The 55,183-nt window shown below is 64.5% G+C and carries 57 protein-coding genes and 2 tRNA genes (2 of these 59 cut by a window edge); 30 read left to right on the forward strand and 29 right to left on the reverse strand.

Going from position 1 to position 55,183, the window contains the following annotated elements:
• Positions 1 to 1,700 carry the 5' portion of a heavy metal translocating P-type ATPase gene (locus IVB24_RS02975; protein ID WP_247774276.1) on the reverse strand. It extends 748 nt beyond the left edge of the window, so 1,700 of the gene's 2,448 nt are visible here — the first part of the coding sequence; it begins with the start codon at positions 1,698 to 1,700; its stop codon lies beyond the left edge, outside the window.
• A 61-nt stretch (positions 1,701 to 1,761) separates the two neighbouring features.
• On the opposite strand from IVB24_RS02975, the gene IVB24_RS02980 reads away from it, so the two are divergent.
• Positions 1,762 to 2,037 (forward strand): metal-sensitive transcriptional regulator, encoded by a 276-nt coding sequence (locus tag IVB24_RS02980; RefSeq protein WP_018645028.1) that lies wholly within the window; start codon positions 1,762 to 1,764, stop codon positions 2,035 to 2,037.
• 134 nt (positions 2,038 to 2,171) lie between these two features.
• On the opposite strand, the gene IVB24_RS02985 is transcribed toward IVB24_RS02980, so the two are convergent.
• Positions 2,172 to 3,149: a YiiX/YebB-like N1pC/P60 family cysteine hydrolase gene (locus IVB24_RS02985; protein WP_247772005.1), complete on the reverse strand. Its 978-nt coding sequence runs from the start codon at positions 3,147 to 3,149 to the stop codon at positions 2,172 to 2,174.
• A 192-nt stretch (positions 3,150 to 3,341) separates the two neighbouring features.
• On the opposite strand from IVB24_RS02985, the gene IVB24_RS02990 reads away from it, so the two are divergent.
• Complete coding sequence (locus tag IVB24_RS02990) at positions 3,342 to 4,730, forward strand: NAD(P)/FAD-dependent oxidoreductase (RefSeq protein WP_247772006.1); 1,389 nt, start codon at positions 3,342 to 3,344, stop codon at positions 4,728 to 4,730.
• Between the two features lie 8 nt (positions 4,731 to 4,738).
• On the opposite strand, the gene IVB24_RS02995 is transcribed toward IVB24_RS02990, so the two are convergent.
• The 6 genes from IVB24_RS02995 to rpmI all read right to left on the reverse strand — a co-directional run bounded on the left by IVB24_RS02995 (position 4,739) and on the right by rpmI (position 10,513).
• Positions 4,739 to 5,509 (reverse strand): sulfite exporter TauE/SafE family protein, encoded by a 771-nt coding sequence (locus IVB24_RS02995; RefSeq protein ID WP_140481760.1) that lies wholly within the window; start codon positions 5,507 to 5,509, stop codon positions 4,739 to 4,741.
• Complete coding sequence (gene pheT, locus IVB24_RS03000) at positions 5,506 to 7,914, reverse strand: phenylalanine--tRNA ligase subunit beta (RefSeq protein WP_247772007.1); 2,409 nt, start codon at positions 7,912 to 7,914, stop codon at positions 5,506 to 5,508. The genes IVB24_RS02995 and pheT overlap by 4 nt, the downstream gene beginning before the upstream one ends.
• Positions 7,911 to 8,357, reverse strand: coding sequence for an endonuclease domain-containing protein (locus tag IVB24_RS03005; protein WP_166476632.1), 447 nt, complete (start codon positions 8,355 to 8,357; stop codon positions 7,911 to 7,913). The genes pheT and IVB24_RS03005 overlap by 4 nt, the downstream gene beginning before the upstream one ends.
• A gap of 218 nt (positions 8,358 to 8,575) precedes the next feature.
• On the reverse strand, positions 8,576 to 9,658 hold the full coding sequence (gene pheS / locus IVB24_RS03010; protein WP_094976036.1) for a phenylalanine--tRNA ligase subunit alpha: 1,083 nt from the start codon (positions 9,656 to 9,658) through the stop codon (positions 8,576 to 8,578).
• 214 nt (positions 9,659 to 9,872) lie between these two features.
• On the reverse strand, positions 9,873 to 10,232 hold the full coding sequence (rplT, locus tag IVB24_RS03015) for a 50S ribosomal protein L20 (RefSeq protein WP_027561620.1): 360 nt from the start codon (positions 10,230 to 10,232) through the stop codon (positions 9,873 to 9,875).
• An 80-nt stretch (positions 10,233 to 10,312) separates the two neighbouring features.
• Positions 10,313 to 10,513, reverse strand: coding sequence for a 50S ribosomal protein L35 (gene rpmI / locus IVB24_RS03020; protein WP_008143958.1), 201 nt, complete (start codon positions 10,511 to 10,513; stop codon positions 10,313 to 10,315).
• Positions 10,514 to 10,783: 270 nt separating this feature from the next.
• On the opposite strand from rpmI, the gene IVB24_RS03025 reads away from it, so the two are divergent.
• Entirely contained in the window at positions 10,784 to 11,188 is a 405-nt protein-coding gene (locus IVB24_RS03025) for a hypothetical protein (protein WP_140481758.1), read from the forward strand.
• A gap of 79 nt (positions 11,189 to 11,267) precedes the next feature.
• On the opposite strand, the gene infC is transcribed toward IVB24_RS03025, so the two are convergent.
• On the reverse strand, positions 11,268 to 11,807 hold the full coding sequence (gene infC / locus IVB24_RS03030; RefSeq protein ID WP_094977003.1) for a translation initiation factor IF-3: 540 nt from the start codon (positions 11,805 to 11,807) through the stop codon (positions 11,268 to 11,270).
• Positions 11,808 to 12,053: 246 nt separating this feature from the next.
• Here infC and IVB24_RS03035 point away from each other — a divergent pair, with 246 nt between their 5' ends.
• Positions 12,054 to 12,842, forward strand: a complete 789-nt coding sequence (locus IVB24_RS03035; RefSeq protein ID WP_247772008.1) for an alpha/beta hydrolase — start codon at positions 12,054 to 12,056, stop codon at positions 12,840 to 12,842.
• Positions 12,843 to 12,984: 142 nt separating this feature from the next.
• Positions 12,985 to 13,452, forward strand: coding sequence for a nuclear transport factor 2 family protein (locus IVB24_RS03040; protein ID WP_247772009.1), 468 nt, complete (start codon positions 12,985 to 12,987; stop codon positions 13,450 to 13,452).
• Between the two features lie 8 nt (positions 13,453 to 13,460).
• Here IVB24_RS03040 and IVB24_RS03045 read toward each other — a convergent pair whose 3' ends face one another.
• The 3 genes from IVB24_RS03045 to IVB24_RS03055 all read right to left on the reverse strand — a co-directional run bounded on the left by IVB24_RS03045 (position 13,461) and on the right by IVB24_RS03055 (position 16,250).
• The gene (locus IVB24_RS03045) at positions 13,461 to 14,258 is read right to left on the reverse strand and encodes an acyl-CoA thioesterase domain-containing protein (protein WP_247772010.1); all 798 of its coding nucleotides are present in this window, start codon (positions 14,256 to 14,258) and stop codon (positions 13,461 to 13,463) included.
• Positions 14,259 to 14,290: 32 nt separating this feature from the next.
• Positions 14,291 to 15,460 (reverse strand): tRNA epoxyqueuosine(34) reductase QueG, encoded by a 1,170-nt coding sequence (gene queG, locus IVB24_RS03050; RefSeq protein ID WP_247772011.1) that lies wholly within the window; start codon positions 15,458 to 15,460, stop codon positions 14,291 to 14,293.
• Positions 15,461 to 15,557: 97 nt separating this feature from the next.
• Positions 15,558 to 16,250 (reverse strand): glutathione S-transferase family protein, encoded by a 693-nt coding sequence (locus IVB24_RS03055; RefSeq protein WP_247772012.1) that lies wholly within the window; start codon positions 16,248 to 16,250, stop codon positions 15,558 to 15,560.
• A gap of 169 nt (positions 16,251 to 16,419) precedes the next feature.
• On the opposite strand from IVB24_RS03055, the gene IVB24_RS03060 reads away from it, so the two are divergent.
• The 3 genes from IVB24_RS03060 (at position 16,420) to IVB24_RS03070 (ending at position 19,407) form a co-directional block, all read left to right on the forward strand.
• Positions 16,420 to 17,226 carry an undecaprenyl-diphosphate phosphatase gene (locus IVB24_RS03060; protein ID WP_094894142.1) on the forward strand — a complete coding sequence of 269 codons (807 nt, stop codon included), beginning with the start codon at positions 16,420 to 16,422 and terminating at the stop codon, positions 17,224 to 17,226.
• Positions 17,227 to 17,337: 111 nt separating this feature from the next.
• Positions 17,338 to 18,663 carry an FAD-binding oxidoreductase gene (locus IVB24_RS03065; RefSeq protein WP_247772013.1) on the forward strand — a complete coding sequence of 442 codons (1,326 nt, stop codon included), beginning with the start codon at positions 17,338 to 17,340 and terminating at the stop codon, positions 18,661 to 18,663.
• A 3-nt stretch (positions 18,664 to 18,666) separates the two neighbouring features.
• Entirely contained in the window at positions 18,667 to 19,407 is a 741-nt protein-coding gene (locus IVB24_RS03070; RefSeq protein ID WP_247772014.1) for an SDR family oxidoreductase, read from the forward strand.
• 132 nt (positions 19,408 to 19,539) lie between these two features.
• On the opposite strand, the gene IVB24_RS03075 is transcribed toward IVB24_RS03070, so the two are convergent.
• Positions 19,540 to 20,505, reverse strand: coding sequence for a complex I NDUFA9 subunit family protein (locus IVB24_RS03075; protein WP_247772015.1), 966 nt, complete (start codon positions 20,503 to 20,505; stop codon positions 19,540 to 19,542).
• A gap of 151 nt (positions 20,506 to 20,656) precedes the next feature.
• Between IVB24_RS03075 and IVB24_RS03080 the strand changes: the two genes are divergently transcribed.
• Positions 20,657 to 20,743: transfer RNA gene (locus IVB24_RS03080), tRNA-Leu, on the forward strand.
• A gap of 343 nt (positions 20,744 to 21,086) precedes the next feature.
• Here IVB24_RS03080 and IVB24_RS03085 read toward each other — a convergent pair.
• On the reverse strand, positions 21,087 to 21,548 hold the full coding sequence (locus IVB24_RS03085; RefSeq protein WP_247772016.1) for a lysozyme inhibitor LprI family protein: 462 nt from the start codon (positions 21,546 to 21,548) through the stop codon (positions 21,087 to 21,089).
• Between the two features lie 281 nt (positions 21,549 to 21,829).
• Positions 21,830 to 23,101 (reverse strand): MFS transporter, encoded by a 1,272-nt coding sequence (locus IVB24_RS03090; protein ID WP_166476624.1) that lies wholly within the window; start codon positions 23,099 to 23,101, stop codon positions 21,830 to 21,832.
• 276 nt (positions 23,102 to 23,377) lie between these two features.
• On the opposite strand from IVB24_RS03090, the gene IVB24_RS03095 reads away from it, so the two are divergent.
• The 8 genes from IVB24_RS03095 (at position 23,378) to ptsN (ending at position 31,330) form a co-directional block, all read left to right on the forward strand.
• Positions 23,378 to 24,703, forward strand: a complete 1,326-nt coding sequence (locus IVB24_RS03095) for a UbiA family prenyltransferase (RefSeq protein WP_247772017.1) — start codon at positions 23,378 to 23,380, stop codon at positions 24,701 to 24,703.
• Positions 24,704 to 24,808: 105 nt separating this feature from the next.
• Entirely contained in the window at positions 24,809 to 25,423 is a 615-nt protein-coding gene (locus tag IVB24_RS03100; RefSeq protein ID WP_094976049.1) for a ribonuclease D, read from the forward strand.
• 147 nt (positions 25,424 to 25,570) lie between these two features.
• A complete protein-coding gene (gene lptC / locus IVB24_RS03105; RefSeq protein ID WP_094976050.1) occupies positions 25,571 to 26,290 on the forward strand; it encodes an LPS export ABC transporter periplasmic protein LptC in 720 nt (239 codons plus the stop codon).
• A gap of 5 nt (positions 26,291 to 26,295) precedes the next feature.
• The gene (locus IVB24_RS03110) at positions 26,296 to 27,003 is read left to right on the forward strand and encodes an LptA/OstA family protein (protein WP_166467641.1); all 708 of its coding nucleotides are present in this window, start codon (positions 26,296 to 26,298) and stop codon (positions 27,001 to 27,003) included.
• 223 nt (positions 27,004 to 27,226) lie between these two features.
• On the forward strand, positions 27,227 to 28,237 hold the full coding sequence (gene lptB / locus IVB24_RS03115) for an LPS export ABC transporter ATP-binding protein (protein ID WP_140481744.1): 1,011 nt from the start codon (positions 27,227 to 27,229) through the stop codon (positions 28,235 to 28,237).
• A gap of 91 nt (positions 28,238 to 28,328) precedes the next feature.
• A complete protein-coding gene (gene rpoN, locus IVB24_RS03120) occupies positions 28,329 to 29,951 on the forward strand; it encodes an RNA polymerase factor sigma-54 (RefSeq protein WP_140481743.1) in 1,623 nt (540 codons plus the stop codon).
• 85 nt (positions 29,952 to 30,036) lie between these two features.
• Positions 30,037 to 30,648, forward strand: a complete 612-nt coding sequence (raiA, locus tag IVB24_RS03125; protein ID WP_094976054.1) for a ribosome-associated translation inhibitor RaiA — start codon at positions 30,037 to 30,039, stop codon at positions 30,646 to 30,648.
• A 220-nt stretch (positions 30,649 to 30,868) separates the two neighbouring features.
• Complete coding sequence (gene ptsN / locus IVB24_RS03130; protein WP_094976055.1) at positions 30,869 to 31,330, forward strand: PTS IIA-like nitrogen regulatory protein PtsN; 462 nt, start codon at positions 30,869 to 30,871, stop codon at positions 31,328 to 31,330.
• A gap of 204 nt (positions 31,331 to 31,534) precedes the next feature.
• Here ptsN and IVB24_RS03135 read toward each other — a convergent pair whose 3' ends face one another.
• The 8 genes from IVB24_RS03135 to IVB24_RS03170 form a co-directional block, all read right to left on the reverse strand.
• On the reverse strand, positions 31,535 to 31,807 hold the full coding sequence (locus IVB24_RS03135; protein ID WP_011083553.1) for a DUF1150 domain-containing protein: 273 nt from the start codon (positions 31,805 to 31,807) through the stop codon (positions 31,535 to 31,537).
• 50 nt (positions 31,808 to 31,857) lie between these two features.
• Positions 31,858 to 32,283, reverse strand: coding sequence for an Hsp20 family protein (locus tag IVB24_RS03140; RefSeq protein ID WP_028139463.1), 426 nt, complete (start codon positions 32,281 to 32,283; stop codon positions 31,858 to 31,860).
• 278 nt (positions 32,284 to 32,561) lie between these two features.
• Entirely contained in the window at positions 32,562 to 33,644 is a 1,083-nt protein-coding gene (locus IVB24_RS03145) for a sn-glycerol-3-phosphate import ATP-binding protein UgpC (protein ID WP_247772018.1), read from the reverse strand.
• A 108-nt stretch (positions 33,645 to 33,752) separates the two neighbouring features.
• Positions 33,753 to 34,601, reverse strand: coding sequence for a sn-glycerol-3-phosphate ABC transporter permease UgpE (gene ugpE / locus IVB24_RS03150; RefSeq protein WP_094976057.1), 849 nt, complete (start codon positions 34,599 to 34,601; stop codon positions 33,753 to 33,755).
• Positions 34,601 to 35,482, reverse strand: coding sequence for a sn-glycerol-3-phosphate ABC transporter permease UgpA (gene ugpA / locus IVB24_RS03155; protein ID WP_094976058.1), 882 nt, complete (start codon positions 35,480 to 35,482; stop codon positions 34,601 to 34,603). The genes ugpE and ugpA overlap by 1 nt, the downstream gene beginning before the upstream one ends.
• Before the next feature lie 47 nt (positions 35,483 to 35,529).
• The gene (ugpB, locus tag IVB24_RS03160; RefSeq protein WP_094976059.1) at positions 35,530 to 36,846 is read right to left on the reverse strand and encodes a sn-glycerol-3-phosphate ABC transporter substrate-binding protein UgpB; all 1,317 of its coding nucleotides are present in this window, start codon (positions 36,844 to 36,846) and stop codon (positions 35,530 to 35,532) included.
• Positions 36,847 to 37,128: 282 nt separating this feature from the next.
• Positions 37,129 to 38,346, reverse strand: coding sequence for a CaiB/BaiF CoA-transferase family protein (locus IVB24_RS03165; protein WP_247772019.1), 1,218 nt, complete (start codon positions 38,344 to 38,346; stop codon positions 37,129 to 37,131).
• Between the two features lie 170 nt (positions 38,347 to 38,516).
• Positions 38,517 to 38,942 carry an organic hydroperoxide resistance protein gene (locus tag IVB24_RS03170; RefSeq protein ID WP_140481740.1) on the reverse strand — a complete coding sequence of 142 codons (426 nt, stop codon included), beginning with the start codon at positions 38,940 to 38,942 and terminating at the stop codon, positions 38,517 to 38,519.
• Positions 38,943 to 39,096: 154 nt separating this feature from the next.
• On the opposite strand from IVB24_RS03170, the gene IVB24_RS03175 reads away from it, so the two are divergent.
• Positions 39,097 to 39,555 carry a MarR family transcriptional regulator gene (locus tag IVB24_RS03175; protein ID WP_247772020.1) on the forward strand — a complete coding sequence of 153 codons (459 nt, stop codon included), beginning with the start codon at positions 39,097 to 39,099 and terminating at the stop codon, positions 39,553 to 39,555.
• A 4-nt stretch (positions 39,556 to 39,559) separates the two neighbouring features.
• On the opposite strand, the gene IVB24_RS03180 is transcribed toward IVB24_RS03175, so the two are convergent.
• The 3 genes from IVB24_RS03180 to IVB24_RS03190 form a co-directional block, all read right to left on the reverse strand.
• Entirely contained in the window at positions 39,560 to 39,802 is a 243-nt protein-coding gene (locus IVB24_RS03180) for a GIY-YIG nuclease family protein (RefSeq protein ID WP_166467645.1), read from the reverse strand.
• 135 nt (positions 39,803 to 39,937) lie between these two features.
• Positions 39,938 to 40,013 (reverse strand) — tRNA-Ala (locus tag IVB24_RS03185).
• Between the two features lie 91 nt (positions 40,014 to 40,104).
• Entirely contained in the window at positions 40,105 to 40,512 is a 408-nt protein-coding gene (locus IVB24_RS03190) for a TIGR02300 family protein (protein ID WP_247772021.1), read from the reverse strand.
• Between the two features lie 110 nt (positions 40,513 to 40,622).
• Here IVB24_RS03190 and aroA point away from each other — a divergent pair, with 110 nt between their 5' ends.
• The 12 genes from aroA (at position 40,623) to IVB24_RS03250 (ending at position 52,738) form a co-directional block, all read left to right on the forward strand.
• Entirely contained in the window at positions 40,623 to 42,011 is a 1,389-nt protein-coding gene (aroA, locus tag IVB24_RS03195; protein ID WP_244637525.1) for a 3-phosphoshikimate 1-carboxyvinyltransferase, read from the forward strand.
• Positions 42,008 to 42,646, forward strand: coding sequence for a (d)CMP kinase (cmk, locus tag IVB24_RS03200; RefSeq protein WP_094976066.1), 639 nt, complete (start codon positions 42,008 to 42,010; stop codon positions 42,644 to 42,646). The genes aroA and cmk overlap by 4 nt, the downstream gene beginning before the upstream one ends.
• 263 nt (positions 42,647 to 42,909) lie before the next feature.
• Positions 42,910 to 44,616, forward strand: a complete 1,707-nt coding sequence (gene rpsA, locus IVB24_RS03205; protein WP_162308826.1) for a 30S ribosomal protein S1 — start codon at positions 42,910 to 42,912, stop codon at positions 44,614 to 44,616.
• Positions 44,617 to 44,844: 228 nt separating this feature from the next.
• On the forward strand, positions 44,845 to 45,825 hold the full coding sequence (gene sppA, locus IVB24_RS03210) for a signal peptide peptidase SppA (RefSeq protein ID WP_247772022.1): 981 nt from the start codon (positions 44,845 to 44,847) through the stop codon (positions 45,823 to 45,825).
• 170 nt (positions 45,826 to 45,995) lie between these two features.
• Positions 45,996 to 46,301: an integration host factor subunit beta gene (locus IVB24_RS03215; protein WP_007598410.1), complete on the forward strand. Its 306-nt coding sequence runs from the start codon at positions 45,996 to 45,998 to the stop codon at positions 46,299 to 46,301.
• A 74-nt stretch (positions 46,302 to 46,375) separates the two neighbouring features.
• A complete protein-coding gene (locus IVB24_RS03220) occupies positions 46,376 to 46,768 on the forward strand; it encodes a DUF1049 domain-containing protein (RefSeq protein ID WP_247772023.1) in 393 nt (130 codons plus the stop codon).
• A gap of 63 nt (positions 46,769 to 46,831) precedes the next feature.
• Positions 46,832 to 47,491, forward strand: a complete 660-nt coding sequence (locus IVB24_RS03225; protein ID WP_247772024.1) for a phosphoribosylanthranilate isomerase — start codon at positions 46,832 to 46,834, stop codon at positions 47,489 to 47,491.
• Positions 47,488 to 48,699, forward strand: coding sequence for a tryptophan synthase subunit beta (gene trpB / locus IVB24_RS03230; protein ID WP_247772025.1), 1,212 nt, complete (start codon positions 47,488 to 47,490; stop codon positions 48,697 to 48,699). Before IVB24_RS03225 ends, trpB begins: the two co-directional genes overlap by 4 nt.
• The gene (gene trpA / locus IVB24_RS03235) at positions 48,696 to 49,532 is read left to right on the forward strand and encodes a tryptophan synthase subunit alpha (protein WP_247772026.1); all 837 of its coding nucleotides are present in this window, start codon (positions 48,696 to 48,698) and stop codon (positions 49,530 to 49,532) included. The genes trpB and trpA overlap by 4 nt, the downstream gene beginning before the upstream one ends.
• 174 nt (positions 49,533 to 49,706) lie before the next feature.
• Complete coding sequence (accD, locus tag IVB24_RS03240; RefSeq protein WP_166467650.1) at positions 49,707 to 50,648, forward strand: acetyl-CoA carboxylase, carboxyltransferase subunit beta; 942 nt, start codon at positions 49,707 to 49,709, stop codon at positions 50,646 to 50,648.
• The gene (locus IVB24_RS03245; RefSeq protein WP_247772027.1) at positions 50,645 to 51,988 is read left to right on the forward strand and encodes a folylpolyglutamate synthase/dihydrofolate synthase family protein; all 1,344 of its coding nucleotides are present in this window, start codon (positions 50,645 to 50,647) and stop codon (positions 51,986 to 51,988) included. Before accD ends, IVB24_RS03245 begins: the two co-directional genes overlap by 4 nt.
• A gap of 9 nt (positions 51,989 to 51,997) precedes the next feature.
• Positions 51,998 to 52,738 carry a metallophosphoesterase family protein gene (locus IVB24_RS03250; protein WP_166467652.1) on the forward strand — a complete coding sequence of 247 codons (741 nt, stop codon included), beginning with the start codon at positions 51,998 to 52,000 and terminating at the stop codon, positions 52,736 to 52,738.
• Positions 52,739 to 52,845: 107 nt separating this feature from the next.
• Here the strand turns inward: IVB24_RS03250 and IVB24_RS03255 are convergent, their stop codons facing one another.
• From IVB24_RS03255 to addA, 3 genes are all read right to left on the reverse strand, one after another.
• On the reverse strand, positions 52,846 to 53,850 hold the full coding sequence (locus IVB24_RS03255) for an ATP-dependent DNA ligase (RefSeq protein WP_247774277.1): 1,005 nt from the start codon (positions 53,848 to 53,850) through the stop codon (positions 52,846 to 52,848).
• A 144-nt stretch (positions 53,851 to 53,994) separates the two neighbouring features.
• Complete coding sequence (gene trxA, locus IVB24_RS03260) at positions 53,995 to 54,315, reverse strand: thioredoxin (protein ID WP_092027458.1); 321 nt, start codon at positions 54,313 to 54,315, stop codon at positions 53,995 to 53,997.
• Between the two features lie 67 nt (positions 54,316 to 54,382).
• Positions 54,383 to 55,183: the 3' portion of a double-strand break repair helicase AddA gene (gene addA, locus IVB24_RS03265; protein WP_247772028.1), read on the reverse strand. The gene runs 2,709 nt beyond the window's last position; the window shows 801 of its 3,510 coding nt (coding positions 2,710–3,510); its start codon lies off the right edge, out of view; its stop codon occupies positions 54,383 to 54,385.

Genomic DNA, 55,183 nt, shown 5'->3' on the forward strand with positions numbered 1-55,183 from the left:
TCGAATTGCTCGACCTGGCCGAGGGCAAGCGGCTTCTCCTTGGCCGCGCGCACAATGGCGTCGGCCAAGGGATGCTCACTGGCGCGCTCCACGCTGGCCGCGAGCCGGAGGATGTCGTCTTCCACGAAACCGGATACCGGCACGATCGAGACCACCTTGGGCTTGCCCTCAGTCAGCGTGCCCGTCTTGTCGACCACCAGCGTGTCGATCTTCTCCATCCGCTCCAGCGCCTCGGCGTTCTTGATCAGCACGCCCGCTTGCGCGCCGCGGCCGACGCCGACCATGATCGACATCGGGGTCGCGAGGCCAAGCGCGCAGGGGCAGGCGATGATCAGCACGCTGACGGCGGCGACCAGGCCGAAGGCCAGCCGCGGCTCTGGTCCGAACCAGGCCCAGGCGCCGAAGGCGACGATCGCGACGAAGATGACGGTGGGCACGAACCAGCCTGCGACCTGATCGGCCAGCCGCTGGATCGGCGCGCGCGAACGCTGCGCGTCGGCGACCATCTGCACGATCTGCGACAATAGCGTCTCGCGTCCGACCTTGTCGGCGCGCATGACGAAGCTGCCGGATTGGTTCAGCGTGCCGGCGATGACCTTGGCGCCGGCCTCCTTGGTGACGGGCATCGATTCGCCTGTCACCAGGGATTCGTCGAGCGAGGAACGTCCTTCCAGGATGCTTCCGTCGACCGGCACCTTCTCGCCGGGGCGAACGCGCAAGCGGTCGCCGGCGTGAAGCGTGTCGATCTCGACCTCGTGCTCGCTGCCATCGGCGTCGACGCGCCGCGCGGTCTTGGGCGCGAGCTGCAACAGCGCCTTGATCGCGCCGGAGGTCGCATCGCGGGCGCGCAGCTCCAGCATCTGGCCGAGCAGCACAAGTACGGTGATGACCGCAGCCGCCTCGAAATAGACGGCAACCGCACCTTCATGGCCGCGGAAATTGGCAGGAAAAATCTGCGGCGCGACCGTGCCGATGATGCTGTAGACATAGGCAACCCCTGTGCCCATCGCGATCAGCGTGAACATGTTGAAGTTGCGCGTCAGCAGCGATTGCCAGCCGCGAACGAAGAACGGCCAGCCGGCCCACAGCACTACGGGGGTGGCGAAGGCGAGCTGAATCCAGTTCGACAGGGTGGGATCAATCCAGTTGTGAGGACCGGCGAGATGACCGCCCATCTCCAGCACCACGGCCGGTAACGCGAGCGCGCCGCCGATCCAGAACCGCCGTGTCATGTCGGCGAGCTCCGGGTTGGGACCGGTGTCGAGGCTCGCCACTTCAGGCTCCAGCGCCATGCCGCAGATCGGGCAGCTGCCGGGTCCGACCTGGCGGATCTCCGGATGCATCGGGCAGGTGTAGATCGTGCCCGCCGGCATTTCGGGTTCGGGCAGCTTCTCCTTGGCGAGATATTTGGCTGGGTCAGTGGCGAACTTGGTGCGGCAGCCGGCCGAGCAGAAATGGAAGGTCTCGCCGTGATGCGTGAGGTGATGCTTCGAGGTCGCGGGATCGACGCTCATGCCGCAGACGGGATCTTTGACCTTGGTCGCGGTGTCACCGAGATCATGAGTGTGGCCGGACTGATCGCCGTGCCCGCCGCAGGAGGAGGCCGCGGGCTTGTCGGCCGGCGTCGCCGTGTTGGTCGAACAGCCGCATCCGGCGTGAGCGGTTGCGTCGTGATGATGCCCGTGTTCGGGGTTGTTCATTGTCCTGCTCCAGCGGTGTCCAGGTCTTGCAACCCATACCCGGTAGGGGTATATAGACCCCATGCGCAAGGACATCAAGGCATCCGTCGGAAAACGTCTCGGCCGGATCGAGGGCCAGGTTCGCGGCCTCTCGAAAATGGTAGAGGAAGACCGCTACTGCATCGACATCGTGACGCAGATCTCGGCGGTGCGTGCCGCGCTGCGCCGGGTCGAGGAGGAGGTCCTCAAGGACCATGTCGCCCATTGCGTCGAGCACGCGATATCGAGCGGCGACAAGGCCGACCAACGCGCGAAGATCGCGGAGCTGATGGCGGTAATCGGACGGGCGGAGAGGTAGCTCTCGTCATTGCGAGCGCAGCGACGCAGCGAAGCCATCCGGACTGTCTCCGAGGACATGGTCTGGCTTGCTTCGTCGCAAGGGCTCCTCGCAATGACGGTTGCGCAGGCGAGATCGCGCTACGACAGCTGGGCTTAAGCTGCGATCTCGCAAGCCTGTCCGCGGCGCCGCGCGCGGTACATCGCGAGTTCGTTCAGCTGTACGAAATGCTCGGAGAAGGCGGCGCTCGCCTCCGCAAGGCACGCGCTCACTTGCTCAGCCGGAATCTCACTCGGCGCCTCTTCGTCAACCGCTTCAGGAACGAGCGGCGGCGCCATGAACGTTTCTGGAAACACACTGAATGAGCCTGCTACCTCCTCGAGCGGCTTCTGCTTGTCGGCCCAGTGCAGCGCGGTGTAATCGAACCCGTGCACGATGGTGGGTTTGACGACCTCGAAATAGGGCGAGATGTCGAAGTCGCGGGGCATGTAGAGCGAGGAATCGCGGATGTGCAGGATCTCGCGGCGGGCGGCGCGGCTGCCGGCCTTGGTGATCTTCGGCAGGATCGGATAGCGCACCGCGTCGAACGCCTGTGCGATCAGCGCCGAGCAGATGATCTTGGTCGGATCGCCCGAGCCGATCGCGATCATGCGTCGCCGCCAGCGCTGCGGCACCGGCAACGGGAACAGAAAACGCATGAGGTCGACGATGTTCTTGGTGTCGTAGCCGAAGCCGATGCGGTTGATTGCATAGCGGCACACCGTGGTGCGGTCCTCGTAGGACAGCCCGACCGGGCGGCAAACGCGGGTGTGATACGGGAAATATTTCGACAGCGGCGCAGAGGTGACGCCTTCGCCGATATTGGCCTCGATCAGCACATGAGGTTCGCCGTCGGGCTCTTCGGCGCCCTCGACCGGGCCGACATAAAGCGCGGCGTGCGACCACGTCGACTGCGTAAGATATTTGATGATGCCGGAGATGCGGTTGTTGCCCTCGACCAGCAGCACGTCGCCGGGTTCGATGACGCCGCGCAGGTGCTCCGGGTCGCTCGGCGTGAACGGCTCGTAGCCCGGCACCTCCTTGGAGAGGTACGCGGCAATCAGCTTGCCGACTGAGTCCAGGACCGTCCCCATTTCCAACTCCCCCCACGGCCTTTTGCGGCCGTCTTTTTCCCTTCTCTATCATGGTCTAAACCTGTTGCAATTCGGTTCATCACTCCGTGACATCAAGCACGATTGATTCACCATGATGGTTGCCGTGCAACATCAGATGCGGCAAGGTTCTCTGACTGTTCCCGTTCGCCGCAAGTCCTCGGAAACCATGTCATGACAATCACGCGCCGCGGCTTCCTTGTCGCGTCGGCAGGCCTTGCCGCAACGCCGGTCCTGCGTGCAACCGCCGCACCCCTACCGCGCGAGGCCGACATCGTCGTGATCGGCGCGGGGGCTGCGGGAATCGCCGCGGCGCGGCGCATCGTGGCGACGGGCCGCAAGGTCGTCGTGATGGAAGCGGCATCGCAGATCGGCGGCCGCTGTATCACCGACAGCACGACCTTCGAAGTGCCGTTCGACCGCGGTGCGCGCTGGATGCACAATCCCGACACCAATCCGATGATCCGGCTGGCGCGCAGCGTCGGGCTGGACGTGCTGCCGGCGCCAACGGGCCAGAAGATGCGCATCGGCCGCCGCAACGCGCGCGCGGGCGAGACCGAGCAATTCCTGGCGGCACTGGTGCGCGCCAACCGCGCCATCGACGATGCCTCGCGGGCCAAGCTGGATACGTCTTGCGCGTCCGTGCTGCCGAAGGATCTCGGCGACTGGGCGGGCGCGGCCGATTTCATGCTGGGCGCGGGCTTTGCCGGCAAGGACCTGAAGGAACTGTCCGCGATCGACAAGGGACGCGCGCAGGACCGCAACGCAGCGATCGCCTGCCGTCAGGGCCTGGGTACGCTGATCACCAAGCTGGGCGAGCAGTCGCCCGTGGCACTGTCGACGCCGGCGAGCCGCGTCGCCTGGAACAACCGCGACGTCAGCGTGGAGACGCCAGCGGGGAAGATCGCCGCGCGCGCCGTCATCGTCACGGTCTCGACCAACGTGCTGACATCGGGCGCGATCAAGTTCACGCCCGACATTCCCAAACGCACGCTGGATGCGGCCTCGAAGCTCGGCCTCGGCAGCTATGATCGCATCGTGATGCAATTGCCGGGCAATCCGCTCGGCCTGTCACGCGACGATATCCTGATCGAGCAGAGCAATTCGACGCGTACGGCGCTGATGTTCGCCAATATTGGCGGCTCCTCGCTGTGTTCGATCGACGTCGGAGGCGCATTCGGCCGCGATCTCTCCGAGCAGGGCGACAAGGCGATGGCCGCCTTCGCCAGAGAATGGATCACAAAATTGTTCGGCAGCGAGGCCGCGGCTGCCGTCGGGAAGACCAGCGCGACCCGCTGGAATGCCTCGCCCTATGTCATGGGCGCGATGTCGGCGGCGTCCCCCGGCGGCCAGCTGTCGCGAAGAATCCTGAGCGAGCCGATCGGCAATGTCTTCCTCGCGGGCGAGGCCACGCACGAGACGCTGTGGGGCACCGTCGACGGCGCCTGGGAAAGCGGTGAGCGCGCCGCGGACGCAGCTTTGCGCAAGATCGGTGCGCTCAAGCAAGAGCCCGCTGACGTGCCGACGCAGTCGACTAAGAAACGCCGCGTGCCGCGACAGTAGGCGGGGATTTAGCGCAGCACGCCGTCCAGCACCGGCAGTCCCGCGATCACCGCCATCGCGATCAGCGCATAGCAGATCGCACGAAACACTTTCTCGCTCGCGCGGCCGAACAGCGAGGCGCCGAAGGCGACGCCGATCGCGTAGACCGGGCCGACGATCAGCGAGAGCACGAGCGATTCACGGCTGATCAGGCCTGTCGTCGCATAGCTGACCAACGAGAAGAAATCGGACGCGCCGAAGAACAGCACGATATTGGCGCGCGCGACGATCGGTGCGATCGGGCGGCCGAGCCAATAGCCGACGATCGGCGGGCCGCCGGTCTGCGCAAGGCCGCTGCAGAAGCCCGACAGGCTGCCAATTCCGACCGATAGCCATGCGTGGTCCTTGCCGCGATAGCGCCAGCCCGACAGCAGCAGGAGCAGCAGCGCGGCGACGAAGCACGAGATGATCCAGCGCGTGGTGACGGGTTCGAGCACGCTGAGGAAATAGGTGCCGACGGGAACGCCGACCAGCGCGCCCAGCACGATCACCGCGGTGGCCTTGCGATCCGCCTTCCGCCATGCATCCGGAAGCAGCGGCGCCGCCGCGATGAAATCGATCACAAGAAGCAAGGCGGCGACGAGCCGCGGCGCGGCGATGCTGCTCGCCAACGGCATGAAGATCAGCGCGGAGCCGAAGCCGGAGAAGCCGCGCGCAGTACCGGAAACGAACGCGACGGCGCAGAGCGCCATCGCGATGCTGAGGCTGACGTCCTTCGGAAGGAAGTCCGCAATACTCATCCCCGCAGCGTGCCGCCGGTCTTCTTCGTGACCTCGGCCACGATCTTTGCGGCGACGGCCTCGATCTCCTGATCGGTCAGCGTCTTCTCGCGCGGCTGGATCGTCACGGCGATGCCGATCGATTTCTTGCCGTCGTCGATGCCCTTGCCCTCGTAGACGTCGAACACGTTCACGGCGGTGATCAGCTTCTTGTCGACGCCCTGCGCGGCCCGCACGATGTCGGCGGCCTTCACGCTGCGATCGACGATGAAGGCGAAGTCGCGCGTGACAGGCTGGAATGCAGAGAGTTCGATCACGGGCTTGGCGCGGGTCGGCTTCTTCTTCGCCTCGGGGATTCGGTCGAGGATCACCTCGAACACCATCAGCGGACCGTCGGCGCCGAGCGCCTCGAGCGCTCTGGGGTGCACCTCGCCGAAATGGCCGAGCACGTTCTGCGGCCCGATCTGGATCGTGCCGGAGCGACCCGGATGCAGCCATGCGGGGCCGCCGGCGACGATCTGCAGCGCCTGCATCGGCGCGCCGGCGGCTGCCAGCACGGCCAGCGCATCCGCCTTGGCGTCGAACACGTCAGCCTGGGCCGAGCCCGACCAGTGCCGCCCCAAGCCTTCCGAGGAGGCAAAGCCGCGACGCACGCCGCCTGCGGCCAGGAACTGATCCTGCGGGCGGTCGCCCTTGAACACCTGGCCGACCTCGAACAGGGCGACATCGCTGACGCCGCGATTGGCGTTGGCTTGTGCGGCCGCGATCAGGCCCGCGAGCAGCGTCGGGCGCATGTCGGAGAGATCCGCCGCGATCGGGTTTGCGACTTCGAGCTCGCGCTGACCGCCGCCGAACAGCTTTGCCGCGGACTTCGTGATGAACGACCAGGTCACCGCTTCGATGACGCCGCGGCTTGCGAGCGCGCGCCTCGCGCGCCGGGTTCGCTGCTGAAGCGCCGTCAGCACCGGCTTGCGCGCGTCCTCACCCCGGTCGAACGGCGTCAGCGGCACCTTGTCGACGCCGACAATGCGGACGATCTCCTCGACGATGTCGGCCTTGCCGTGCACGTCGGAGCGCCACGAGGGCACCGCCACCTTCACGACCGGGCCGGGGCCGGCCATCATGAAGCCGAGATGAGTCAGGATGCGCTTCATCTCGGGTTGCGGCACCTCGATGCCGGAGAGGCGCTTGACCTCGGTGAGAGGAAAATCGATCACGCGGTCCTCGCCGAAGGCCTTGCCGGCCACGACGGTCTCGGACGGCGTGCCGCCGCACATCTCCATGACGAGCTTGGTCGCGAGCTCCAGCCCCGGCACCATGAAGGCCGGATCGACGCCGCGCTCGAAGCGGTAGCGCGCGTCCGAATTGATGCCGAGCTTGCGGCCGGTCTGGGCGATATTGATCTCGTTCCACAGCGCCGATTCGATCAGTACGTCGGTGGTATCATCGTCGCAGCCCGAAGCTTCGCCGCCCATGATGCCGGCGAGCGATTCGACGCCGTGCTCGTCCGCGATCACGCAAACGGCGGGATCGAGATTGTAGGTGCGGCCGTCGAGCGCGAGCAGCGTCTCACCGTCACGCGCGCGGCGGACGACGAGATTGCCCTTCACCTTCCTGGCGTCGAAAACGTGCAACGGACGCGCGCGGTCGTAGGTCATGAAGTTGGTGATGTCGACCAGCGCGTTGATCGGACGCAGCCCGATCGCGGTCAACCGCTTCTGCAGCCATTCCGGCGATGGGCCGTTCTTGACGCCACGCACGAGGCGGAGCGCAAATCCCGGACACAGCGTGGCGTCTTCGACCGTGACCTGCACGGGACAAGGGAATTCGCCCTTGATCGGCTTGATGGTCGGATCCTTGAACTTGCCCATGTCGGCGGCGGCGAGGTCGCGCGCGATGCCATGTACCCCGGTGCAGTCCTGCCGGTTAGGCGTCAGATTGATCTCGACCACGGGATCGCCGAGGCCGGCCCATTCGGCATAGCCTGCGCCGACCGGTGCATCCGCCGGCAATTCCATGATGCCGTCATGGTCGTTGGAGATTTGCAGCTCGGCCGCCGAACACAGCATGCCGCGGCTCTCGACGCCGCGGATGGTGCCGACGCCGAGGGTGATGTCCTTGCCGGGAATGTAGGTGCCGGGAGGCGAGAACACGCTGACGAGACCGCTGCGCGCATTCGGTGCGCCGCAGACGACCTGCACCGGTGCTGCGCCGTTACCGGTATCGACCATGCAGACCCGCAGCCGATCCGCATTCGGGTGCTGCTCGGCCGAGATCACCTTCGCAATGGTGAACGGCTTCAGCGCCTTCGCCTTGTCCTCGATGTTCTCGACCTCGAGCCCGATCATGGTGAGCTTGTCGGCGAGTTTTTCCAAGGGCTCGTCGGTCTCGAGATGATCCTTCAGCCAGGAGAGGGTGAATTTCATGGCTGCTTCTTCTCCACGGAGACGGTGTGCTCCCTCCCCCGCTTGCGGGGGAGGGTTGGGGAGAGGGTTCTCTCCGCAATGGCAGTGACGATTGTTTCGAGAACGCCGGCACGGTGGGTCACGACATCGAGATTGCTGAAGCGGAGCACCTTGAAGCCCTTTGCTTCGATGGCGGCAGATCGCCGCGCATCGGCGCGTTCGCCTTCATCCGAGAAGTGTTGGCCGCCATCGAGCTCGATGACGAGCTTGGCTGTGTGGCAGATGAAATCGGCGACGTAGCGCTCGATCGGCACCTGGCGACGGAAGACCACGCCGTTCAATCGGCCGGCGCGCAGCTCGGACCACAGAATGCGCTCGGCATCGGTCGAGTTGCGCCTAAGGGCGCGCGCATTTGCGCGCAGCTTGGGTGAGACATTCCAGTCCGGATGCTTGGGATCGACCATTGGCAGCCCCCTTGCGGAGAAACCCTCTCCCCAACCCTCCCCCGCAAGCGGGGGAGGGAGCTCGATCTGTCGAGCTGAAAGAGAATACGTCCCTAGGAACTGAAAGCCACGCCCGCACTCCCTCCGTTCCCTCCCCCGCCTGCGGGGGAGGGTCAGGGAGAGGGTTCTCTCCACGCAGGGAACGGAGAGAGTCTTCGCAGACGGTTCGAGAGCGAGCATCACGAGCTCAGCCCTCCGGCAAGCGTCGGCACCTCCAGCGGCTTGAAGCCGTAATGGCTCAGCCAGCGGACGTCGCTGTCGAACAGCTGACGGAGGTCGGCGATGCCGTATTTCAGCATGGCGATGCGGTCGATGCCCATGCCCCAGGCGAAGCCCTGGTACTCGTCGGGATCGATACCGCAGGCGCGCAGCACGTTCGGATGCACCATGCCGCAGCCGAGAATCTCGAGCCAGTCCTCGCCCTCGCCGAAGCGGATCTCGCCCTTGTCGCGGCGGCACTGGATGTCGACCTCCAGCGACGGCTCGGTGAACGGGAAGAACGACGGGCGGAAGCGCATGTTGATGTGGTCGACCTCGAAGAACGCCTTGCAGAACTCGTGCAGGATCCATTTGAGGTGGCCGAGATGCGAGGTCTTGTCGATGACGAGGCCTTCGACCTGGTGGAATTGCGGCGTGTGGGTCGCGTCCGAATCGATGCGGTAGGTGCGGCCCGGGCAGATCACGCGGATCGGCGGCTTCTGGCTCAGCATGGTGCGCACCTGCACCGGCGAGGTGTGGGTTCGCAGCAGCATGCGCGAGCCGTCTTCCTTCGGATGGAAGAAGAACGTGTCGTGCATCTCGCGCGCCGGATGGCCTTCCGGAAAATTCAGCTTGGTGAAGTTGTAATCGTCGGTCTCGATGTCGGGGCCTTCGGCCACCGAGAATCCCATGTCGGCGAAGATCGTGGTCAGCTCGTCCCAGACCTGGCTCAGCGGATGGATGCGGCCGGCTTCCGTCGGCGCGTCGCGCAGCGGCAGCGTGACGTCGACGGTTTCGGACGCGAGACGCGCATCGAGCGCCGCCGATTTCAGCACGTCGCGCCGCGCGGCCAGCGCCTGAGTGACCTCGTCCTTGGCCTGGTTGATCGCCGCGCCCTGCGTCTTGCGCTCCTCCGGCGACATCTTGCCGAGCGTTGCCAGCAGCGCGGAAATTGAGCCTTTCTTGCCGAGGGCTGCGACACGCACGACTTCGAGCGCGGCCTCGTCGGCAGCGGTGGCGATGTCGGCGATGATCTGGGCTTGGAGCTGGGCAAGATCGGTCATGGCAATCCCTTTTGGCCAGGATGCTGAGCCGATGATCCTAGCCCGTCACACCCGGCATTGCGCCGGGCTTCCACGTCGGAGAAGTGTTTGCGCGAGAGATGACGGCCGGGGCAGTCGGGCGCGGAAACGCGCCTCTGCCCGGGCCATCACAAGCGGAACGCTACGCAGAGCACAATGCAGGACGGCTCACGCCGCCAGCACAGCTCCGGCCGCATTACGCCGCAAGAGCGGCCTTGGCCTTCTCGGCGATCGCCTGGAACGCCGCGGGCTCGCTGATCGCGAGATCCGACAGCACCTTGCGGTCCACGGTGATCCCGGACTTGGCCATGCCGTCGATAAATCGGCTGTAGGTCAGGCCGAACGGACGGACGGCAGCGTTGATGCGCTGGATCCACAGTGCGCGGAAGGTCCGCTTCTTGCGCTTGCGATCGCGGAACGCATACTGCTGGGCCTTCTCCACGGCCGGCTTGGCGGCGCGGATGGTGTTCTTGCGGCGGCCGTAGAAGCCCTTGGCGGCCTTGTAGACTTTCTTGTGCTTGGCGTGGGCGGTCACACCGCGTTTGACGCGAGACATGACGAAATCCTTCAGAGATGACTTTGGTTATCGGATTGCCGCGCAAAAGGCGGCACGGTCGGCAATGATCGGGGACGCGATCAGGCGTTCGGCAAGAAGTACTTCTTGACGTTGTCGCCGTCGGTCTTGAACAGCACCGCGGTGCCGCGCAGCTGACGGATCTGCTTCTTCGTCCGCTTGATCATGCCGTGACGCTTGCCGCGATGGGCGAACATCACTTTGCCGGTGGCAGTCACCTTGAAGCGCTTTTTAGCGCCCGATTTGGTCTTCAGCTTGGGCATTTGGCTCTCCTAATGGCACAGAGATCCGCCCGCGAAGGCGGCTGGCCGTCAAAAATGCTCGTTAGAGCGTTGATTGTGCTCAAGTTTTGCGAACAAGCGCGAAACCCGCACGGACACCGCCACGGCAGCCCTTAATCAGCCGGGCGATGAAGGCCGGGCTTATGACAGAGAACGGGCGAATTGGCAACGATGAACCGGCGGAACCTACCGGCCGACTATTCGGTGCTGGTACACATATGTCCAAGCAGTGTCGCCCGGAGCAGGACCAAAATGGCCCGTTTGTCCCAAACGCTTTTTTCTTTGACTGATTTCGTCCGCCCGCGCCGTCTGGGGCTGCTCGCCGTACTCGCCACAGCCGCGCTGCCATCGACCGCCGATGCCCGCGTCGGCGGCTATGACGGCATCTGGAATGTCACCTTCGCCACCAGCCGGGGCAATTGCAGCTCCGGCTATAGCGTCCCCTTCACGGTAACGGGCAGCCGTGTCTCCTCCGCGGGCGGCGGCCGGGTCTCCGGTACGGTCAAGCGCGGCGGTGCTGTGGCGGTCCATGTCTCGGTCGGCGCCTCCCATGCCAGCGGCGGCGGCCGGCTCGCCGGCGTGAATGGCACCGGCTCGTGGAAGGGCATCATTTCCGGAGACCAATGCAGCGGCACCTGGCAGGCGACAAGGACGTAGCGGCGCAGCTCGCCCAAAACAAAACGGCCCGCCGGAAATCCGTACGGGCCGTTGAAATCTCTATCTTAACAAGCCGGCGTCAGCGCGGCGCCAGCACCATGACGACCTGGCGGCCCTCGAACCTGGCGTCCTGCTCGACCTTGGCGAGCTCGGCGACGTCGGTCTTGATCTTGTCGAGCAGCTTGGTGCCGATCTCCTGGTGCGCCATTTCGCGGCCGCGATAGCGCAACGTGATCTTGACCTTGTCACCCTCTTCGAAGAACCGCTGCATCGCGCGCATCTTAACTTCGTAATCGTGGTCGTCGATCATCGGGCGGAGCTTGATCTCCTTGATCTCGACGATCTTCTGCCGCTTGCGGGCTTCGGCGGCTTTTTTCTGCGCGGAATATTTGTACTTCCCGTAGTCCATGATCTTGCAGACGGGAGGGCTGACGTTCGGCGAGATCTCGACCAGATCCATGCCGGCTTCCTGGGCCATGCGGATAGCCGCAACGGTCTCGACGGTGCCTTTGTTGTCACCGGCCTGATCGATCAGCTGGATCTGCGCATTGCGGATATCATCATTGATGCGCGGCCCGTCTTTGCTGGCAACGGGCGGGGCTTTATTGGGACGGCGAATGGGTTGTTCTCCAAAGTTGTGAAAGAGGCGGCTACTTTGCAGGAAGACACGTTTGCCGGCAAGCAATTCGCGCGTGCGGGCAACGAAAAACCCTCAAATGCGAGGCATTTCGGTCACGCCTGGGCACGCTGACCGACATAGACACCTTGCTTCCGTTCCGCAAGCGTCCCAAAGGGACAATGCCGGTCTCCGGCGCTGCCGAATACGACCCGATAGCTCAAACCGCGCAGCCAGGGTAAACGTTCCATGACCGATGCAATTCCTGATGCCGTGCTCGATTTCATCGATGTGGGCGAGGGCCCGTCAGCACGCAGGATCGCGGTGCGCAGCCGGCGCGGGCAGGGGCCCGGGCTGGTCTGGCTCGGCGGATTCAAATCGGACATGCAGGGCAGCAAGGCCCTGGCATTGGACGCCTGGGCCCGGGATCACGGCCGCGCCATGGTCCGGTTCGACTATTCCGGTCACGGCGAATCCGGCGGCGATTTCGCCGACGGTACCATCGGACGCTGGCTTGAGGAGTGCGTGGCGGTGGTCGAACGGTTCTGCGACGGGCCTCAGGTCCTGATCGGCTCCTCCATGGGCGGCTGGATGGCGCTGCTGCTCGCGCGCGAGATCAGGAAGCGTTCTGGCGCAGCCTCGCTCGCGGGCTTGGTGCTGATCGCGCCGGCGCCTGATTTCACCGAAGAGCTGATGTGGAAGAATTTCTCGCCCGCAGTGAAGCAGGAGATCGAAACCAAGGGCCTCTGGCTGCGTCCGTCGGAGTATGGCGACGGCTCGCCCTATCCGATCACGCGGAACCTGATCGAGGAGGGCCGCAACCATCTCGTGCTCGGCCGCGCCATCGATCTCGGCTGCCCGGTCCGCATCCTGCAGGGCGCGAAGGATCCCGACGTTCCCTGGCAGCACGCTTTCGCGCTGACGCATCGCCTGCCGGCCGACGACGTCGTGCTGACCATGATCCAGGACGGCGACCACCGCCTCTCCCGCCCGCAGGACATCGCACGCATCCTTGCCGCGGTGGCGGAGATCGGGTGAGAGTGTCGTACTCGCTGTCATTGCCCGCGAAAGCGGGCAATCCAGTATTCCAGAGACGGTCGTGCTTAAGCCGAGAAGCCGCGGCGTACTGGATGCCCCGCCTTCGCGGGGCATGACCGAGAACGCGGAGGGAGAAACGTCAATGACCACCACCGCCATGCTGCGCGCCTTCTGCGACGCTGTCGAACAGCGCAACGGCAAAGCATTCGCCGAGCTGTTCGCCGAGGACGGCGTCTATCACGACGTGTTCTACGGCGCCTTCGAAGGCCGTACCAAGATCGCTGCGATGATCGACGACTGGTTCTATCGCACGGCGACCGACTTCCGCTGGGATATGCATGATCCCGTGTCGGACGGCACCACGCTCTATGCCCGCTACACCTTCAGCTATCGTTCGACCCTGCCGGAAGCTGGCGGCGCGCGGGCGATGTTCGAGGGCGTTGCGATCATGACGCTGCGTGAGGGCAGGATCGTGAGCTATCACGAGGTCGCCAATACCGCGCCGGCATTCGTCGACCTGAAGTTCGCGCCGGAAAGAATTGCGAAGATCGTGGCCAAGCAGGGCGCGGAGCTGAAGGCGCGGCCGGAGATGCTGCGGCATCTTGCGTAGACGACAAACTACCGCTTCGACGGATTCGCCATCGGCTTGCGCTGCGCCAGCGCGGCGACCGTCGCGGTGCCGATCGGGCCCTTTTCGTCGTAGAGCCAGCATTCGCCGATCGCGACGCCGTCGGTGGCGTGATGGTTCACCACCTCGAATCCGATCCAGTTCGTCACCGGCAGGCGATGCAGATAGATCGTCACGTCGCTGTTGATGTAGCCGAGCCCGTTGTCGCCGGCATTGGCAAACGGGCTGGCGAAGTCGGCGCCGGTGGCGACGTGGACGAACGGCGTCATCGGCACGCCCGCAACGAGCTCGCGCACCTCGCTCATCCAGAGCCTTCGCGGACCGAGAGAGCCCATTTGGCCGACGATGGGGCGCGTCGTCCATTTGCCGTTCATGCCCAGCCTTGGATCAGTAGGTTTTGGAATGTCGGCCGGCTTCGGTACGTCCCAGTTCGGCGGCGACCAGACATTGCCGTCAGGATTCTGCGTCTTGCGCAGCAGCTGGCACGAGGCGCGCGCCATGCTGACTCCGCCGGAGACGAATTCCGCCTCGACCACGCGGATGCGCAACCCGTCGCGCACCAGGCGTGTCGTCACCTCGATCGGCTTGTCGATGGTCGGCAGCCGAAACATGTCGACGGTCAGCCGCGCCGGCATCAATTCGGGACCGGAATGGCGCTCCTCGATGGCGAAGCCGAGCAGCCCGACGACGACGCGTCCGTGCAGCGATTTCGGATCCCACGGACCATTGGCGGCTTCCGTCGGATGGAATGTGTCACCGTTGCGGGTGAAGAAAGGCAGGTTTGTCATGGCGCGCGACTTTGCGGGAACGCGCCGGGAAATCAAGTCTGGGAAGCGGCCTGCCACTCCTCACGAACACTCTCGTCGTGCTCGCTCGCGATGGTGTTCGTCTTGATCGCCGCAAACTCCTCCGGCGACACCAACTGCCGCAGCGCCCACACCGCGGCGCCGCGGACCAGCGGGCTCGCATCCTCAAGCAACCGTCGCACTTCGTTCGCCAGCGCGACGTCACCCGAGTTGCCGATCGCGATCAGCACGTTCCGCAAGAAGCGGTCGCGGCCGATGCGCTTGACCGGCGACTTCGTGAACAGCGCGCGGAACGCGGCGTCGTCGAGCCGTGCGAGGTCGGCAAGATCAGGCGCGCGTAGCTCGTCGCGTGCTGCGAGCTTGGCCTCGCGTCCCTCCTGCGCGAACTTGTTCCAGGGACACGCCGCGAGGCAATCGTCGCAGCCGTAGATACGGTTGCCGATGGCTTTGCGGAATTCGTGCGGGATCGGTCCCTTGTTCTCGATGGTGAGATAGGAGATGCAGCGCCGCGCATCGAGCTTGTAAGACGCGGGAAACGCCGACGTCGGGCAGATGTCGAGACAGGCCCGGCACGAGCCGCAATGATCGATCTCGGCATCGTCGCGCGGCAACTCCAGCGTGGTGTAGATCGCGCCGAGGAACAGCCACGAGCCGAATTCGCGCGAGACGAGGTTGGTGTGCTTGCCCTGCCAGCCGAGACCCGCGGTTTGCGCCAGCGGCTTCTCCATCACCGCCGCGGTGTCGACGAACACCTTGACGTCCGACGGCGCGGTTGCGACCAGCCAGCGCGCCAGCGCCTTCAGGCGCTTCTTGATGAGATCGTGATAGTCATCGCCCTGCGCATAGACCGAGATCGCCGCGCGTGTGCGTTGCTCGAGGATCGCGAGCGGATCGGAATCGGGGCCGTAATTGACGCCGAGCATGATCACCGAGCGAACGTCAGCCCACAGCCCGCGCGGATCGACCCGGCGCTCCGGCTGGTTCGCGAGCCAGTCCATGTCGCCATGGCTGCCCGACGCGATGAATTCGAGGAAGTATTTTCCGGCGCTCTCGATCGTGCCCGGCGCGGTGATGCCGATGCAGTCGAAGCCGAGCGCACGCGCTTCGCGCTCGAGTTCAGCGCGCAAGAGAACCAGGTCTGTGCCCGACTTGTTCAACAATGCATCCGCACTTGACGTCGTCATGGCCGGGCTTGTCCCGGCCATCCACGATCTTGCTTGGCGTTCATAGAAAGTGAAAGAACGTAGATGCCCGGGACAAGCCCGGGCATGACGACCTTCCTCAGAAATCCAGGTCCACATAGGTCCGCGACGCCGGCACGCCGGCCAGCCATTCGCTCAGCAGCGGACGGAACGACGGACGGGACTTCACCCGCGCGTACCACGCCTTTGCCGCGTCGTCCTCGCTCCATGGCACGTCGCCCAGATAGTCGATCGCCGAGAGATGCGCCGCGGCGGCGAGATCCGCGTAAGTGAGCCGGTCGCCGGCGAGGAAATTACGCGTCTGCGCCAGCCAGCCGATATAGGCCAGATGATAGCGCACATTGGCCTTGGCGGCGCGCATCACGTCGGCCGAAGGCGCCCCGCCACCGTTCTCCTCGCTCATGAAGCGCTTGTAGATGCGCTCGGTGACGAGTGGGTGCGAGACCTCCTCGAAGAACTTTTCGTTGAACCAGGCCATCAGCCGGCGGACCTCGACGCGCTCGGAGATCGTCTCCGGCATCAGGCGCTTCGGCCCCATCTCGGCGCCATAGGCCTCGTCGATATATTCGGCGATGATCGCAGCGCCCGGGATCGGCGGGTGCTCGTCGTCCACCATCACAGGCGTCGTGCCCGCCGCGTTGAGCAACAGAAACGCCTCGCGCCGCTCCCAGCTGCGCTCTTCGACCAGCTTGATGTCGAGCCCGTATTCGCCCGCGATCAGACGAATGAAACGCGAATGCGGACAGAACGGATGATGAAACAGCGTAAACATGAAGCCTTTGACTATGTGATGGTGCTTAAGATTCCATCAATGTTTGTGCGGCGCCACACTAGTCCTTCAAAACCGCGAGGCAAGAGCGTGATTTCGCATTTTGCGATTGCGGCATGGGGGCGAATAGGCGAGAAGAGCCCCGCTTTTCCAGCCGAAATGGACCGTAAATATGTCAGACGCAATACGGGCAGTGATCCTCGGCATCATCGAGGGTGTGACCGAGTTCCTTCCCGTGTCCTCGACCGGCCATTTGCTGCTCGCGGAACGCTTCTTCCATCTCGGCGAAGGTGCCTTCTGGGATTCGTTTACGGTTCTGATCCAGCTGGGTGCGATCCTCGCGATCGTCGGGCTGTACTTCAAGAAGCTCTGGGATGTCGTGATCGGCTTCTTCACGGGCGACACCTATTCGCGCCGTTTCGTGATCGGCGTGCTGGTGGCGTTTTTGCCCGCCGTCATCGTCGGCCTCGTCGCCGGCAAATACATCAAGAGCGTGCTGTTCAATCCCTGGGTCGTCTGCTTCACGCTGATCGTCGGCGGCGCCATCCTGCTCTGGGTCGACAAGCTCGACCTCAAGCCGCGCGAGCATGACGCCACCAGGTTTCCGCTGCTGATGTATCTCTATATCGGCATCGCGCAGTGCGTGGCGATGATCCCCGGCGTGTCGCGTTCCGGCGCCAGCATCGTCGCGGCGATGTTCCTCGGCGCCGACAAGCGCGCGGCGGCGGAGTTCTCGTTCTTCCTCGCCATCCCCACCATGATCGGTGCGTTCGCCTACGACTTCTACAAGAACCGCTCCGAGATGACGATGGACCACATGGGCGTCGTCGCGATCGGTTTCGTGGTGTCGTTCATCACCGCGATCATCGTGGTCAAGACGTTCCTGGAATATGTCACCCGGCACGGCTTCGTGGTGTTCGCGTGGTGGCGCGTCATCGTCGGCACCCTCGGCCTGATCGCGCTGGCGCTGGGGCGTTAAGCATCTCTGATCGGGGCTACGCCCGCATCACGTCTGCAACGCAAAATAAGCTTTTGGTCGCTAGTCAGTTTCCTACGCCGGGCGGCGCGCGTCCGGCACAGGAGCTGAGCCATGACCCTCGTCAGCGGCTGGGGCCGTTTCCCGGTCGTCGATAGCGATGTGCTGCGCCCGCGGTCGTTCGCGGCGGTCGGCGAAGCCGTCTCGGCCGGCACCATCGCGCGCGGCAACGGCCGAGCCTATGGCGATGCCGCGATCGGCGCCGCGCGGACCGTGACGATGACCGGCTTCGACCGGGTCAGGTCGTTCGATCCGGCAACCGGTCGCATCCGTCTCGAAGCCGGCGTTCTGCTGTCGGACCTGATCGACACCTTCGGCCCGCGCGGCTTCCTGCCCTTCGTCGTGCCGGGCACGCGCTTCGTCTCGATCGGCGGCGCCATTGCGGCCGATGTGCACGGCAAGAACCATCATTCCGAGGGCGGCTTCGGCCGCTACGTCGACAGCCTCCTGCTGCGCACCGGGCAGGGCGAGGTCATCGAGGCCTCGCGCGACGAGAAGTCCGACGCCTTCTTCGCGACGGTCGGCGGCATGGGCCTGACCGGCATCATCCTCGAAGCGACGATGCGGCTGCGGCGGGTCGAGACCGGCTGGATCCGCGAGCGGGTGATCTCCGCGTCCGACCTCGATGCCGCGATGCGCGCGCTCGAGGCGGGCGACGCCGCGACCTATTCGGTCGCCTGGATCGACTGCGTGGCACGCGGCCGCGATCTCGGCCGCTCCCTGATCTATCTCGGCGAGCATGCGGACAGAGGGGAACTGGCGGAAGGCGCCGATGCATTTCCGGTCGGCAAGGACTCTCGCCTCAGCGTGCCGGTCGACCTGCCGTCGATCGCATTGAACCGCATCAGCGTCCGCGCCTTCAACGAGCTCTATTACCGCATGGGCGCGCGCCGGGCCGGCGGCAGCCATGTGGTCTCGCTCTATCCGTATTTCTTTCCGCTCGACAGCGTCAGTGACTGGAATCGCATCTACGGCAAGCGCGGCTTCCTTCAGCATCAATGCGTGATCCCGCAAGCCGGCGCGCGCGCCGTGCTCGGCGAGATCCTCGATCGGGTCGCGCGGCGCGGCGACGCCTCCTTCCTCGCCGTGCTCAAGAAGCTCGGCCAAGGCGACGGCATCCTGTCGTTCCCGCTGCCGGGCTACACGCTGGCGCTGGATTTCCCGGTGAAGGGCGACATCCTGAATTTCCTCGACGAGATCGATCGCCTGGTCGTCGCCGCCGGCGGCCGGCTTTATCTGGCGAAAGACGCCCGCCAGTCGCGCGCGACCTTCGAGGCCGGCTATCCTGCCCTGCAGCGTTTCAACGCGATCCGCAAATCGCTCGATCCCGCCGGCAACATCCGATCGAAACTTTCACAACGTCTGTTCGATGAGGTCTAGGCCGTGACGTCACGCAAATCCGTATTGGTGCTCGGCGGCTCCTCCGACATCGGCCGCGCCGCGGCGCGCGCCTTTGCCAAAGCGGGATACGATGTTGCCCTTGCCGGCCGCGACGTTGCCGCGCTGGAGCCAGATGCCGCCGATCTGCGCGCGCGTTACAATGTCGAGGTCGGCCTCCACAAATTCGATGTGCTCGACACCGCCGCGTTCGAGAGCTTTGTCGGAGCTCTTCCCGCGCTGCCCGAAATCGTCATCTCCATCGTCGGCCTGCTCGGTGTGCAGCAGGATGCCGAGAGCGACCTCGTCCACGCCACCGCGATCATGCGCTCGAACTACGAAGGGCCCGCGCTGATCCTCGGCCTGTTCGCCGAAAAATTCCTGGCGCGCGGCAGCGGCACGATCGTCGGCGTGTCGTCCGTGGCCGGTGATCGCGGGCGGGCCTCGAACTATGTCTATGGCTCGGCCAAGGCCGGCTTCTCCGCCTTCCTCTCCGGCCTGCGCGCCCGCGCCAGCCATGGCGGCGTGCATGTCGTCACCGTCAAGCCCGGCTTCGTCCGCACCAGGATGACGGAGGGCATGAAGCTGATCGGCCCTCTGACCGTCGAAGCACCGGTGGTCGGCGATGCCATTCTCCGCGCGGTCGAGAACAAGACCGACGTCGTCTATGTCAGCGGCAAATGGCGCCTCGTGATGCTGATCATCAAGACGCTGCCGGAAGCGGTGTTCAAGAAGCTGAAGTTCTGAGGTTCTTGCGGCTTGCACACAGTCTCGTCATGCCCGGCCTTGTGCCGGGCATCCACGTTCTTGGCATCCGCGTTTAGCAGAGACGTGGATGGCCGGGTCAAGCCCGGCCATGACGGCGGAGAGAGTGGTGCCTCACACGCCCATCCGCTGGAACTGGCCCTGGGGGCGGAAACGCCAGAGATATTGCGGGGCGATCGCTTCCAGCGAATCGGGGGTGATACCGAGCCCTTCCAGCGTGAGGCCGGCGGCCTTCGCCGCATCCGACACGATGTTGTCGTGCTCCAGCAGCGTGACCTGGTCCGGCGTCAGCTTGAACGCGCCCGGCGCGAATTGCAGGAAGGCGGCCTTGAAGCGGGCGAGGCCGAACGGCAGCGGGATCAGCATCCGCTCGCGGTCGATGATCTCCAGGATGGCCTCGATGATCTCGCGCATGGTCAGCACTTCCGCGCCGCCAAGCTCGTAGGTCGCGCCCGCCTTGGCCTTGCCGTCGACCGCGTCCGCGATCGCGGTGGCGACGTCGCCGACATAGACCGGCTGCATCTTCGTTTCGCCGCCGATCAGCGGCAGCACCGGCGACATCCGGGCCAGCGCGGCAAAGCGGTTGGTGAACTGGTCCTCGGGGCCGAATATCACGGAGGGACGGAAGATCGTGGCCGAGGGCACCGCGGCCAGCACCGCCGCTTCGCCGGCGGCCTTGGCGCGCGCGTAGGCCGAGGGCGATTCCGCATCGGCGCCGATCGCCGAGACATGCACCATTCGGGCGCCAACGGCCGCGGCCGCCTTGGCGACGGTCTCGGCGCCCTTGGCCTGGACGGCGTCGAAGCTCTGCGCGCCACCCTCGGCGAGGATGCCCACCAGATTGATCACCACATCCGAATCACGCACCGCCGCCTCGACCGAGGCCGGATAGCGCAAATTGGCCTGCACGGTGTGGACCTGGCCGACTTTGCCGGAGGGCTGGAGGTATCCGGCGAGTTCCGGCCGCCGCACGGCGGCCCGGACCCGGTAATCCCGCCGGCACAGCGCGCGGACCACATTCCGGCCCAAAAACCCCGATCCGCCGAAAACCGTGACGAGCGTTTCCAGATTCGATGCCATGGGAGCCGTTCCTGCGGAAAAGAGTGCGTCGTGTCAGGCTTGTATCGGGCCGGTTTGCGATGCGCAATCGGCATCCCGAACCGGGCTTGAAGCATGAATTGACAACGGCGTCACCGAACCGTAGTAACCGCCTCCGTGCCCCAAACGGCATGCCCAGGTGGTGGAATTGGTAGACGCGCTGGCTTCAGGTGCCAGTGGCTTAACGGCCGTGAAGGTTCGAGTCCTTTCCTGGGCACCACCCCCAACCCAAGTGGTTGAAATCGCTCACTTGCAGGGAATTTGAGCCGCTGACCGGTACTCAAAGCCGGGATACAGCGCGTATGAACTACTGACTCACATCTACCTCCACACCGATTCCTCTTCTTCGCACTGGAATTTCAGGTACGGAAAACCGGGGTCCTTGTCGAAGTGAAGCCGACGGTTTGGGTCGGAGAGTCGCTCAGGCAAGTGCTACGCGGCGACAGCCGTTGCCCGGATGCCAGGTGAGCTACGAACGACGTCCACCGCGCTCGCGGCCGAAGCCGTCGTCGCGATGTGGGAAAAGGTCGGCAAAGCTGATGACCCTAAGAGCCTAAGAGGTCTCAGTGCTCGTTGACCGCAGCGCCGAGCTTGATCAGGCTCAGCGAGCGGTTCGCGGTCTCGCGCAGGCGGCAGTAGCTCGCGTCGCCCGGGTACATGCCGGGCTCGACTTTGTCGAAGACCGCGCAGAAGCGATCACGTGACGCGGCGAAAGTTTTCTGGGATTCCTCGACCGCCTTGATCACGTCGGTGAACCCGCCGGCCTTAACCTTTTTTAGCGCCTCACTGGTTTTCTGCGTCCAGACGGCGAGTTCGCGCGCCGCGCAGGCTTTCCATTTGGCAACGTCGTCATTCTCGCCCTTTGCCGCTTTGATGCAGGGGTCGGCGACGAGCCCGACGCACGCGCCGCCGAAACCGCCGGTTTTCTCCGCGGTCTTCAGGCAGGCATCGATCACCGCAAGGTCAGCTGGCGCGGTGCCTTGGGCGAAAGCCATCGACGCTAGCGGGAGGCTTGCGGCGAACATCGCGGCGGCAAGTCTGAGCTTCATTGGAGGTCTCATGCGCCTTGACCTGACTTACGAGATTTTCGACCAATAGGTGATACTTGCAACTTTGGTCATCGAAGGCCCAGCGTTGGTTCACCTGAATGTGGAACAGGAGCTACGCTGACGAATAGTGACGGCGGGACCGGTTAAGGCACGCACCGGCTATCAAGCGTCCCAACGCGCAAGAGCGCCGTGGGCGGCGCCCTGGTCGTCACGGATGCGATGCACGGTCTGCCGGCTCAGGCCGCCTTTGCCGCCCGTCACACCACGCTTTGACCCGCCCGCTCCGCCACCGCCCTCTGCACGAAATACATCGCGACCAGCGTGATGATCGTCGTCGCGACGACGACGTAGCCGATCCGGTCGAAATGGAGCAGCGAGCCGTCGGGCGCTTGCGCGATGATCGCGCCGGCGAGGACCGAGCCGAGGCCGCCGGAGAGTTGTTGCAGCGAGGCGCTGACCGCGCTGAAGGAGCCGCGCTGGTCGGGATCGGGGATTGCCGACATCAGGGCCTGCGACGGGATCATGCGCGAGAAGATGCCGACGAACATCAGCACGTTGACGGTGATCGCGGTCACGAGCGAGACGTGACCGAGATGGGTGTAGATCAGCACCATGATGACGGTCATCACGCAGCCGAACACGAAGGTCGGATATTTGCCGAACGCATCGCTCGCCCGGCCGACCAGCGGCCCCGTGACGATGCTGAACAGGCCGGAGACGAGATAGATCGTCGGCAGATGCGTGATGTCGATGCCGAGATTGTGCACGGTGAAGGCGCTCGAGAACGGCATCAGCATGTAGCCGCCGGTCGCCAGCAGCGTCGTGACGAAGAAGGCCAGCGTGTAGCGCGGCTCACCGATCGTCGCGACCAGATGGTGGAACGGGTTTCTGTCCTGCTTCAGCTTCAGATGCGCGTCGACCGGCTCCATGGCGAAGGCGATGATCGCGATCGCGGCGATCGACACGATGACGATCGCGATGAAGCAGACATGCCAGCTCCAGTGATTGGCGAGGAACAGTCCGGCTGGAATGCCGAGCACCTGGCTCGCGGCGAACGCGGTCTGGATGAATCCCATCACGCGGCCGCGCAAATGCAGCGCGAACAGATCGGTGACGATGGCGAGTACCACCGCGCCGATCACGCCGCCGAACAATCCGGTCACGATCCGGCCGAGCAGCAGCACGTGGTAGTTCGGCGCGGCGGCGCACAGCATGGTGCCGAGCGTGAAGCCGACATAGAAGAACAACAGCAGGCGCTTGCGGTCGAAGCGATCGGCAAAGCCGGCGGCGAGGATGCCCGACAGTCCGGCGCTGAAGGCATAGGCCGACACCGCGACGCCGAATTGGGTGGCCGTGATGTCGAGCGCGGGCATCAGGATGGCGCCGAGCGGCGACATGATGATGAAGTCGAGGATGATCGTGAACTGCGTGAACGCGAGCAGCGCGATGAGGAGCGCCTGGTAGCGCGAGAAACCGCGCTGGCGTTCCGAAGGATCGTCGATCGGCGCGGCGAGCGTCTGTTCGGTCATGGACACCTGGTTCAAGGTAATGGGATGAGGGAAACTGGCAGATGGGGTGGGCGGGGACGATTTCCATCGGGCGCATGGCTCACATCATGGCGGAACACGAACGTCACCCGAGGTTGTGGGATCCGCGCAACAGCGGGGTAGACCCGGTGAATCCACCACGGGCTTGCCTGCCCGATTAAGCCGCCTTTAGCGAATGTCCCCTAGGCTCGCGACCGTCCATTTCCCTGCTCCCCGGCCGGATGCCGGTCAGTTTGCGGCAACTCAGAGCGTTTTCGGATGGAGCAGCCTGCGCGGCAGTACGATCCTGGCGTGCCCGAGCCGTTGCCCACGGCGGCGGCCGCGCGGACGCTCGTCATCGATCTCGAAGGCGGGCTGCTGCGGTCAGAGCTGCTGATGGAGGCGCTGTTCTCCAGCCCCGGCCGCCTGCTGGCCCGCTTCGGCGCCGGCGGACGCCCGGGCATGGCGGCGCTCACCGATATCCTGGCGCGTGCCGAGATCGACTACGCCCATCTGCCCTATGATCCCGACGTGCTGAACCAAGCGCTGGCGACGCGGGCGTGCGGCGAGAAGGTCTACCTGGTCGCCGGCCGTTTTGCCGATCATGCTGCCGGTATCGCCGCGCATCTCGGCTTCGACGGCGTGGTCGCGTCGGCTGATCTGGCTGCAGGCGAAGACCTGCCGTTCGATCGTGGCGTCATCGCGCGCATTGCCGCGCGTAGCCGCGGTCGCTTGAGCCTCAAGACCTGGGCCAAGGCGCTGCGCGTCTATCAATACGCCAAGAACACGCTGGTGTTCGTGCCTGTCATCACCGCGCATCAGTTGAATTTTGCCAGCTTCGGCTCGGCGCTGCTGGCGTTCCTGGCGTTCTCGGCTTGTGCGTCCGGCGCCTATCTGATGAACGACCTGCTGGATCTCGCCGCCGACCGGCAGCATCCGACCAAGCGCCATCGCGCGCTCGCCGCCGGAGATTTGCCGATCTCGTCCGCGCTATCGGCGATCCCCGTATTGTGGCTGTTCGCGGTCGCAGCCTCCCTCTGCATCTCGCCGCTGTTCCTCGCCGTGCTCGGCGCCTATCTCGCCACCACCATCGCCTATTCGCTCGTGCTCAAGCGCAAGATGCTGGTCGACATCGTCACGCTCGCGGGTCTCTATACGCTTCGCATCGTTGCCGGCGCGGTCGGCGTCGGCGTGGTGCTGTCGGAATGGCTGCTGATCTTCTCGCTGTTCGTGTTCACCTCGCTGGCGCTGATCAAGCGCTTCAGCGAGCTCAGCATGCGCGAGAGCGCGGGCCTTTCCGATCCCTCCAACCGCGACTATCGCGTCACTGACCTGCAAATCATCGCCGCGATGGCGGCGGCGAGCGCGATGAACGCGGTGACCGTGTTCTCGCTCTACGTCTCCTCGTCCGCGGTGACGCCGCTCTACAGCCGTCCCTGGATGCTGTGGCTGCTCAATCCGCTGCTGCTGTACTGGTTCGGCCGTGCCCTGATGATGGCGCACCGCCGCGAGATGCCCGATGATCCGATTCTGTACGCCTTCCGCGACGGCCCCAGCCGCATTGCGGTTGCGGCGATGATCTGCATCATGTTGGCGGCGATCTGAGCAAAGCCCGTGCTTGCGCGGCCCGCCGGCAATGGCTACATCGCGGGCAATCCGAATTCGCCATTGCGACGACGTAACCGAATAGACCCGAGGTTTTGAAACGCCATGACCGTACGCCTGCATCGCGGCGACCTGCCCGACCTGTCCCGCTACACCGGAGCGGTGGCGATCGACACCGAGACCATGGGGCTGAACCCGCACCGCGACCGGCTCTGCGTGGTGCAGCTCTCACCCGGCGACGGCAGCGCCGACGTGGTGCAGATCCCCAAGGGCCACACCGATGCGCCGAACCTGAAGGCCCTTCTGGCCAATCCCGCCATCACAAAAATCTTCCACTTCGCGCGGTTCGACGTCGCGGTGCTGTACCAGACCTTCGGCGTCATGACCGGCCCGATTTATTGCACCAAGATTGCCTCCCGCCTGATCCGCACCTACACCGACCGCCACGGCCTGAAAGACCTCGTGCGCGAGGTGCTCAATGTCGATCTCTCCAAGCAGCAGCAGTCCAGCGATTGGGGTTCCGACAGCCTGACCGAGCCGCAGCTCGCTTATGCCGCTTCCGACGTGCTGCACCTGCATGCCCTGCGCGAGCGGCTCGACGCCATGCTGGTGCGTGAGGGCCGCACCGCGCTGGCCAAAGCCTGTTTCGACTTCCTGCCCACCCGCGCCCTGCTCGACCTCCAGGGCTGGGAGGAGGAGGACATTTTCGCGCACTCCTGAGCCGATCTGGAGGGAGTTGCCGCCCCGTTTCGGACACTTTCGTAACGGCCTGTCGCCAGCTGCATATCTTGCCGGCGCCGGGTACAATGCACCGTCGACCCGAACAGGCTTAGCAGGCACCCTCTTAGCAGGCACCCTGGAGATCAGGTGAATTCGGCCCACAATCCCACCTATGACGCCGCGCTTGCGGCGAAGTTTGCCAGCGCGGCGCGCCACAGCCGCCTGGTGCGGATTCTGCGGGTCTCGGTCCCGGCGACGGTGATCGTCGCCATGGCCGTGATCATCTACATCGCGTTCTTCAACAAGTTCAGGATTCCGGAGCTGCCGCTCACCGTCGAGAACATGGTGGTGTCGGGCACCAAGATCACGATGGAATCGCCGCATCTTTCCGGCTTTACCCCGGACCAGCGGCCCTACGAGCTCTGGGCCAAGACCGCGACGCAGGACGTCACCGATCCCGATCATGTCGATCTCAAGGACCTGCGCGCCAAAGTGCTGATGGAGGACCAATCGACCCTGTTCCTCGATGCCCGCACCGGCCGCTTCGACAACAAGCAGCAGCAGCTCGATTTGCACAAGGATATCTTTCTGCGCACCTCCAGTGGCTATGAGGCGCGGCTGAACTCGGCCTTCGTGGACATGGGCAAGGGCACGGTCTCCTCGGACGAGCGCGTCGACGTCAAGCTGACCAACGGCACGCTGACCGCGGACAAGCTGCGCATTACGGAAGGCGGCGACGTCATCCGCTTCGAGGGCAATGTGGTGATGCATCTGGACAAGCTGGATGACCCCGCCGCCGCGCAGCCTGCGCCGGTCGAGCCTGCGCCGTCGGCCAAGTCAAAGAACAAATCTGCCAATTCAAAGTGATTTTCATGATCAGGCCTTTTCCGCGCAACCACATGCGCAATGTTATCGTCGGTGCGGCGGCACTCGCCGCCACTGTCGCGCTTGCTGCAGCCGGCGCCGCATTTGCGCAGAGCACGATGCAAGGCGTCCCCAACGCGATGCAGGGTTTCTCGCAGAACCGCGATCAGCCGATCCAGATCGAAGCCGCCTCGCTCGAGATGCGCGACAAGAAGAAGGAGGCGACCTTCGCCGGCAATGTGAAGGTCATCCAGGGCGACACCACCATGACCTCGAAGACGCTGGTGGTGTTCTACGAGTCGGGCGGCGACAAGCCCGCCACGCCACAGCCTTCGGCCAAGGCGACTAAGGGCGCGCCGATACAGTCGGCGCAGCCGGGTCCCGGCGGCAGTTCCTCGATCAAGCGTCTGGAGGCGCGCGGCAATGTCGTGGTCACGCAAAAGGACCAGGTGGTGACCGGCGACACCGCCGTGTTCGACACCAGGACCAATCTCATCACCATGCTCGGCGGTTCCGGTCAGGTCGTCCTGACCCAGTGCAAGAACGTGCTGCAAGGAGACCGATTGGTGGTCGACATGACCACAGGCGTCTCACGGGTGGAATCGGACAGCGGCAAGGTACGCGGCCTGTTCGACCAGAACAGCAAATGCGGAACGCAGGGCGGCGCTGGCGCAGGTCCACCCCTGCAATTGCCTGGCGCAACTAAACCGAAATGAATTCAACGGCTTGGTTCGAATGCTCCCGAACCGAGGTTGAAGCTTGGCCGGTGAGACTGTATCTAGCGCGCAGGGCTTTCGAAGCGGGGTCCGCCGCTTTTCGGGCGTGTTTCACTGGGCATGAGACATCCCTTCACTCAAGCTGCATCGGCGAATCGAATGGCCGGTGTGGCAGATCGCGCGAATTCGCGCGGGATCGTCGCGAAAGGCTTAGAAGGCGGGGATGGTCGATCTCTTCAGCATGTTCCGTCGGCGCCCCGCCAAGCGCGGCCGGCCAGGATTTGCGCGCCAGGACATCACCGCGCTCGGTGACGGCGTCGGCGGGCTCGTGCCCAGCCCTGTCAGGGATAAGCCGCCGATGGCCCGGGACCAGGCGATCCATGCGCCCGATCAGTTCCAGGGTGACTATCAAGGCGATTATCAAGCCGAGGCACCGCGTCCGCAGGCCGTCCACCCGCTGAGGGGCACCGCCAAATCGAATGGCGCCGGCGGGCCGCAGCTCCTGAAGCGGCCGGGTTTCCTGGCTGTGCATAGCGTGGAAAAGTCCTTTGGCAGCCGCCAGGTGGTGCGCGGCGTCAGCATCTATGTGCGCCGCGGCGAAGCCGTTGGCCTGCTCGGTCCGAACGGCGCCGGCAAGACCACCGTGTTCTACATGATCACCGGCCTGATCAAGGCCGATCGCGGCGCCATCGAGCTCGACGGCCACGACGTCACCAAGCTGCCGATGTATCAGCGCGCGCGGCTCGGCATCGGCTATCTGCCGCAGGAGGCCTCGATCTTCCGCGGCCTCACGGTCGAGCAGAACATCCGCGCCGTGCTCGAAGTGGTGGAACCCTCGCGCAAGAAGCGCGAGCAGCAGCTCGACTCGCTGCTCGACGAATTCAACATCACGCGGCTGCGCAAATCTCCGTCGATCGCGCTGTCAGGCGGCGAGCGGCGCCGTGTCGAGATTGCGCGCGCGCTGGCAACGCGTCCGAACTACATGCTGCTCGACGAGCCCTTCGCGGGCATCGATCCGATCGCGGTCGGCGACATCCAGGATCTGGTCCGCCATCTCACCAATCGCGGCATCGGCGTCCTCATCACCGACCACAATGTCCGCGAGACGCTCGGCCTCACCGATCGCGCCTACATCGTCTATGCCGGTGAAATCTTGACCGAGGGGAGCCCGGATGAGATCGTCGCCGATCCGGATGTGCGCCGCCTTTACCTTGGCGAGGAATTCCGCCTCTAGCCCGTTTTTGCGTTTCGTCAAGGCGTGTACATCGGTCTCGGACTAGGATAAGCAAAAATCGGACCAATTTTTTGGGAACGGTTCTTGCTTCATGGCGCTCACGCAGAGATTAGAGTTCCGTCAATCGCAGTCGCTGGTCATGACGCCGCAGCTGATGCAGGCGATCAAGCTGCTGCAATTGTCCAATCTCGATCTCACGACCTTCGTGGAAGAGGAACTCGAGCGGAACCCGCTGCTGGAGCGGGCCAACGACGAGGCCCCCGCGGGCGAGGCCCCGGCCGAGGCCGGCCAGTACGGCGATAACGACGATTTCGGTGGCAGCCACAGCGACGAGCCGGGCGGCGGTCCGGGCGAGGCGTTCGAGCCCGGCCAGGAAGAATGGATGAGCAAGGATCTCGGCACCCGCGCCGAGATGGAGCAGACCCTGGACACGGGCCTGGACAACGTCTTCTCCGAGGAGCCGGCCGAGGCCGCGGCACGGAACGCCCAGGACGCCGCGCCGACCACCTATACGGAATGGGGCGGCGGCGCCTCGGGTGACGAAGACTACAATCTCGAAGCCTTTGTCGCAGCCGAGACAACGCTCGGCGACCATCTCGCCGAGCAACTCTCGGTGGCCTTCACCGGCCCCGCCCAGCGCATGATCGGCCAGTACCTGATCGACCTCGTCGATGAGGCCGGCTATCTGCCGGGCGATCTCGGCCAGGCTGCCGAGCGTCTCGGCGCGACGCAAGCCGACGTCGAGGGCGTCCTTGCCGTGCTGCAAAAATTCGACCCGCCCGGCGTCTGCGCGCGCAATTTGAGCGAATGCCTGGCGATCCAGCTCCGCGAGCTCGACCGCTACGATCCCGCCATGCAGGCCCTGGTCGAGCATCTCGATCTCCTGGCCAAGCGCGACATCGTGGCGCTGCGCAAGATCTGCGGTGTCGACGACGAGGACATCGCCGACATGATCGGCGAGATCCGCCGCCTCAATCCCAAGCCCGGCATGAAGTTCGGCTCGGCGCGTCTGCAGACCATGGTGCCGGACGTCTATGTCCGCCCGGGTCCCGACGGCGGCTGGCACGTCGAGCTCAACAGCGACACCTTGCCGCGCGTGCTGGTCAACCAGACCTACTATTCCCAGCTGTCGAAGAAGATCGGCAAGGACGGCGACAAGTCCTATTTCACCGATGCGCTGCAGAACGCGACCTGGCTGGTGCGCGCGCTCGACCAGCGCGCCCGCACCATCCTGAAAGTCGCAACCGAGATCGTGCGCCAGCAGGACGGCTTCTTCACCCACGGCGTGGCGCATCTGAGACCGCTCAATCTGAAGGCCGTTGCCGACGCCATCCAGATGCACGAATCCACGGTGTCGCGCGTCACCGCCAACAAATACATGGCGACGAATCGCGGCACCTTCGAGCTGAAATATTTCTTCACGGCGTCGATCGCCTCGGCCGATGGCGGCGAGGCGCATTCCGCGGAAGCCGTGCGTCACCACATCAAGCAGCTGATCGATTCGGAGGAGCCCGCGGCAATCCTGTCGGACGACACCATCGTGGAACGCTTGCGCGCCTCGGGCATTGATATTGCCCGCCGCACGGTCGCGAAGTACCGCGAAGCCATGCGCATTCCTTCCTCGGTGCAACGCCGCCGCGACAAACAGAGCGCTCTTGGTAACGTTCTCTCGACCGCATTGTCCGATCGCTCCCGCAACACCGAACCGGCCTGATTGCGCTGGCGCGAAATCGCGCTACTCTCATCTCCCCCATTGCGAACGATCCAAGCTGGGCACTTAAAACCAAGCGAGGCTTCCCATGACTCTGAGAATTTCGGGAAAGAGCATCAGCGTCGGCGAAGCCCTGCGCGGCCGCGTTGCCGACCGCACCGACGAGGTGCTTCGCAAATATTTCGACGGCAATTATTCCGGCCACATCACGCTGAGCAAGGACGGCTTCGGCTTCCGCACCGACTGTGCGCTGCACCTCGATTCGGGAATTTCGCTGGAAGCAGATTCAAACGCGCCGGACGCCTATGCCAGCGCCGATCAGGCGCTGCTGATGATCGAAAAGCGGCTGCGTCGCTACAAGAGCCGGCTCAAGGACCGTTCCGCGCGCAAGAACCACGTTGCTTCGGAAGCGCTCGCCGGGATGGATGCTACCAGCTACGTGCTGGAGGCCCCGGCAGAGGGTGAGGACGAGGACGAAGTCACCGGCTACAGCCCGGTGATCATCGCCGAGGCGACCACGGCGCTGAAGCCGTTGTCGGTCAGCGAAGCCGTCATGGAACTCGACCTCAGCGGGGCGCCCTGCCTGGTCTTTCAGCATGGCTCGAGCGGCCGGGTGAACATTATTTACCGCCGGGCTGACGGCAATGTCGGCTGGATCGACCCACCTGGTGCGAAACCGGACGGCGAGGCGGGTGGTTAGGCGAAACCGGAACCCCGTATGATCCCCAGGCCTTAACAATGACCGTGGCAAAGCCGCACGCGGGAGTTGGCACCGGGATTGCGTTGGAGTAGAAGCGCCCCACATCAGGATCGGGGCTAAGTCCCCCACCTGCTTCACCTTCTCGCGCCGGCCCGGCGTGGTTTCTCTCCAAGCCGGCCAATTCGGAACCTGACGGTTTAATTCACCTCGGAAACCCTCCATGCCGATTACCGATCTGGTCGCACCCGAGGCGATTCTCCCGGCATTGAAGGTCAACAACAAGAAGCAGGCCCTGCAGGAGCTCGCGGCGAAGGCCGCCGAGCTGACCGGGCAGAACGAGCGCTCGGTGTTCGAGGTGCTGCTGCAGCGGGAGAAGCTCGGTACCACCGCGGTCGGCTATGGCGTCGCCATCCCCCACGGCAAGCTGCCCAAGCTCGAGAAGATCTTCGGCCTGTTTGCGCGGCTCGACCGCCCGATCGATTTCGAGGCGATGGACGGCCAGCCGGTCGATCTGGTTTTCCTGCTGCTCGCCCCCGAAGGCGCCGGCGCCGATCACCTCAAGGCGCTCGCCCGCATCGCCCGCCTCCTGCGCGACCAGGACATCGCCAAAAAGCTCCGCGCCTCGCGCGACGCGCAGGCGATCTATTCGGTGCTCGCGCTGCCGCCGGCGACCGCGGCGTAATTTCTTCACTGACTACGAGAGTGCGAGTGTTTCATCTCGCTCTCGTGCCCTGGACGCTCCGCAGCGCTTGGGCGTTGCGGCTTGTCCGGGACACGAGAGGGCTCGCAACGACGCGCGAGAACATCATCTCTCAAAATGAAAACGGGCACGCCTTCGCCTGAAGGCATGCCCGCTTGAAACTCTAATGGTGCGACGCGCGTGCGCTCAGTGCACGCTTACCGCTTGCAGCTCGTTGCTCCAGGCGTTGGCGACCGCGGCTTCGCGGCTGTCGGTCAGCATGATCGGCGTGCCGTCGGCGGCGTGGAGCGCGAAGAGCTTGAGGCCCGGCGCGATTTTCGGCGCTTCGGGAAACAGGCCCGGCACGTCTTCCGAGCGGATCTGCTTCACATAGGCGATATGGCCTTCGCCGAGGGTTGCCAGCGTCTCGGGCGAGACATTCTTGGCTTCGTATTCGAACGCAACGTGACCTTCACTCATGGTCTCGACTCCTCTGGAACACTAAGCGGTCGAGTCCGCTACTCGTTCCATTATTCGTGCTCATTGATAGCGATTGTCTTAACGATCCTCTCCGGTTCAGGCCGGGCCAGATCGATCGACAACAGCCCGTTCTTCAGATCCGCACCCAGCACCAGCATCCCCTCCGCCAGCACGAAAGTGCGCTGGAAGTGGCGCGCGGCGATGCCGCGATGGATGTATTGCCGGGTCTTGTCGTCCTGCTGACGCCCGCGGATCACGAGCTGGTTTTCCTCAATGGTTACATCGAGTTGGTCGCGCGTGAATCCGGCGACCGCCAGCGTGATACGCAACCGCTCGGGCTGGCCGTCCGCGCCGCCGCACCTCTCGATATTGTAGGGAGGGTAGCCGTCGGCGCCTTTGACGACGCGATCGAGCACGCGCTCAATCTCGTCGAAGCCCAGAAGGAACGGACTGGATAACGTGGGAACACGAGACATAGTTTACAAAGTCCTCGCAAAGCGACTTTGGTGCATCAGGGCCCATAGTGGCACCCCTTGATGAGCAATATGGGCATATCCCTGTGGTGGTTCAAGGATGTAGCGGGAGCGCTTGTGGATGCGACGGCCCGCCGTCGCCCGAAAATGCTCCGGTTCGTCGTGCCCGTGACTGTCCCGGCATGACGGATCTCTCGACTGAATTCTCTCAGCGAAAACAAAGCCCCTTCTACTGTGCATGGGGTTGTTTTCGCGTTTTTTAGTTGGGGGGCTCGGAACCCTCAGGCTTCAAGCCGCGTGCGGCCGTCACCGCTGAACAGATGCAGCTTGTTGCGCAGCGCCGCGACGCGGATTTTCGCGCCGATCGCGGGAGCCTCGGTGCCGGGAATGCGAACGATGATCTCGCCGGGCGGCAGCTCGCCGGGCGTGGCGGCGACGCGCTGCTCTTCCTGCTCGCGCGTGCCGTAGACGAAGGTTTCGGCGCCGACGCGCTCGATCGCCTCCACGGTCAGCGGCAAAGCGACGCCGCCGGCCGGGGTCTGGTCGGTGATGACGAAATCTTCCGGGCGGATGCCGAGAATGCCGGCTTCGCCCGCGCCATCGAGCTGCGATCTGATCTCCTCGGGGCGCGTCGACATCAAATTCATCGGGGGCGCGCCGATGAAGGAGGCGACGAAGGTCGTCGCGGGCTTCTCGTAGATCGCCAGGGGATTGCCGACCTGCTCCACCTGACCGCCGTTCATCACGACGAGAATGTCGGCGAGCGTCATGGCTTCGAGCTGGTCGTGGGTGACGTAGATCGACGTGGTGTTGAGCCGGCGCTGCAATTTGCGGATCTCGACGCGCATCGCGATGCGGAGCTTGGCATCGAGGTTCGACAGCGGCTCGTCGAACAGAAACACCTTCGGCTGGCGCACGATGGCGCGGCCCATGGCGACGCGCTGGCGCTGGCCGCCGGAGAGCTGGCGCGGCTTGCGCTCCAGCATCGAGGTGAGCTCGAGCACGCGCGCGGCTTCGTCGACGCGGGACTTGATCTCGGCCTCCTTCATGCCGCGGTTGCGCAGGCCATAGGCCATGTTGTTGAAGACGCTCATATGCGGATAGAGCGCGTAGTTCTGGAACACCATCGCGATGTCGCGATCGGCGGGCTCGATCTGGTTGACAACACGGCCGCCGATGTCGATCTCGCCGCTCGTGATCGTCTCGAGCCCTGCGACCATGCGCAGCAAGGTGGACTTGCCGCAGCCGGAAGGCCCGACCAGCACGCAGAACTGTCCGTCGCCGACATCGACGTTGACGCCCTTGATGGCTTCGAAGCCGCCGGGATAGGTCTTGCGGACATTGCGCAGGGTGACGTTAGCCATGGGTTGCACCGGCGAATAGCGAATAGGGAGTGGCGAATGGGGACTGGTTAGCACGCAAGGCGGACGTAGCGACCCCATTCGCTACTCGCCACTCACCATTCGCCATCTTCACTTTTCCGTCTCGACCAGCCCGCGCACGAACAGTTTTTGCATCACGACGACGACGAACACCGGCGGCAGCATGGCCAGCACGGCGGTCGCCATCACGATCGGCCATTCGGTCAGCGCGTCGGTGGTGGTGATCATCTTGCGAATGCCGACCTGAATGGTCTGCATGTCGTCGCGGGTCGTGATGAGCAGCGGCCAGAGATATTGATTCCAGCCGAGGATGAACAGGATCACGAACAGCGCCGCCATGTTGGTGCGCGACAGCGGCAGCAGCGTATCCCAGAAGAAGCGCAAGGGACCTGCGCCGTCGATGCGCGAGGCTTCCAGGAGTTCGTCCGGCACCGTCATGAAGAACTGGCGGAACAGCAGCGTCGCGGTAGCCGAGGCGATCAGCGGCAGCGCCAGGCCCGCATAGCTGTCGAGCATGTGCAGGTCGGCGACGATCTTGTAGGTCGGATAGATGCGGACCTCGACCGGGAGCATCAAGGTGATGAAGATGATCCAGAAGATCGGCATCCTGAACGGAAAGCGGAAATAGACGATCGCATAGGCCGAGATGATCGAGATCGCGATCTTGCCGACCGCGATCAGCAGCGCCATCACCAGCGAGTTCAGCATCATGTTGCCGACCGGCTCGCGGGTCGAGCCGCTCGTGCCGACAAAGATGGTTTGATAATAGGTCTCGAAGAAATGACCGCCCGGCAGCAGCGACATCTGCCCGTTCGCGATCAGCGCGTTGTCCTGGGTCGAGGCGATGAACGCGATGTAGACCGGGAAGGCGACGATCGCGATTCCGATCCAGAGAATGACGTGGGCGACGTAGCGCCGAAAGCCCTCTTCCTCGACCATCAGTAGGTCACCTTGCGTTCGACGAAGCGGAACTGGATTCCCGTCAGCACGATGACCATGACCATCAGGATCACCGATTGCGCCGCGGAGCTGCCGAGATTGCCGCCGAGCAGGCCGTCGGAATAGACCTTGTAGACCAGCGTCACCGTCGAGGTGCCGGGACCGCCGCGGGTCATGGTGTCGATGATGCCGAACGTGTCGAAGAAGGCGTAGACGATGTTGACGACCAGCAGGAAGAAGATGGTCGGCGACAGCAGCGGGAAAGTCACGGTCCAGAACCGGCGCATCGGACGCGCACCGTCGATCGCGGCGGCTTCGAGCACGCTTTTCGGGATCGCCTGCAGGCCGGCGAGGAAGAACAGGAAGTTATACGAGATCTGCTTCCAGGCGGCGGCGAGGATGATCAGCGTTGCCGCCTGGTCGCCGTCGAGCAGCGGATTCCAGTCGACCCCGATCGCGCGCAAATAGCGTGCGATGATGCCCAGCGAGGGATGCAGCATGAAGATCCAGAGCACGCCGACGACCGGCGGCGCCACTGCATAGGGCCAGATCAGGAGGGTGCGATAGAGCATCGAGCCGCGCAGCGGCTTGTCCGCCATGACGGCGAGCAGCAGCGCAAAGGACAACGACGAGACGGCGATCGCGAACGAGAAGAAGAAGGTCCGGACGATCGCCTCGAAATAGGCGGGATCCCTGAACAGCTCGATGTAATTGTCGAACCAGACGAAGGTGGTCGAGAGACCGAAGGCGTCCTGCAGCAGGAAGGACTGGATCACGGCCTGTAAGGCCGGCCAGTAGAAGAAAATCAGGACGATCGCGAGCTGCGGCGCAACCAGCGCGTAAGGCAACAGCTTCGATTGAAAAATGGCTTGCTTTTGCATGGTGCCCCAGAGCGGCAGGCCGGGTGGCCGGCCTGCCGCTCATCGCCTTACTTCACGGCGGTCTTTTCGAACTGACGCAGCATCGTGTTGCCGCGCTCGACAGCGGCATCCAGCGCCTGCTTGGCGGTCTTCTTGCCGGCCAGCGCCTGCTCGATCTCTTCCGACCAGACGTCGCGCAGCTGCACCATGTTGCCGAGGCGCAGGCCGCGCGAATTCTCGGTCGGCTCCTTGTTGGTCAGCTCGAGCAGCGGGGTCTCGAGATAGGGCTGGTCCTTGTAGAAGCCCTCGGCCTTGGCTTTCTCATAGGCTGCCTTGGTGATCGGCAGATAGCCCGAGGCCTTGTGGATGTAGACTTGGCGATCGGTGTCCGAGAGGAAGGTCAGGAATTTTGCGACGCCCTTGTATTCGTCGGCCGGCTTGCCGCCCATGACCCAGAGCGAAGCGCCGCCGATGATCGAGTTCTGCGGGGCGCCCTTGACATCAGGATAATACGGCATCGGCACCGCGGTGAAGTTGAACTTGGCCTGCGCCTTGACGTTGCCGAAGAACGCCGACGAGGTCAGGTAGATCGGACATTCGCCCGACGTGAAGCGGCCTTCGCCGGTGTTGGTGCGGCCGGCATAGTCGTAGGTCTTGTCCTTCTGGAGCTCGACCAGCTTCTCGAGATGCTTGACCTGGAGCGGTCCGTTGAACTCGAGCTTGGTGTCGAAGCCGTCGAGGCCGTTGGCCTTGCTGGCGAGCGGCACGTTGTGCCAGGCGGAGAGCTGCTCGAGGTTGACCCAGGTGACCCAGGAGCCGGAGAAGCCGCAGGTCGGATGACCGTTGTCGTGCAGCTTCTTGGCGGCCGCGAAGGTTTCGGGCCAGGTCTTGGGGATCTCGACGTTCGCCTTCTTCAGCTCGTCGAGATTGACCCACATCACGGTCGACGACGAGTTGAAGGGGAAGGACAGCATCTCGCCCTTGGACGTCGAGTAGTAACCGGTGATGGCGGGCAGGTAGATCTTGGGATCGAATTTCTCGCCGGCGTCGGCCATCAGCTTGTAGACCGGCTTCACGGCGCCGGTCGCAGCCATCATGGTGGCGGTGCCGACCTCGAACACCTGCATGATGTGCGGCGCGTTGCCGGCACGGAACGCCGCGATGCCCGCGTTCATGGTGTCGGCGTAATTGCCCTTGTAGGTCGGGACGACCTTGTAGTCGCTCTGCGCCGCGTTGAAGTCGTTGGCGAGCTTGACGATGACGTCGTTGTTGGCGCCGGTCATCGCGTGCCACCACTGGATTTCCGTCACGGCCAGCGCCGGCGACGCCGTCATGCCGATCGTGAGTGCAAATGCGGTAGCCGCGCCAAAATGTCGAAGAGCCATCAAGTAAACCTCCCTTGGCCGTCAAAAGATGCGCTTGCGCTAGCAGCGCCATATGACGTTCACATGACTGTGTAAGCGGGCGAAACGAAAGCGGCAAGCGCTGGAAAAGGGAAGCCGGCAAATAGGCGAAGACGGAGCGGGGCAGCCGCCTCCGTTCGCGGTGCACACGCGTGGATCGCGCCGCAGTGCGGCATTGATGTGAGGTTGGCGATCAGCTACAGGCTCGAAAACCTCCCCCGCGTGCGGGAGAGGGAGTGCACCACCGTTGACGCCCGTCTTACCTCAGCGCTTGCGCTCCGGCCCGCAGACGGTGCCCTTCTCGACCATTGCGTCGATCTCGGCCTTGGAATATCCGAACTCGCCGAGCACTTCCGCCGAGTGCTGGCTGAATTTCGGCGGCAGCCGGCGCAGGCTCGGCTTGCTGCGATCGAGCCGGATCGGCGATGCCACGCCCTTGTACCAGTCCTTCTCGATAATATCGCCGCGCGCGATCGTGTGCGGGTTCGTCAACGCCTGGTCGATCTTCTGCACGGGCCCTGCAGGCAGGCCCGCGGCGAGCAGGCGATTGCACAGCGGCTCGGCCTCGTGCTGGCTGAACACGGCGGCAAGCTCGGCGCGCAGCGCCTCGCGGTTGGCGATGCGGTCCTTGTTGCGGGCAAAGCGCGGATCGGTGCCGAGCTCGGGCTTGCCGATCTCCTTGGCCAGCTTGCGGAAGGTGCCGTCATTGCCGACGCCGATGAAGATGTTGTCGGTCTTGGTCGGGAAGATCGCATAAGGCACGAGGTTGGGATGCTCGTTGCCGGTGAGCGACGGCGGCTTGCCATGCATGAAATAATTCGCGGTGTGCGGATGCATGATGGCAAGGCCGGTCTCGTACAGCGTGGTCTCAAGGAACTGGCCCTTGCCGGAGCGTTGCCGCTCCGACAGCGCCATCAGGATGCCGATCGCCGCGTAGAGGCCGGTGCCGATGTCGACCAGGGGCACGCCGATCCGCATCGGTCCGCTCTCGGGCGAGCCGGTCGCGGCAATCATGCCGGTCATGGCCTGGATGATGGCGTCATAGCCGGGATTGCCGCCGCGCGGGCCGTCGGCGCCGAAGCCGCAGATCCGGCAATGCACGAGGCGCGGGAATTTCTTGCTGAGGATTTCGTTGCCGATGCCCCATTTTTCCAGCGTGCCCGGCTTGAAATTCTCGATCAGGACGTCGGCGGTCTCAAGCATCTTGAGCAGCACGATGCGGCCGCCCTCGGAGGCGAGGTCGAGGCCGATCGAACGCTTGTTGCGGTTGATGCCGATGAAATAGGCCGCGTCCTCTTCGTGGAAGGGAGGACCCCAGTCGCGCACCTCGTCGCCCGCGGGCGGCTCGACCTTGATCACGTCGGCGCCGTGGTCGGCGAGAATCTGGGTGCAGTAGGGACCGCCGAGCACGCGCGTGAGATCGATGACGCGCAATCCGCTCATTGCGCCCAATGCTGCTCCAGAATTGGCGGCTTCAGTCATGCCTTCGCGTCCCCTGTGTCGGTCATTTGATCACAGGCCTAACGAGGTTTCCCGGTGCCAGCAATGGCGCCGAGCGTAGGGGGTCATGCAGGCACACACCGCATGCCGCGGCATGGCAAATGGCAGCGGCCGGCCCGGGGGGTCCCGGGCCAGCCAATCCGCAATTTCGGTCAGACGACCGTCAGGCGAACGTCGACATTGCCGCGCGTGGCATTGGAGTACGGGCACACCTGGTGCGCCTTCTCGACCAGCGCCTCGGCCTCTGCGCGGGCGAGGCCCGGCAGCGAGACGGCGAGATCGATGTCGAGACCGAAGCCGCCCTCGGAACGCGGGCCGATGCCGACGGTCGAGGTCACGGAGGCATCAGCCGGAACCTTCGGCCCGCCCTGCGACGATACGAACTTCATCGCGCCGATGAAGCAGGCGGCATAGCCGGCCGCGAACAGCTGCTCGGGATTGTTGCCGGCGCCGCCGCCGCCGCCGAGCTCCTTCGGCGTGGTGAGCTTGACATTCAGCGAACCGTCGAGGGTCGCAGCCTGGCCGTCGCGGCCGCCGGTGGCCTTGGCGCTGGTCTTGTAGAGGACGTTCACGGACATTTTCGTCTCCTCGGGTCTTCCGGTTGGGGTAAGTTCTGTATCGCAGACAATTAGATTGTGCGCAATTGATATTGGCATGGCTCACATTTAATTGTTCGCAATTGAATATGCCGCCGGCCGGCCCCAAGATGGGGAAAACGTCGTGAGATTCGCTATGCCTCGCAAACACTCGGCGCTGGACCCGCAGCGCCTCGACAACCAGATCTGCTTCGCGGTCTATTCCGCCGCCCATGCCTTCAACCGCGTCTACAAGCCGCTGCTGGACCGGCTCGGCCTGACCTATCCGCAATATCTGGTCATGCTGGTGCTGTGGGAGCGCGACGACGTGCCGGTCAAGGACATCGGCGAGAAGCTGTTCCTGGATTCGGGCACGCTGACGCCGCTGCTCAAGCGCCTGGAGGCCGCGCATCTCGTGAGGCGCACGCGTAGCAGCGAGGACGAGCGCCAGGTCCTGATCGCGCTGACGCCGCAGGGGCATGCGCTGAAGGAAAAGGCGCGCAGCGTGCCGCAGTCGATTCTGGCTGCCTCGGATTGCTCGGTGTCTGAGCTGGTGGCGATGAAGGACGAGATCGTGGCGCTGAGGGATCGGCTGAATGCGGTGATTGGGGAGTAGGAATTTAGGACAACCGCTTTTTCGTAAAAGCTCGACCCGAGTGCGACTTCAGGTACGCCTCGAACGCGAGCGCTTTGTGCTTATCGGGGAAGGCGCAGTACCAGATCAGCTTCCATGGCTTGAATTTGGCGGTGTGGTTTGATTTTCCGGCATTGTGCTCCGGAATGCGCCGCTTCAAATTCTCGGTGGCGCCGACGTATTCCTGATCAGGAAATTCGATGCTGCGAAGGATGTAGACGTACCACATTGACGGCTGTCGCCCGGGTAGTCGTTAGGCGGGATCCTCACCAGTCCGTCTTCGCCCTTCGGGCTTCGCCGGACACCACGCTTCGCCCTTAGTGCTCCGCGCGGCTGCGCCACGCGTAGCCCGAAGGGCGAAGCGTGGTGGAGCCAGGCGGGATCGAACCGCCGACCTCTTGCATGCCATGCAAGCGCTCTCCCAGCTGAGCTATGGCCCCTTAGTCCTTGTGGGGATCCTGGTGGATCACCCGCACCGGCGAGCCCTGGTGACTCGCGCGGTGCACCCTTTTTCACAGATCAGGGCTGATCTCAAGTCTCTTCATCACCTCCGACATCACCAATGATGTCGGTCACGTCCTCATCGCCCTCTTCTTCGTCGGCAATGAAGGTCGAATCATCGTCATCGTCGTCCTCGAGGGTCTCGTCGACCTCGATATCGTCCTCGGATTCCGGCACGACGGCCTTGACCTTGCCGCTGTTCTCCTCGGCGTCGGCCTCCTCGAGCGAGACCTCCTCGACCTCTGCCGGCTCCGGCGTGGCATCCGCCGTCGCCGCGTGCCGGGCTTCGGCGCCGCGGGGCACGCGCGCGGGCGCGACGGGGGCGATCGGTACGACTTCGCCCGTATAGGGCGAGATCACCGGATTCTTGTTGAGGTCGTAGAACTTCTTGCCCGTGGTCGGGCAAATACGTTTGGTTCCGAGTTCTGACTTGGCCACGGCAGGAATCCTGGGAATGTCTGAAAAGCGGTGTTTCACTTGGCTAGTTGGCGGGCCGCTGTCAATAGCGCATTACGGGAGAACGACATGCCCGTGACGGGGTGCTGACCATGTGGTACCTGCGCCGAGCCCCCCTCGAGGGCGCATCCAAGGACCCAATCGTGACCCATTCCGACCAAACGAGGCCGCTCCAGGCTCGCGCCAGCGGGCCCCTGACCGGGAAAGTACGGGTGCCCGGGGACAAGTCGATCTCCCATCGTGCCCTCATCCTGGGTGCGCTCGCGGTGGGCGAGACCAGGATTTCGGGTCTGCTGGAGGGCGAGGACGTCCTCAACACCGCCAAATCGATGCAGGCGCTGGGCGCCACCGTGGAGCGGACCGGCGATTTTGCCTGGAAGGTGCAGGGCGTGGGCGTCGCGGGCTTCGCCCAGCCCAAGGCTCCGCTGGATTTCGGGAACTCCGGGACCGGCTGCCGGCTGGTGATGGGCGCCGTCGCCGGCTGCCCGATCTCGGCGGTTTTCGACGGCGACGCCTCGCTGCGCAGCCGGCCGATGCGTCGGATTCTCGATCCCCTGGAAAAGATGGGTGCGAAGGTCATCTCCGGCAGTGAGGGCGGCCGTCTGCCCCTGACCCTCCAGGGTGCGCGCGATCCGCTCCCGATCACCTACAAGACCCCGGTCGCCTCGGCCCAAATCAAATCGGCGGTGCTGCTGGCGGGCCTGGCTGCGCCGGGCACCACAACCGTGATCGAGAGCGAGGCCAGCCGCGACCATACCGAGCTGATGCTCAAGCATTTCGGCGCCGATATCACCTCCACGCGCGAGGGCACGCATGGCCGCAAGATCGCACTGGTCGGCCAGCCTGAGCTGCACGGCGCCACCGTCGTTGTGCCCGCCGATCCCTCGTCCGCGGCGTTCCCGATCGTCGCCGCGTTGATCGTCGAGGGCTCCGATGTCGTGCTGACCGACGTCATGACCAATCCGCTGCGCACCGGCCTGTTCACAACGCTGCGCGAAATGGGCGGCTTCATCGAGGAAAGCGAAGTTCGCGGCGATGCCGGCGAGCCGATGGCGCGCTTGCGTGTACGCGCCTCGAAGCTCCGCGGCGTCGTGGTGCCGCCGGAGCGCGCGCCCTCGATGATCGATGAATATCTGGTGCTGGCGGTGGCAGCCGCTTTCGCCGAGGGCACGACGATCATGCGCGGCCTGCAGGAGCTGCGCGTCAAGGAATCCGACCGCCTGGAGGCCACCGCCGCCATGCTCCGCGTCAACGGCGTCAAGGTTTCGGTCTCCGGCGACGATCTGATCGTCGAAGGCCGCGGTCACGTCCCCGGCGGCGGCACTGTCGCCACCCACATGGACCACCGCATCGCGATGTCCGCGCTGGTGATGGGGTGCGCTTCCGATCAGCCGGTGAGCGTCGACGACACCGCCTTCATCGCCACCAGTTTCCCGGACTTCATTCCGATGATGCGTTCGCTAGGGGCCGAGTTTTCATGATCATCGCCATCGACGGGCCCGCGGCCTCGGGCAAGGGGACGCTCGGCAAGCGTCTCGCGCACCATTACGGCTATCGTCATCTCGATACCGGCGTGATCTACCGCGCGGTGGCTTATGCCCTGATGCAGTCCGGTCACGATCTCCGGGACGAGGAGGCTGCGGTCGCGGCGGCGCTGGAACTCGATCCCGAGAAGTTCGGCAATCCGGCCCTGAAGACCCAGAAGGCCGGCGAGGGCGCCTCGATCGTCTCGGCGATCCCGAGGGTCCGCGAGGCCCTGGTCAATTTTCAACGGCAATTCGCCGCCGATCCGCCCGGTGCCGTGCTGGACGGCCGGGACATTGGAACCGTGATCTGCCCGCATGCGGACGTGAAGATCTTCGTCGTGGCCGACCCAAAAGTCCGCGCGCGCCGCCGGACCATGGAGGCCAAGGCAAGGGGCGAGGAGGCCGACGAGGCCGCCGTGCTCGCCGACATCATCCAGCGCGACGAACGTGACAAGAACCGGGCCATTGCGCCTTTGAAACCGGCCGCGGATGCTTACTTGCTTGATAACTCCCAACTGGATATAGAAGGCGGCGTCCGGGCCGCCATCGACATTATCGAGGCCGTCCGAGCGGGCCGGTTGCGGGGTTAAGCCGCTGCCGTCATTGGAGGAAGCGCCCGCTCCCGCTCTTTGAGGTCGATACGTCGGGTCCTTCCGGGACCGGCGCGATCCAGGCTCCGGACATAAGATTTCCACGCATCGAACGCGCGGGCCTCAGCCGGCCCGCTTCCGCTGTTCCGGCGCAAACCGGAGCAACGAGCGGTCGCTCGAAGGTTTTGTGGACCTTCCGACACTGCGCGCCCGATACGCCCTTGAACCCAACGGCCGGCACGACTTCCGCAACTGGAGAACAAATGGCTTCGACTTCCGCTGATACCTATAGCCCGTCGCGCGACGATTTCGCCGCGATGCTCGATGAGTCCTTCGCAGGTGGCAACCTGCAGGAGAGCTCCGTCATCAAGGGCAAGGTTGTTGCAATTGAAAAGGACATGGCCGTCATCGACGTCGGCCTGAAGACCGAGGGCCGCGTCGCCCTGCGCGAATTTTCCGGCCCCGGCCGTGACAGCGAGCTGAAGGTCGGCGACGAGGTCGAAGTGTTCCTCGATCGGATCGAGAACGCGCTCGGCGAAGCCGTGCTGTCGCGCGACAAAGCGCGCCGCGAAGAGAGCTGGGGCAAGCTCGAGAAGGCGTTCCAGAACAACGAAAAGGTCAACGGCGTCATCTTCAACCAGGTCAAGGGCGGCTTCACCGTCGACCTCGACGGTGCCGTGGCCTTCCTGCCGCGCTCGCAGGTCGACATCCGTCCGATCCGCGACGTTGCGCCGCTGATGAACAACTCGCAGCCGTTCCAGATCCTCAAGATGGACCGCCGCCGCGGCAATATCGTCGTGTCCCGCCGCACGGTTCTCGAAGAGACCCGCGCCGAGCAGCGTCAGGAGCTGGTGCAGAACCTCGAAGAGGGTCAGGTCATCGACGGCGTGGTCAAGAACATCACCGATTACGGTGCGTTCGTTGATCTCGGCGGCATCGACGGCCTGCTGCACGTCACCGACATCGCGTGGCGCCGCGTCAACCACCCGACCGAGGTGCTCTCGATCGGCCAGACCGTGAAGGTCAAGATCATCAAGATCAACCACGAGACGCACCGCATCTCGCTGGGCATGAAGCAGCTGCTGGACGATCCGTGGCAGGGCATCGAAGCCAAGTACCCGCTGGGTGCCCGCTTCACCGGCCGCGTCACCAACATCACCGACTACGGTGCGTTCGTCGAGCTCGAGCCGGGCATCGAAGGCCTGATCCACGTCTCCGAGATGTCGTGGACCAAGAAGAATATGCACCCCGGCAAGATCGTTTCGACCTCGCAGGAAGTCGAAGTGCAGGTGCTGGAAGTCGATTCCGTCAAGCGCCGCATCTCGCTCGGCCTCAAGCAGACCATGCGCAACCCGTGGGAGGTCTTCGTCGAAGGTCACCCGACCGGTTCGACGGTCGAGGGCGAGGTCAAGAACAAGACCGAGTTCGGTCTGTTCCTGGGTCTCGAGGGCGACGTCGACGGCATGGTCCATCTCTCCGACCTCGACTGGAAGCTTCCGGGCGAGCAGGTGATCGACAACTACAAGAAGGGCGACATGGTGAAGGCCGTGGTGCTCGATGTGGACGTCGAGAAGGAGCGCATCTCGCTCGGCATCAAGCAGCTCGAAGGCGACCCCTTCGCCGAGCCGGGCGATGTCAAGAAGGGCGCGGTCGTGACCTGCGAAGTGCTCGAAGTGAAGGAAAGCGGTATCGAGGTGAAGATCGCCGGGACCGACTTCACCACCTTCGTCAAGCGCTCGGAGCTCGCCCGTGACCGCAACGACCAGCGCGCCGAACGCTTTGCCGTCGGCGAGAAGGTCGATGCCCGCGTGATCCAGTTCGACAAGAAGGCCCGCAAGGTCCAGGTGTCGATCAAGGCGCTCGAAGTCGCCGAAGAGAAGGAAGCCATCGCGCAGTACGGCTCCTCCGATTCGGGAGCAACGCTCGGCGACATCCTCGGCACCGCGCTCAAGAACCGCGACAGCAAGTAAGCGACGTCTCGGTTCGCCAGACATCAAAGCCCCGGCGCGAGCCGGGGCTTTTTTGTTGTGCTTATCGTTCTTGTAGCCCGGATTACGCTGCACTCGATCCGGGCTACGCAGCCGGGCCTCAAGAGGCCTTGTTTTCTTCAAATTGCGCCGCAATTGATGTATCCAGATAAGCCGTTGGTCACGCTGTGAGGGCACAACGCGTCCGGCCTTTCATTTGGAGATATCTAGATGTCGCTCGATTCGGACATCTTCGTCGATCGCCGCAGGATCCGCCGCAAGCTGACGTTCTGGCGCGTGATGGCTGCGCTGATCGCGATAGCGGCGATTGCGGGCTTTGCGCTGATCGCGACACCCGGCGCGCGCGGCACCTTCGCATCCGCCGGCTCGATCGCGCGGGTCCAGATCGACGGCCTGATCCGCAGCGATTCCGATCGCACGCAGGCGCTGGAGCGGCTGGAGAATTCGCAGGCCGCGGCCGTCATCGTTCACATCAACTCGCCGGGCGGCACCACCGCCGGCTCCGAGCAGCTCTACGATTCGCTTGTCCGGCTCAAGGCGAAGAAGCCGCTGGTCGTGGTGGTCGAGGGCCTGGCTGCCTCCGGGGGCTACATCACGGCGATTGCCAGCGACCACATCATCGCCCAGCAGAGCTCGCTGGTCGGGTCGATCGGCGTGCTGTTCCAATATCCCAACGTCAGCGAGCTCCTGAAGACCATCGGCGTCAAGGTCGAGGAGGTGAAGTCGTCGCCGCTGAAGGCTGCGCCCAACGGTTTTGAGCCGACCAGTCCCGAAGCGCGGGCTGCCCTCGATGCGCTGGTGAAGGATTCCTATGCCTGGTTCAGGGGATTGGTGAAGGAACGGCGTGGCATGGATGACACGCAGCTCGAGAAAGTGGCTGATGGCCGCGTCTTCACGGGACGCCAGGCGATCGATCTCAAGCTGATTGATCAGATCGGTGACGAGAAGACGGCGGTGACCTGGCTGGTCGAGCAGAAGAGCGTCAAGAAGGGTCTTCCGGTACGCGACTACAAGCTCCAGCCGCGCTTTGGCGATCTGCCGTTCCTCAAGACGGCGGCTGCCGTCACGCTGGAAGCGCTCGGTTTGGGCTCGATTGCGCATCAAATCGGGCAAACCGGCGTCGCGCAAGCGGTTGATCGGTTTGGAATGGACGGAATGCTGGCCCTGTGGCAACCGGCCGCCTCAAATTGACGGGCCGGGCGAGCGCCTGAGGGTTTTCCCGTCCGACGGGCGTCGGGTCAGCCCGCTTTTTCGGCATTTGTCACGCATTTTCACGACGCCCAACCTTGATTTAGCGTCTTGACAGATCAAGGTATTTTCACGGAAATGGTCATCCGCACGCTCCCGGGTCCTATCTCTCGATGATCAAATCCGAACTTGTTCAGCGTATCGCCGAGCACAACCCGCATCTGTACCAGCGGGATGTCGAGAACATTGTGAATGCGATTCTCGAAGAGATCGTAGCGGCCCTCGCGCGCGGTGACCGCGTCGAGTTGCGCGGCTTCGGTGCCTTCTCGGTCAAGCATCGCCCTGCACGCGCCGGGCGCAATCCACGCACCGGCGCCCACGTGCCTGTCGATCAGAAGAGCGTTCCGTTCTTCAAGACCGGCAAGGAAATGCGCGAGCGGCTGAACCGCGACCATCCGGATCCCGGCGCGCCCGACTAAGGATGTCGTCGTCGGGGTTTAACCTGATAGCCGCATGATGCGGCCGCAAGCTTGATTCAAGACGAGCGATCGCGATGCGAAAGTTCCTGACCGCGCTGATCGTGATACCGCTGGGCCTGATCCTGGTGGCCTTCGCCGTTTCCAACCGGCACTTCGTCACGGTCTCGTTCGATCCCTTCATAGCGAACGACCCGTCATTGTCGGTGACGCTGCCGCTGTTCCTGCTCATGATCCTGGTCGCCGCCCTCGGCGTCTTCGCCGGCGGCTGTGCCGTCTGGTTCGGTCAGCGGCACTGGCGGCGCGCGGCGCGCCGCCACGAGGCGGGTTCACGGGCTGCCAGGCTCGAACTGGCCGATTTGCGCGCCCAGGCGGCCGCGGCAAAGCCCGGCTCGCAGCGCCTTCCCGTTCCCTCCGGGGTCGGGCTTTACGGGCCCATCGGGCGAGACAAGCAGCGCGCGACGTTGTAGAAGCGGCCGACCGAAAACCCGGTTTTCCGGCCGCAAGTTGCGGCCTCCATTTGCTTCGAGACCATGTCCCTGCTCGTCAAAATCTGCGGCCTGTCCACGCGCGAGACGCTTGAAACGGCGCTCGAGGCGGGTGCGGATATGGTGGGGTTCGTGTTCTTCCCGCCTTCGCCGCGGCATCTGTCCCTGGAGCTTGGTCGCGACCTGGGCCGCCAGGTGAAGGGGCGCGCGCTGAAGGTGGCGCTCACCGTCGATGTCGACGATGCGACGCTCGACAACATCATGGACGCGCTGTCGCCGGACATTTTCCAGCTGCATGGCAAGGAAAGCGTGGCGCGGCTGCGCGACATCAAGCAGCGGTTCGGCCGCCCGGTGATGAAGGTGGTTCCGGTCGCGACCGCGGCCGATCTCGCCGTGTTGCCCGGCTACGCCGCCATCGCCGATCGCATCCTGTTCGATGCCCGCGCGCCGAAGGATGCGACCCGGCCCGGCGGGCTCGGTGCTCCGTTCGACTGGCAATTGCTGCAAAACCTGGAGCTCGATCTCCCGTATATGGTTTCGGGTGGCCTCCATGCCCAGAACCTCGCCGAGGCCGTCCGCATCACCCGCGCCGGCGGCGTCGATGTCTCATCCGGTGTCGAAAGCGCCCCCGGCGTCAAAGATCCCGAGATGATCAAAGCCTTCATTCGCGCCGCGCGCGCCAGCCAAGAGTTGAGCGTCCGATGAACATTGCCAAGCCAAATTCCTTCCGCAGCGGCCCCGACGATCGCGGCCATTTCGGCATCTTCGGCGGCCGCTTCGTCGCCGAAACCCTGATGCCGCTGATCCTCGATCTGGAGAAGGCCTACACCGAGGCCAAGGCCGATCCGGCTTTCCAGGCCGAGATGAACGGTTATCTCAAGAACTATGTCGGCCGGCCCTCGCCGCTGTATTTCGCCGAGCGCCTGACCGAGCATCTCGGCGGCGCCAGGATCTACCTGAAGCGCGAAGAGCTCAACCACACCGGTTCGCACAAGGTGAACAACGTGCTCGGCCAGATCATGCTGGCGCGGCGCATGGGCAAGAAGCGCATCATCGCCGAGACCGGCGCCGGCCAGCACGGCGTCGCCACCGCGACGCTGTGCGCGCGCTTCGGGCTCGAATGCATCGTGTACATGGGCGCGGTCGACGTCGAGCGGCAGCAGCAGAATGTCATCCGCATGGAGATGCTGGGCGCCAAGGTGATGCCGGTGCAGTCGGGCACGCTGAAGGACGCCATGAACGAGGCGCTGCGCGACTGGGTCACCAACGTGCACAACACCTTCTACTGCATCGGCACGGTGGCGGGTCCGCATCCTTATCCGACGCTCGTGCGCGACTTCCAGTCGATCATCGGCAACGAGACCAAGGCGCAGATGCAGGAGATCGAGGGCCGTCTGCCGGATTCGCTGGTCGCCTGCATCGGCGGCGGCTCGAACGCGATGGGCCTGTTTCACCCGTTCCTCGACGATCCCTCCGTCGAAATTTTTGGCGTCGAAGCCGCGGGCCATGGGCTGACGCAACTGCACGCGGCGTCGATCGCGGGCGGCCGTCCCGGCGTGCTGCACGGCAACCGCACCTATCTGCTGATGGATGCCGACGGCCAGATCCAGGACGCCCATTCGATCTCCGCCGGCCTCGACTATCCCGGCATCGGCCCCGAGCATTCCTGGCTGCACGAGGTCGGCCGCGTGAACTATCTCTCCGCGACCGATGATGAAGCGCTCGCTGCATTCCAGCTGCTGTCGAAGCTCGAAGGCATCATCCCCGCGCTCGAACCCGCGCACGCCATCGCCAAGGTGATGGAGCTCGCGCCGAAGCGCCCGAGAGATCACCTGATGGTCGTCAACCTCTCCGGCCGCGGCGACAAGGACGTCCCGCAGGTCGGCGACATCCTGAGGGGCAAGAGCAAGTGACCACGCGTATCGACACTCGTTTCGCCGAGCTCGCGAAACAGGGCCGCTCGGCCTTTGTCACCTTCCTGATGGCGGGCGATCCCGATCCCGCGACCTCGCTCGAGATCATCAAGGCGCTGCCGAGGGCCGGCGCCGACGTGATCGAGATCGGCATGCCCTTCACCGATCCGATGGCCGATGGTCCTTCGATCCAGGCTGCAGGCCTGCGCGCGCTCAAGGCCGGCATGACGTTGAAGAAGACGCTGGAGCTGGTGCGCGGCTTCCGCAAGGACGACAACGCGACGCCGATCGTGCTGATGGGCTATTACAATCCGATCTACATCTATGGCGTCGACAAATTTTTGGTCGATGCCAAAAGCGCGGGTGTCGACGGCCTCATCATCGTCGATCTGCCGCCTGAAGAAGACGACGAGCTCTGCCTGCCCGCGATGAAGGCCGGCCTCAACTTCATCCGCCTGGCGACGCCCACGACCGACGACAAGCGCCTGCCGGCCGTGCTCGCCAACACCTCGGGCTTCGTCTACTACGTCTCCATCACCGGCATCACCGGGGCCGCGACCGCGGACTCCTCGGCCGTGAGCGAGGCGGTTGCCCGCATCAAGCGGCACACCAAGCTGCCGGTCTGCGTCGGCTTCGGCATCCGCACCCCGGAGACCGCGCGCGAAATTGCCTCCCATGCCAACGGCGCCGTGGTCGGCACAGCGCTGGTCGATGCGCTCAAGCACAGCCTCGACGCCGAGGGACGGGCGACCGGCAAGACCGTCAACGCCGTGGCGGAGCTGACGGCGGCCCTGGCCCAGGGCGTCAAGGGCGCGCAACAGGCGGCGGAATAGACCATAATTCCGCTTTGGCTCTTTAGTTTGAGCATGATCTTGTCGGAAAACCGCGTCACACTTTTCCGGATCATGCTCTAAGGCGGGCGACACGGCGGCTTGCCGGGCAGCGGCCCGGTCGCCATATATCCCTTCAGGCGATCCGCGAGGCGGGTTCGCACATCGGAGCAAACCATGAACTGGCTTACCAACGTGGTCCGGCCGAAGATCCGCAACATGCTGCGGCGGGAGACGCCGGAGAATCTGTGGATCAAGTGCCCGGATTCCGGACAGCTCGTGTTCTACAAGGACGTCGAGGCCAACCAGTTCGTCATCCCCGGCTCGAACTACCACATGCGCATGGGCGCGGTGGCGCGTCTGAAGTCGATCTTCGACAACGAGACCTGGTACGACGTCGCGCTGCCCGAGGTCACGCCCGATCCGCTCAAGTTCCGTGACGAGAAGAAATACGTCGACCGCATCAAGGATGCGCGCGCCCGGACCAATCTGAACGACGCGGTCAAGGTCGGCTACGGCAAGCTCGAAGGCTCCGCCGTTGTCGTCGCCGTGCAGGATTTCGATTTCATGGGCGGCTCGCTCGGCATGGCCGCAGGCGAAGCCCTCGTGCGCGGGCTCGAGCTTGCGGTCGAGAAGAAGTCGCCGTTCATCGTGTTCGCGGCGTCAGGCGGCGCGCGCATGCAGGAAGGCATCCTGTCGCTGATGCAGATGCCGCGCACGACCGTCGCGGTGCAGATGCTGCGCGAGGCGAAGCTGCCCTATATCGTCGTGCTGACCAATCCGACCACAGGCGGCGTCACCGCGTCCTATGCGATGCTCGGCGACGTGCAGATCGCCGAGCCCGGCGCGCTGATCGGTTTTGCCGGCGCCCGCGTGATCGAGCAGACCATCCGCGAGAAGCTGCCTGAAGGTTTCCAGCGCGCCGAGTACCTGAAAGAGCACGGCATGGTCGACATGGTCGTGCATCGCCATGAATTGCGCCCGACCCTGGCGCGGCTCTGCCGCCTGCTGACCAAGGCCCCGGCGCTGGAGACTGCATCGAAGTCGGTGCAGCCGGTGGTCAGCCCGGCGCAGATCGTCTCGGTCGCCGAGACGGCGCCGGCTGCGCCGCACGCGTGAACGCATCCCCTGACAGCGCGAAGACGCCGCTCGGCGAATTGATCGGGCGGCTGTCGGTCCTGCATCAGAAACGCATCGACCTCGGGCTGGAGCGGATGCACCGCCTGCTCGAGCGCCTCGGCCACCCCGAACGCAAGCTGCCGCCGGTGATCCACATCGCCGGTACCAACGGCAAGGGCTCGACGCTCGCTTATCTGCGCGCGACGCTGGAGGCCGCAGGCCTGCGTGTGCACGCCTACACCTCGCCCTATCTCGTTCGTATCAACGAATGCTTCCGCCTCGGCCGCGCCGGTGGCGGCGTGCTCGTCAGTGACGACGAATTGCGTGCCGCGCTGGAAGAGGTCGAGCGCGTCAATGCCGGTGAAGCCGCGACATTGTTCGAGCTGAAGACGGCGGCCGCCTTCCATTTGTTTGCGCGGAACCCGGCCGACGTCGTGCTGCTCGAAGTCGGCCTTGGCGGCCGGCTCGATTCGACCAATGTGGTCGACACGCCGGCGGCCTGCGTGATCACGCCTGTCAGCATGGATCACATGGATTTTCTCGGGGACACCCTGACGTCGATCGCCGGCGAGAAGGCCGCGATCATCAAGCGCGGCGTGCCCGTGATCTGCGCCGAGCAGGCCAGCGAAGCCCTGGCTGTGATCGAGGCGCAGGCCAAGCGCATGCGCGCGCCACTGTTTGCGGCGAACGAGAGCTGGCACGTCAATGTCGAGCACGGTCGGCTGGTCTATTCGGACGATCGCGGCCTGATGGATCTCACGGCGCCGCGGCTGTTCGGCCGCCACCAGTTCGACAATGCCGGACTTGCGATCGCGACGCTGCGCGCCATCACCATCTTCAAGATCAGTCACGCCGCGTTCGAGGCTGGTATCGTCGGCGCCGAATGGCCGGCGCGGATGCAGCGCATCACCTCGGGCACGCTGCTGTCCTGGGGGCCGCAAGGCTCGGAGATCTGGCTCGACGGCGGGCACAATGTAGAGGGCGGCCGCGTCGCCGCGGCGGCGCTAGGCGATCTCGAAGAGCGGGTGTCGCGGCCGCTGGTGATAATTGTGGGCATGATGGCCAACAAGGACGCGCAGGCGTTCCTCGCCAATTTCGCCGGCCTCACCCGTCACGTCATCGCGGTGCCGATTCCCGACATTGAAAACGCGATGCCGGTCGATCGCCTTGCGGATGCCGCGCGCAGCCTCGGCATGCGCGTCGAGACGGTCTCCGGCGTCGAAGCCGCATTGCGTGGCCTGTCGAAGCTCGCCTACGAGGTGCCGCCGCGCATCCTGATCACGGGCTCGCTGTATCTGGCCGGCCCCGTGTTGGCGATCAACGGCACGCCTCCTGCATAGAGACCGCCAATGCGCTTCGCTGCCATCGCCGACGTCCACGGAAACTACCTCGCGCTGGAGGCGGTGCTCGCAGACATCCGCGCGCTTGATATCACCGACATCGTCAATCTCGGCGACATGCTGAGCGGCCCGCTCGATGCGCGTCGCACCGTCGAGATGCTGATGCGGCTCGACGCCGTGCACGTGCTCGGCAACCATGACCGCTATCTGCTCGACCGGCCGCCGGAGAAAATGGGCTCGTGGGATCGCCCCGCCTACGACGCGCTCGACGCCGTGCAGCTGGACTGGCTGCGCGCCCAGCCGATGATTCGGGTGTTTCGCGAGCAGGTGTTCCTCTGCCACGCGACGCCCGATAACGACGAGGTCTATTGGCTCGATACCGTGCATCCCGACGGCACGGTGGCACTATCGCCGCTCGACCGCATCGGGCAATTCGCGCAAGGCATCTCGCAATCCCTGATCCTGTGCGCCCACACCCATCTCGCCCGCGCCGTGCGGCTTCGCGATGGCCGGCTGATCGTCAATCCCGGCAGCGTCGGCAGCCCCGGCTATCGCGACAAGCATCCGTATCCGCATGTCGTCGAAGCCGGCACGCCGCACGCGCGTTATGCGATCCTCGAACTTGCCGACGGTGCCTGGCAGGTGACGTTCCGAAATGTTGCGTATGATCACGAGGCGATGGCGGCGCTGGCGCGGCGCAATGGTCAGCCGGAGTTGGCGAATGCGCTGGCAACGGGATGGATAGAGTAGGCGTCTTTCGCTTGGTAGCCCGGATGGAGCGCAGCGCAATCCGAGGCTGCTATTGCTTGGGCGAGAATCCCGGATTGCGCTGCGCTCCATCCGGGCTACGACTTTGCTCACTTCAGCAGCTTCATCGGATCGGCCACCTTCTGCTTCAGCTGATCGAAGCCGCATTGCCGCGGTGCCTTGTCTGGGCGCCAGCGCAGGATCGAGGTGCCGTGGCGAAAACGCTCGCCGCTGAAATGATCGTAGCAGACCTCGATCACCAGCTTCGGCTTGAGCGGGCACCATTTGGCCGAACGCTCGGTCGACCAGCGGCTCGGTCCGCCCGGCGCGTTGCCGGTGAAGCCGGGCTCGCCGTTCAGCGCCTCCAGCCGATCGGTCAGCGCCGGCTTCTCGTTCGCCTTGATCGCCGAGGTGAATCCGACATGGTGCAGCAGGCCGCCATCGTCGTAGAGCCCGAGCAGCAGCGAGCCAACCACCTTTCGACCGGCCAGCTTGTTGGTCGCGTAGCGGAAGCCGCCGACCACGCAATCGGCGCTGCGAAATTTTTTGATCTTCTGCATGCCGTCGCGATTTCCGGCCTGATAGGGCAGGTCGATCCGCTTGGCGATGACGCCGTCCGAGCCGCCGCCGGACTGAGCCAGCCATTTTTTCGCGATAGCGTAGCTCGTTGTTGCCGGTGAGAGATGGAAACTGCTGCCCTTCAGATTGGCCTTCGCAAAAGCCCCCAGCGCCGGCCGCCGTTCGCCGAGTGGCCTCTCGGCAAGCTTCTGTTTGTCCGTCGCGAGCAGATCGAAGGTGAGATAGAGCGCCGGCGTTTCCTGCGAGAGCTTTTTCACGCGGCTCGCGGCAGGATGAATTCGTTGCAGCAACGCGTCGAAGGAAAAGCTTTTGCCGTGCGGAACCACGATCTCGCCGTCGAGCGTGAAACGATCGGCTTTCAGCTTCAGCGCGGCGGCGACGATCTCGGGGAAATAGCGCGCGAGGTCCTCGCCGGATTTTGAGCGCAGGTCAATGTGGCTGCCGTCGCGCGACAGCAGGCAGCGAAAGCCATCCCATTTCGGCTCGTACTGCCATTCCTTGCCGCGTGGAATCGCGTCGACCGACCGCGCCTCCATCGCAACGAGGGATGTCGATTTGCGCGCGCGCTTTGCGGGAGGAGCAGGCAAGGTCTGGGACTCGTCATACGCTGGACACGTCCCATCAACGCAAAACGGCCGGCTTTCGCCGGCCGTTGTCGAAAATAAACTTGCGAGAGGCGATCAGACCGCGGAGGTGATCCACTGCTGCAGCTTCGCCTTCGGCGCCGCGCCGACCTGGCGGGAGGCCATCTCGCCGCCCTTGAAGATCATCAAGGTCGGGATCGACATCACGCCGTACTTCGAGGCGGTCTTCGGGCTCTCGTCGACGTTGAGCTTCACGATCTTGACCTTGTCGCCCATCGCGCCGGCGATCTCGTCGAGGGCGGGCGCGATCATGCGGCAGGGACCGCACCACTCGGCCCAGAAATCGACGACGACGGGGCCGTCCGCCTTGAGCACTTCGGCTTCGAAATCGGTGTCAGAAACCTTGCCAACGGCCATGGGAGTACCTCGTTCGGTTGAAAGAATCGGCGCGGATGGGAATCGCGCCCGGGATCATGCCGTCAACCTATGAACGGCCCCTTGCCGGGTCAAGGACGCTCACAGCGAGATGAAGGGATGCCAGCGCCGCGTCCAGCGCGGGGGCTGAAATCTCCATATATTCAAGGGCCTCGGTCCAGAGCAGGACGGCCCTGACAGGCTTTTGGGGATAAAGCCGCGCCAGCACCGCCCGGTACAGCGCAAGCTGCCGGACGTAGGCCGCGGGCGCCTCGGCCGCGCTTTTGGGCGCGGCCTGGTTGGTCTTGAAATCGACGATCAGAACCTCATCCGGACGGACGACCAGTCGGTCGATCTGCCCCGACACCAGCGCCGGCGCCCGGCCCGGCCGCTCCAGCCGGCCGGCGATGGCGACTTCGGCGCGGCTGCCGGCGGCAAAGACTGGCGCAAAGCGCGGTTCGGTGATCAAGGCCAGAACCTTGTCGGCCAAAGCGGCGCAATCGGCTTCCAGCCAGTCTGTGGCGCTGCGCACCATGAAGCCGAGCGAGGCCTCGCGGCGGCGTTCCGCGGCGATATCAGGCAAGGATTGGAGCAGACGGTGCACCAGCGTGCCGCGTTGCAACGCGAGGGCGCGCGACTGCACTGATTCGCCTGTCCGCACGCTGCGGCCATCCTCCGCCGACTGGCCGGACGGACGCACCAGATCGTCGTCAACGGGCTCGCTCGGTGCCGGTGTCCGCAGCCACGCCGGCAGCGCGACCGTCTGGTCCACGGTCGCCGCCGGGATACCCAGCGGGGTGACATCCTCCGGCCGGACGAATCGGGTCACCTTGCCGAGCGGCGTCTCGATCACCTGCTTGTCCAGGCCCGA

The organism is Bradyrhizobium sp. 192 (genome assembly GCF_023100965.1).
GTDB classification, from domain to species: Bacteria; Pseudomonadota; Alphaproteobacteria; order Rhizobiales; family Xanthobacteraceae; genus Bradyrhizobium; species Bradyrhizobium symbiodeficiens.

Bases quoted from the DNA above. Each gene is read 5' to 3' on its own strand.
- IVB24_RS03175 (WP_247772020.1), top strand. From the start codon at position 39,097: ATGCCTCGCAAACACTCGGCGCTGGACCCGCAGCGCCTCGACAACCAG.
- ptsN (WP_094976055.1), top strand. From the start codon at position 30,869: ATGCCGATTACCGATCTGGTCGCACCCGAGGCGATTCTCCCGGCATTG.
- accD (WP_166467650.1), top strand. From the start codon at position 49,707: ATGAACTGGCTTACCAACGTGGTCCGGCCGAAGATCCGCAACATGCTG.
- IVB24_RS03045 (WP_247772010.1), bottom strand. From the start codon at position 14,258: ATGACAAACCTGCCTTTCTTCACCCGCAACGGTGACACATTCCATCCG.
- IVB24_RS03180 (WP_166467645.1), bottom strand. From the start codon at position 39,802: ATGTGGTACGTCTACATCCTTCGCAGCATCGAATTTCCTGATCAGGAA.
- ugpA (WP_094976058.1), bottom strand. From the start codon at position 35,482: ATGCAAAAGCAAGCCATTTTTCAATCGAAGCTGTTGCCTTACGCGCTG.
- ugpE (WP_094976057.1), bottom strand. From the start codon at position 34,601: ATGGTCGAGGAAGAGGGCTTTCGGCGCTACGTCGCCCACGTCATTCTC.
- IVB24_RS02995 (WP_140481760.1), bottom strand. From the start codon at position 5,509: ATGAGTATTGCGGACTTCCTTCCGAAGGACGTCAGCCTCAGCATCGCG.
- IVB24_RS03005 (WP_166476632.1), bottom strand. From the start codon at position 8,357: ATGGTCGATCCCAAGCATCCGGACTGGAATGTCTCACCCAAGCTGCGC.
- pheT (WP_247772007.1), bottom strand. From the start codon at position 7,914: ATGAAATTCACCCTCTCCTGGCTGAAGGATCATCTCGAGACCGACGAG.
- cmk (WP_094976066.1), top strand. From the start codon at position 42,008: ATGATCATCGCCATCGACGGGCCCGCGGCCTCGGGCAAGGGGACGCTC.
- IVB24_RS03065 (WP_247772013.1), top strand. From the start codon at position 17,338: ATGACCCTCGTCAGCGGCTGGGGCCGTTTCCCGGTCGTCGATAGCGAT.
- IVB24_RS03145 (WP_247772018.1), bottom strand. From the start codon at position 33,644: ATGGCTAACGTCACCCTGCGCAATGTCCGCAAGACCTATCCCGGCGGC.
- rpoN (WP_140481743.1), top strand. From the start codon at position 28,329: ATGGCGCTCACGCAGAGATTAGAGTTCCGTCAATCGCAGTCGCTGGTC.
- IVB24_RS03135 (WP_011083553.1), bottom strand. From the start codon at position 31,807: ATGAGTGAAGGTCACGTTGCGTTCGAATACGAAGCCAAGAATGTCTCG.
- IVB24_RS03090 (WP_166476624.1), bottom strand. From the start codon at position 23,101: ATGACCGAACAGACGCTCGCCGCGCCGATCGACGATCCTTCGGAACGC.
- rpmI (WP_008143958.1), bottom strand. From the start codon at position 10,513: ATGCCCAAGCTGAAGACCAAATCGGGCGCTAAAAAGCGCTTCAAGGTG.
- IVB24_RS03140 (WP_028139463.1), bottom strand. From the start codon at position 32,283: ATGTCTCGTGTTCCCACGTTATCCAGTCCGTTCCTTCTGGGCTTCGAC.
- IVB24_RS03075 (WP_247772015.1), bottom strand. From the start codon at position 20,505: ATGGCATCGAATCTGGAAACGCTCGTCACGGTTTTCGGCGGATCGGGG.
- IVB24_RS03165 (WP_247772019.1), bottom strand. From the start codon at position 38,346: ATGACTGAAGCCGCCAATTCTGGAGCAGCATTGGGCGCAATGAGCGGA.
- IVB24_RS03095 (WP_247772017.1), top strand. From the start codon at position 23,378: ATGGAGCAGCCTGCGCGGCAGTACGATCCTGGCGTGCCCGAGCCGTTG.
- aroA (WP_244637525.1), top strand. From the start codon at position 40,623: ATGTGGTACCTGCGCCGAGCCCCCCTCGAGGGCGCATCCAAGGACCCA.
- IVB24_RS03085 (WP_247772016.1), bottom strand. From the start codon at position 21,548: ATGTTCGCCGCAAGCCTCCCGCTAGCGTCGATGGCTTTCGCCCAAGGC.
- IVB24_RS03225 (WP_247772024.1), top strand. From the start codon at position 46,832: ATGTCCCTGCTCGTCAAAATCTGCGGCCTGTCCACGCGCGAGACGCTT.
- IVB24_RS02980 (WP_018645028.1), top strand. From the start codon at position 1,762: ATGCGCAAGGACATCAAGGCATCCGTCGGAAAACGTCTCGGCCGGATC.
- IVB24_RS03250 (WP_166467652.1), top strand. From the start codon at position 51,998: ATGCGCTTCGCTGCCATCGCCGACGTCCACGGAAACTACCTCGCGCTG.
- IVB24_RS02990 (WP_247772006.1), top strand. From the start codon at position 3,342: ATGACAATCACGCGCCGCGGCTTCCTTGTCGCGTCGGCAGGCCTTGCC.
- IVB24_RS03055 (WP_247772012.1), bottom strand. From the start codon at position 16,250: ATGTTTACGCTGTTTCATCATCCGTTCTGTCCGCATTCGCGTTTCATT.
- raiA (WP_094976054.1), top strand. From the start codon at position 30,037: ATGACTCTGAGAATTTCGGGAAAGAGCATCAGCGTCGGCGAAGCCCTG.
- IVB24_RS03040 (WP_247772009.1), top strand. From the start codon at position 12,985: ATGACCACCACCGCCATGCTGCGCGCCTTCTGCGACGCTGTCGAACAG.
- IVB24_RS03215 (WP_007598410.1), top strand. From the start codon at position 45,996: ATGATCAAATCCGAACTTGTTCAGCGTATCGCCGAGCACAACCCGCAT.
- pheS (WP_094976036.1), bottom strand. From the start codon at position 9,658: ATGACCGATCTTGCCCAGCTCCAAGCCCAGATCATCGCCGACATCGCC.
- rplT (WP_027561620.1), bottom strand. From the start codon at position 10,232: ATGTCTCGCGTCAAACGCGGTGTGACCGCCCACGCCAAGCACAAGAAA.
- IVB24_RS03220 (WP_247772023.1), top strand. From the start codon at position 46,376: ATGCGAAAGTTCCTGACCGCGCTGATCGTGATACCGCTGGGCCTGATC.
- IVB24_RS03110 (WP_166467641.1), top strand. From the start codon at position 26,296: ATGATCAGGCCTTTTCCGCGCAACCACATGCGCAATGTTATCGTCGGT.
- IVB24_RS03170 (WP_140481740.1), bottom strand. From the start codon at position 38,942: ATGTCCGTGAACGTCCTCTACAAGACCAGCGCCAAGGCCACCGGCGGC.
- IVB24_RS03255 (WP_247774277.1), bottom strand. From the start codon at position 53,850: ATGGAGGCGCGGTCGGTCGACGCGATTCCACGCGGCAAGGAATGGCAG.
- IVB24_RS03060 (WP_094894142.1), top strand. From the start codon at position 16,420: ATGTCAGACGCAATACGGGCAGTGATCCTCGGCATCATCGAGGGTGTG.
- lptB (WP_140481744.1), top strand. From the start codon at position 27,227: ATGGTCGATCTCTTCAGCATGTTCCGTCGGCGCCCCGCCAAGCGCGGC.
- IVB24_RS03035 (WP_247772008.1), top strand. From the start codon at position 12,054: ATGACCGATGCAATTCCTGATGCCGTGCTCGATTTCATCGATGTGGGC.
- ugpB (WP_094976059.1), bottom strand. From the start codon at position 36,846: ATGGCTCTTCGACATTTTGGCGCGGCTACCGCATTTGCACTCACGATC.
- trxA (WP_092027458.1), bottom strand. From the start codon at position 54,315: ATGGCCGTTGGCAAGGTTTCTGACACCGATTTCGAAGCCGAAGTGCTC.
- rpsA (WP_162308826.1), top strand. From the start codon at position 42,910: ATGGCTTCGACTTCCGCTGATACCTATAGCCCGTCGCGCGACGATTTC.
- IVB24_RS03025 (WP_140481758.1), top strand. From the start codon at position 10,784: ATGGCCCGTTTGTCCCAAACGCTTTTTTCTTTGACTGATTTCGTCCGC.
- IVB24_RS02985 (WP_247772005.1), bottom strand. From the start codon at position 3,149: ATGGGGACGGTCCTGGACTCAGTCGGCAAGCTGATTGCCGCGTACCTC.
- sppA (WP_247772022.1), top strand. From the start codon at position 44,845: ATGTCGCTCGATTCGGACATCTTCGTCGATCGCCGCAGGATCCGCCGC.
- trpB (WP_247772025.1), top strand. From the start codon at position 47,488: ATGAACATTGCCAAGCCAAATTCCTTCCGCAGCGGCCCCGACGATCGC.
- IVB24_RS03100 (WP_094976049.1), top strand. From the start codon at position 24,809: ATGACCGTACGCCTGCATCGCGGCGACCTGCCCGACCTGTCCCGCTAC.
- queG (WP_247772011.1), bottom strand. From the start codon at position 15,460: ATGACGACGTCAAGTGCGGATGCATTGTTGAACAAGTCGGGCACAGAC.